Origin of the sequence: Candidatus Profftia sp. (ex Adelges kitamiensis), from assembly GCF_020342455.1 — a bacterium.
Lineage (GTDB): Bacteria > Pseudomonadota > Gammaproteobacteria > Enterobacterales > Enterobacteriaceae > Profftia.
In genome coordinates this window covers 980,413-1,038,083 of record NZ_CP080506.1, presented here as the reverse complement: position 1 = coordinate 1,038,083, position 57,671 = coordinate 980,413, and the positions used below count along the sequence as shown (strand labels likewise).

Below are 57,671 nucleotides of genomic sequence, written 5' to 3'. Positions count from 1 at the left end.
TTAATGTTTTTTAAATTTTTTATGCAATTTTTATTTATCTTGCTTTTTCTAATTGATATAGTTTATGTAAACTAAACTATGATATTATACAATATATTTTTATATAGTTAGATATTAATAGTATCCTTAGATAAAAACTTTATTAGTTTTAATAAAGTTTAAATATATATAGATTCGCTGTTGTTAAGTATTTATTTTTAATAAGTTTTATATATTATTGATCTCTAGTTTTTTATACATTATATATACAATATAGTATTCGATATTCCTACTAAGTATATTTATTTTAGTTTATATAAATATCATGATAACTCTATTATTCTAATAAATAGATGTTATAATACGTGTTAAATGTATTGATATTTACAAATGATCTTTACGAGATATATCATACAGAATGCTATATTGCTCATATTGTATACTACTACTAATATAGTATAATTTATCTTATTCATTAAATTAGGGGAGTAGATTTAATATCTAATATTAATACTTCTTATATTTAAATATTTTATCTAAATGTATGTAATAATTTTTAATTAGAGTATTGATCATTTTAAGGTATTTTATAAGAGCATACCAAAGGTAGTGTGAATATTGAGATTGATCAACTAAAGTAGTTTATAAAGTATTTGTAATAATAATTTATAGATTACTAAAGTATGGTACGTAAATACATAGCAGTAATTAAGTGATGTGTAATAAAAAACATATTCAACAAGCATTGAATAATCTTTATAGATACGTAAATATGGGTGTATAAGTGGTATATTATTTTATATAATAAATATTATAATGCAAAGAAAACTATTTTTTTATCTTTATAATGTATTATAAAATACATTTTATCAAAATAGTTAATATTAATATAAATAATTTAAAAATCTTATATAATATAGTGTACATTTAAGTACTATCATAATAGTAATATTAAGTACTACCATAATAATACTTAAAATGTATTAATGTTTAATTAACACCCGTTAAAAATAAAAGACGGTAGTAAATTTTAGTAGTTACTTTTATTAAAAACTACCTTAATAATAGAATATAAAAAATATTTTTCTACTAAGATTCAATATTGTTATGTAACTCATAAATATGCGATTTAGACTACTTTAGTTTTTGCTAAATAGCATAAAATTACTGTATAGCTTTACAATTACTTTATATTATATATAATTAATAATTATTAATTATCATTTAAGATTATACAATTATTATTGTAAAGATACAAGGGTTAAAAATATAAGTAAAATACAATATATAATTTAAAAAGTAATCTTATTTGATAAGCATCAGCGTATTAAAGTAATTAGCAAAAATAATTTTTATGTAATATATGTTGTTTTTGCAATTATGTATGATAATAGATTTCCGATAATACTCTGATATTACATATGTTTGTATATTTTAAGAGTATTAGAAATATCTTATTAGTTAATAGATTACAGTTTATATTGATATATATCTTTATCAGCAAAAGATATAATTTAAATTATTTATTTCTATATAAATAGATGTATATATAAGATCTTATATCTAGATCCTATTTTATAATAGTTTAGAGAAATTTTAAATGATTGTATATTTGCAAGTATATACTTTTGATGTTATATAATACTGCAGTAAATTAACTATATCTTTATTTGTTTTTTTATTTTACTTAAAAAGCAATAAATTTTATATACTATAATTTATAATTATTTTATAATTCTAAACGATAGAATAATACTTGCCTATTAACAGATTAGTATTATTCTATATAAGAATATTACAATAACAATATACTAAAATAGAGGGTAAACATTTAACATATTATATTTGTTATTATATTTAATATATATAGATATCTTAAGAATAATTAACAGATTAAGGTTAAAATGTAATATATATAAGTAATTATCCATGAAAATTTTTTTCACATAAAGTTGTTGTATTTTTTTTTACTAATTACATTTCTATTATATACATCCGTACTAAAATTTATGTGAATGTATTTTTAGTAATATTTTTGATGTGTAATTTATCACAATGATTCTTTGTGATCTATATAACCAATTATATATTCTAATTTTGAAACATAAACTTTATATATAGATAATAATATAAATTAAGTTAAATTATGTCATTGTATATTATATTTTAAATCAATAAATTTTTACGATGTAAAGTATTAGATCAGGGATGGTTTATTATTAATTTTCTTTGCTTATTATTAAATTTATCTCATATAAATTATATATTATAAACCTATATTATAACCAGTTTAAAATCAATAATAGTTTATCGTTACTTTTAAGTAAAGTATAATATATAGTATATATACTAGGATAATTGTAAAAATTTATATTTAGTAATTTTAGTTAAATATTATCTAAGAAAACAGGAAAATATTATATTTATAATAATAATATTAGTAGTGTTACTATATTATATTAATAAATGCATTTTTAATGCATTTATTAATAATAAGGTATATAATAAAAAATATAATTAATACAATCAATACTATCCATTAATATATTTTAATACATGTTATTACATCTTATTCCTGAATAATAAATACTTATCTCCGTAGATTTTTTGGTTTGAATTATTTTTTAAATAAAGAGAGTTTAAAGGATAGACTGCTACCAAATAATATTTTTGGTATATTTAATATTAATATCTTTATTTAAAACTAAAATAAATAAAAATCTATTCATATTTTATCTTAGACTTATCATATTTTAATTTATAAATTAATATACGTTTAATATATTAACTGTTTAAGCTATACTATAAGTAAATAGTGCTAATAAATTGAGTTATTATATATTCATATCCTATTGTGATATATAACCCCCTATTATATATAGTACAGTAATCAAAACTAAGTAAAATATTTTTACATTAAATATAGAGTGCCCCCTAAAATACTATTATAATTAGTGATACTCATACAAAAGCATTGATTTATGTAATATATAAAATATATTACTATGATTATAAAAATATAAGAGGACATATGCAGTATTAAGGATGTATTGTATGAAAGAATAATTATGAAATTTAAATTAATAACATTTATGGTCAATACTTATTTTAATTATTTAAGCAAAAATATTTTTCTACTTAATTTAAATCATTAGTTTATCTATGTCCTACTATCTAGTAATAAAACTTTTTTAATAAAAACAAAGTTTTATTAGTTATAATATTACCGCTTATATATTATTATTAATAATATCCTCTACCTTAGATTTAAGATTTACTGAAATGATATGAGTTTAATTTATTTGGCTTATAAGAAAGTACTATACAATATATAAAAAATATATTGTATTTTTTATCTTTTATATTTTATAAATAAATTGAAGTCATAGTTTAGTATGTATTATTTTTAATAACTAGTTATTATTTAGTTTTAATTACTGTTATTATTTATTACTAGATAATCATATATAAATGATAATTTTATATATGATAATAACATATTTTTTTCGATCTATTTATAAATCAAGAGATTTATAATCCTATTAGGTATATTAAATAGATATTTTAATAAATAAATATATATTTTTGTTAAAAATAATGTACTGCAAACTATATTATATTAAGTTTTGGTTACATCAACTCCTTATTCATATCTTAATATTTTAATTTGATATTACATTCAATAATCTATATAAAACTAATATTTTTTCAAAAAGAATCTAATTATTTTTTATAAAATAATGGTAAATGGGTATTAATTAACTTATATACATTAATTCCTTTGTGTTTAAATATTCTATATTAAAATATAAAGTAAGACAACAAAGAGAGGTAGGGAGAATTAATGATTATTACCTCATTAAAACTATTATAGTTATTTTTGATAATATAAGTAGTAGTTGATCTTTAGTAAGTAGTAAATATTTTGTAGTATATATTAGAGTAAAGTAATAATCTAAAAGATACATTTTAGATAATTAAAAACCTACTACCCCCATAGACTCTGGTATTATTTTTATTCTTGCTAAGAATAACCTTATTAATTATATTACTGTTAGTTATTATTAGTCTGGTTTTATATTAGTAAGATTGTGCTACTTACTTTATACTCTTATGAGTATTAGTTGTGTTACTAAATTTATCTGTTTGGTTAAATTTACTTGATAATATATTATCATGATAAATATATAAAGGTCCTTTTAGACCACAACTAGTCAAGGTAAATATAGTAAAAGTTATTAAGGGTAAATATTTTTTTTTCATGGTTATTTAATTTATTAAATTAATTTTTATGTATTAGTTTTTTATAATTATAACTTAATATTTAAAAATAATCAGTAAACTTAGTTTATTAAAATAATGAGGTTATTGAATTATTTAAATAATAATATTTATATAAAAATATTTTAAATTTTATAAACGTGTATGTATGTAATATTGTATATATTATACTATTATAAATAGTATGAGATGAATGTAGAGATTATGATAATAATACAAGAAGTATAGATAAAATAGTTTTAAAAAAAATATCTATAAATATCCTACTGTATCTGTAGTAACCATTATTAACATTATCTATATTATCGTGTTTAAGTTATATAATTATAATTATAATTGAAATCAATATTCTTGTAATTCGCTATCTGTGTATTTTTTATAAAACCCCAATATTTATTACTTAATTAAAATATATTACTGATATTAATGTTGTTATAGTATTCAATATAAAAATATTTTTTAATATTAATAATATTTTTTACAATAAGACATATTTAACACAATAAAAATATGTGAATAACTAGTCTATAAGAAATAAACCAATCAACTAAATATAGTTAATTAAGACTAAAGATAAATCAATCAACTAATGGAATATTATAAAACAATCAAAGTATTTTTTACTATTTTGATATTGAGATTTTTTATAATGAAGAATATAAATATTATCAAATATTAATAATTTATAATGCTGATAAATTATTTTCTTATAAAACTATTCAAGAACTTTACTTTTTCTATGTATGTAGTTGTATATATTTAAATTTTTAATAAAACCAGTGACAATTAAAAATATATTAGCATAAACGTATAAATCTATAAACATAGATATCAATATAAATTTTTTTATTAAGGTAACTACAGTACTATTTTTTATAGTAAGATAAAAATAAATTTTAGTATTTTATTTGAACTACATTGTCATAAGAAGTAAATTTATATGCTATTTTTATATATATAATATCTATACTTACTTTAGTGTATTAGACATAAATCAATTAATCTGTATTTTACCTAAAAATCAAATAAATATGTCTTATAAAATTTATTTAATAAAAACTATTGATTGTTTAATAAAAAAAATAAAATACAATAATTACGTATTACTTAGTAAGTAGTAAATACAATAGTTTAATATTAGATATAATAATATACCTAAAAACTAGTAGCAACTTAAACAACAGCAATAAAAATATTGCTGTTGTTATTTTATTAAAAATACATTAATATTAATTAATGTTGTTTTAAAAGGGTACTTATTAAGATCTCTAAATATATATAATGTTATTAGTAATATTTTAGTACTTTTGTTTCTATAAAACAAGACTGTCTCAGTACTAGTGATAAAATCGCAGATTTCTTGATACACTTAATATAAATAGTTAATGAATTATTTTGTGATAATATTTAATTATATTAAATAATATTATGCTTTTTATGTTAAATAATGTCAATTTATATAGTGTTATTTTATTTTATTAGCAGCAAATATATGGCGCACTTGTTCTAAATCTTCTATAGTATTGATACTACAATTAGGTATATTTTTAGTTATATCAATATGAATTCTTCCTCCATACCATAATACTCGAAGTTGTTCTAACATCTCAATTTGCTCAATTATAGTTTTATTCCAAGTTATATAGCGACGAATAAAACCAGCACGATATGCGTAAATACCAATATGTCGTAACAAATTATTACCAATTTTATTACGAGAGACTAGAAAACGATCACGATCCCACGGTATAGTTGCACGTGAAAAATATAGTGCATAGTTATTTTTATCACATACTACTTTTACAGTATTTGGATTAAAAGCTTCTTTGCTAGAGGTTATAGGAACTGCTAAAGTAGCCATATCTGATTTATAATCAGCTATATTATCAACAACTTTGTGTATCATTTCTGGAAAAAATAATAGTTCATCCCCTTGAATATTCAAGATGATCTCATGATCAGCAAATCTGTATTTTTCTATCACTTCCGCTATACGCTCTGTACCTGAATTATGATTCATTTGTGTCATACAGACTTCTTTACCAGCTTTCTCTACTACTTGTTTAATTTTAAGGTGATCAGTTGCCACAATAACGCGTGTAGCACCAGATTGTAATGCCCTTTCAATTACGTGAATAACCATTGGTTTTCCATTAATTTCAGCAAGTGGTTTACTAGGTAAACGTTTTGAATTATTACGTGCAGGTATTATAGTAATAAAATTCACTTAATTATTTCTCATCTATAGAAGGAAGACTATTGTAGTTATGCATAAAAATAAGATATTCTTTTGTATATTTATCTAAAATTATCTATTGTATAAAATTAGTTTTATCATTTTTGATAAAATAAAAACTTTTCTAGTATATACGAAATATGTAAGAATCTCTAATAAGAAGACATTATCTAACTATTTATTATTCAACAGGGTTGTTTATTATTTATATATAATATAATTATAGATTATAATAATATTATTGTAATTACTCATATTTAAAAAAATAATATTTTTATGTAGATTTATTTTAAATATATTATGATAATAATATAGATTAAGCTTATTAAATTCCAGGTATGATTTTTATCATATAAATAACTTAAAACCATGATTATGAATATGCCAAAAATAAAAATTTTAACTAATTGTTTTTTCAAAAATATTTTTATGTAACAAGGAAATACTTAATATTTTATATCTTAAATATAAAAACGATATAATTTTATTTTAACTATTTTTTTGCTTAAATATCTTAATTTTATGTTTATTATTAAATAATGTAAAATAACGACTATATTGCTAAAATTAATTTTTAACGTATTTTGTATAAAATATTTCAATAGTTTAATGACACCTGTGGATAATTGTAAAAATCTTGTTATTAAGATTACTATATTTTTATTAATTAATATCAAGTTAACAAATAAGTATACATAAATATAAAATTAATAAATATATTATCTATTTTTATCTTATATTATACTTTATGTCTATTAATTCTTAGTTAATAATACTAAAATTAATTTGTATAGTATTATTATTATAGTAATGTATGTTAGTGATATAATTAAGGTATATATAAATTATTTATGGTAATTTTTATACCTAAGAAAATAAAATATATGAATCTTATATTATAAGGCGCATATATTATACGTTTATTGTATAGAAATAAATTATTCTTATAACCCTAAAAGTAAAATGCCAATATTAATTAGAATAGTAAAATATAATCGTAAAATATATAAATTAGTAAGTAAGATGAATTAATGAAATTATTAAAAAATAAATACTAAGATATTATTAGTTAGTGATAATAAAAATTATATGTCTTAGGTAAGAATTAATATTTATTAAAGTTTACATTAATAGTAATATCTAGGTTTTTTTAATTAATATAATACTATTAAATAGTATAACTATTTTGGTCTAAATAATACTGTATACAAATAGTAACTATTTACTATCTTATATTATTTTATATAAGTTTGGTTTTCACTTAGTGAATGTATGCACATGATCTAATATATTCTATATTAACATACAAAACCTAAATGCATATATAAATTTTAGTACAAATGAAATTAAATTAAAATTAAATTAAATTAAATTAAAATTAACTTAAATTAACTTAAATTTTATAATGTATAAGTATAGTACTATAAACAATAAATTTTATTGGCATAAAATTAATGTTATTATATATCAATAAACTATATATAAATTTAATAATAACTCATAAAAACATAATAGATATATTATATTTGATATAAATATTTTTCATATAGGAAATATTATATTTTTTAAAAGATATTTATATGTCTATCATTAATTTTAAAGTTAAATATATTTTATATAAAATTGATTATAATATTAGCAATATCAAAGTAGATTTATCATATTATTTTGTAGTCTTGTTTTAGATTATATTTTAATATTAGATATATTAAAATTGGTAAGTTCTTTTATAATAAATTTTATTAACTAATTATACCTAATACTATATTTATTTTAAAAATATTTTATTGATAATATATTTGTAATATTAAAATAAAGTTGTATTAATTTTATTAAAAATTTAATATTTTATATGCTAAATTAGTGCATTATTTAAGTAACTATCCCTTCAAGAGATTAGGAATTATATTAATAGTTTATGTATAAAAATTATAGTAAATTACCAATTATTTATACAAGTGTTCTACAATAACAAACTTAATTGAATTATTTATATAGAAATATTATTATGTAAAATTAATAACTAAAAAATATTAGTTATTAAGATATTTAAATATAGATTATTTCTTTTATAATATTTTAATCTCTTTATTTTCAGGAAAATATATTATATATACCATACATCATAGATGAAAAATATCTTTTTACTCTTTTCTAGAAAAAATAAAAGTAAAATATAATACTTTAAAATTAATAAAATATAATCCAGGTTAATTTTTTATTAAATAAAAAGAATTCAAATATATACTAAAAAATTTAATATTAAAGTATTAAGTAGTTACTTATTGCAGTTATCAATATATTATTTTGTATATTTTACTAAAAAGGTAAATTATTATACTATAATTTTACTACATATATAGTATAATAATAAGACATATTTTAGTAATATATAAAATTATCTTTACAATATGTATTGGTTCTTAATATAATATATATTATCTATACTCAAAGTTGATGCAATCAAACACTTAATAATATTGTTAATATTAAAATATATTAAAATAAATATAATTTATAGTTAATACTTATTATAGTATTAGTGAAGTATTATAAAGTATTGTAAAATACAAACCTATAAAATATATTTTTAATATTTTTATTAAAAAAAACTAAATTTATATAAAATATTTTTACGTTTAATGTTCTTCTTAGTATGGTTTAAAGGAATCAAAAATTATCTTGTATATTTCTCGATATAAGACATAATTAAAATCTTATGTAATATGCATTATTCCATGTATTTGGATTAATGTAATATTTAAAAAGTTAAAGAAATATATTATTCCAATACCAGAATATTTTTTATAAGATTTAAATCTAGGTCCAGTTACTAATTTGAGTACTGGGATTTGTTATTATTCACAAATTAGTTTAATTATTAGTAATACTAAAAATATGATAGAAAAATGTAATATCTTTCTGGTTGGACCTATGGGTGCTGGTAAAAGTACTGTTGGTCGTCAATTAGCTCAACAACTTAATATGGATTTTTTCGATTCTGATCAAGAAATTGAGTTACGTACCGGAGCTAATATTAGCTGGGTATTTGATGTAGAAGGTGAAGAAGGGTTTCGAGATCGTGAAGAGAAAATTATTGATGATATTACTAGAAAAAAAAGTATTGTTCTAGCAACTGGAGGTGGTTGTATACAGTCTCTTAATACCCGTAATAGATTATCATCTCGTGGAGTTATTGTATACCTTAAAACTACTATTAATAAGCAGCTTATTCGCACACAGCATGATAAAAAAAGACCATTATTACAGGTAGGTATTCCTCGTTTAGTTTTAGAAGAACTTGCAAAATTACGCAATCCTCTTTACGAAAAAATTGCTAATATAACCATTTGCACAGATAATAAAAGTGCTAAAGTTATTATAACTCATATTACTCGTATATTAGATAAGTAACTAAATTAAATTAATTATAATCTTAGGAATTTTAGTATATATGGAAAATATTACTGTAACTCTTGGAGAACGTAGCTACCCAATAAAGATATCCTCTGGTTTATTTAAGGATCCCACTGCATTTCTGCCTTTAAAAGCTGGCAATCAAGCAATGTTAGTTACTAATAAAACATTAGCTGGAATATACCTTAACCGTATTAAAGACTCTATTACAAAGGCCGGTATTAAAATAGATCAGATAATCTTACCAGATGGAGAACAATATAAAACATTATCAGTAATGGAACAAGTCTTAACTGAGTTATTACATAAGATGCACGGTCGTGATACTACTCTTATTGCTTTAGGTGGAGGTGTTATTGGTGATCTTACTGGTTTTGCAGCAGCATGTTATCAGCGCGGTGTACGTTTTATTCAAATACCTACAACATTACTTGCAATGGTAGATTCTTCTGTTGGTGGAAAAACAGCAGTTAATCATTCATTAGGAAAAAATATGATTGGTGCTTTTCACCAACCAATCTCTGTAATAATAGACATTGATTGTTTAAAAACCTTACCATCAAGAGAATTTTCTTCAGGATTAGCTGAGATTATTAAATACGGTATTATTATAGATAGCAATTTTTTTATTTGGTTAGAAAATCATCTAGATGAAATATTAGCTCTTGAAACTGCTGCTTTAACATATTGTATTCGTCATTGTTGCGAGCTTAAAGCTAGATTAGTTTCTTTAGATGAGACAGAACAGGGTATACGTGCATTATTAAATTTAGGTCATACCTATGGCCATGCTATTGAAGTCGAGATGGGATATGGTAATTGGTTGCATGGTGAGGCTGTTGCAGTAGGAATGGTTATGGCGGCTCAAACTGCTTATCGTCTTAATCAATTTAGTGTAGTGGATATTGTTAGGATAAAAAAGCTAATTATGAGAGCAGGATTACCTGTAAATGGACCAAGTAGTATGTCTCCAAAATCTTATTTACCGCATATTATTCGTGATAAGAAAGTTATAGCTGGTGAGTTACGCCTAGTACTGCCAACTGCTATTGGTAAATCAGAACTATGTATTGGATTATCTAAAGAAGTTATTCTAACTGCAATTACTGATTGCTATAATTAATATTATTTAAATAATACAATACTAAAATGATAAATATAATAAAAAATTTAATATAAAAAATATTTAAAACGAGCAAATTAGTTATTTTATTAATTTCATATAATGTTTTATACATTCATTATTAAAATTCTTATCAATTATAGGATGATTAAAAAATAATTTCTTATCTTTTTGTTACTGTAATTAATAGTGAAATTTATAGTGCAGTTAATTTTAAAAAATTAATTTGTATTAGTAGTAATAATATTTAAGATATTAATATCTTAAATATTTATTTTATTTTTTACTATTTATCTCTGATAAAATCAGATAATCAATACTATTTTCTCTAAAAAGTATGGTTTTAAAAAAAAGTTTAAATATTTATTTATAATAATATTGATTATAATGCGATTTGCTATATTAGATAGTATTTTGATTATATATACACATTTGTATAATTTTAAGAAATACTTTAAATAGGTATAATAATATTATTTATATTAAGTACTTAGGAATAACAAAAACTTTGCATTATTAAATGTTTATCTCACTCAATTTTATTGAATTGCAGTATTTTTTATGAAAATTCACGATATATTAATGATAATAAGTATAATATTTTTATTATCATAAATTAGATTCATAGTTACACTGAATAATGTATTTAATTTTTATAATATTAATTTTATTGTATATATAGTTTTTATTGATTAGTACGAGGTAATAAAACTCTAAATAAAGACAATATTTTTATTATAAATATCTTCATAACAAATAATAAATAGCCAAATTATTAGATTCATTGGAGTATTAATTTATATATTGTTAATATGATTTTAAATTTTTCTAAAAATATTTTTGATTAATATTATTAAATAGTTAAAGTATTTTAATAAAATAATATAAAAACAGAGTTTTTTTAAAATTAATTTGTAAAGTAACTACACGCCAATAGATGATATTTTGTCTATATTTACTTCTAGATACACAGCTAATTAAACCATTTATTATAGATAGTTCTGTATTGTTAAATACCAAATATAAGAAATATTTGTTATCTTATAACAATGCTGATTTAATCAATTTATATAATATTATCAAAACTCAATATGATAATTTTGTTCGTGATACCAAAATCATGTTCATTGGTAAGTTTTATAAATATAATTTTTTATGCGTTACGCGATGAATTTAATAAAAGTATACACCATATCGTAAAGATATACTTGTTTTTATATCTTCATCGTCATTGTTATAATTGTTTATATCGTTATAATTGATTAGTAAATTTAATATACCTTTTAATTTATATAAAAACTTTATACTCCTAAATAAAGATGATAATAGTTTGCACAGAAAATTCAGAAAGCAACATTTATTTGTAAAGACTAAATTCAACCTACGAGTCAAGCTAAAAAGGTAGAGTAGGATGTGGTGATACACCCTACATACCACCTATGTCCATTGCTTTTAATTTTACAGCTTATCATACTAAAAAATTTAGTATAGAAGATTACATAAAATTAGCAGAGGTTACTTTAAAATTATCATTACAACAGAATATTCAAGTTTTAATATTAAATCATAATATTGATCTGACACGTCAGCGGTATGAATAAGCAGAACTATTTGTATTAAAAATATATTGCAAAATTAGTAGTAAAATAGATATAAAAAATCAAATGAATAAATTATTAGTATAATATTAATCATTTTACAATAACATATTAACTTACTAGATAAAGAAATAAATGAAACCTTATTGGATTGCTCCATCAATTTTATCAGCAGATTTTGCTAGATTGGGTCAAGACGTTACTAAAGTATTAGCATCAGATGCAGATATAATTCATTTTGATGTAATGGATAACCATTATGTCCCTAATTTAACTATTGGTCCTATGGTATGCAAAGCACTACGTGATTATGGTATTACCGCTATGATTGATGTACATTTAATGATTAAACCGGTAGATTTTTTTACTATTTCCGCTTTTGTAGAAGCTGGTGCAAATATTATTTCTTTTCATCCAGAAGCCTCAGAACATGTTTATCGATTATTGCAGTTAATCAGCTCCTTGGGATGTAAGGCAGGTTTAGCATTTAATCCGGCTACATCACTAAGTTATCTTGAGTATGTAATGGATAAGGTAGACGTAATTCTATTAATGTCGGTAAATCCAGGTTTTAGTGGTCAGACTTTTATTCCTAATACTTTTAATAAAATTCGTGAAGTTCGTAATCTTATCGATCGTAGTGGGCACGATATCAGATTAGAAGTTGATGGTGGTGTAAAAATAAATAATATTAGAGATATTGCAGCAGCAGGTGCTGATATATTTGTAGCAGGATCTGCTATTTTTGGTCAGCCAAATTACAAAAAAATCATTACTTATATGCGTAATGAAATCTTCAAAGCTATCAGTATACTTTAATAAGTGTATGTAACACTAATTTTATCTATTTTATTTTAAAATTTCAAGGTATTTTCTTCTTTTATTGTTAGTGTATTAAAATATTTTAAATTATAGATTATGTATTTCTAGAGCTTATTATACTAGATTTATAGTATATCAATATAAGTTAAAATTAACTGCAAATTAATATAAATATTATTCTTTTAATTTGTACTTTTTTGATAAGTATCAGTATAGAATTTATTTATTAAATATATCTTATGTTATAATAAATACTTAATAAAAAAATCATTACATTACACTTCTAGGACTAGATAATATCTAGTTTTTTTATTAAAAATTAGTCTTATTGTGCTTATATGAATATTAAAAAGTTACTACTATTTTATTGGGTATTTACAATTTTATTGTAACGTAGATTACGTTCTTTATTAATTATGTATGCTTTATTTTAACATATAGTTAGCTTACTTTAATGCATAATTTCATTAAGATACGTAAATTTCTAAGATTATAATCTATAAAATATTATTAGTTTTTCTAAAAAATATTTCTTTATTAGAATATAGTAAAACTATACAAATATAAGTATAAAATATTTATGTAATGTATTTTTATCTAAAAATAATAGTTTTTATTTAAACTCTATTTAAACTCGTTAAGTTAATTATAGTAAAAAACTATAAATTTATATTATAAAATATATGTATGTATTTTATATGTATTAAGATTAATAAAATAAAACATAATCATAAGAGTTTAATAAGAATATTTGCATTTTATTGTGCATGAGTATTTTAAATAAATTAAACTAGATTAGTTAAAATACTTAATATTTTTATTAGTAATAAAATAAAAATATAATTTTACTAATAAAATATTCATAATATAAACAAATAAAATGATATTTTATATATCAACAGTAGTTATAATATCTAAACAAAATAACTATGTTAGTTTCTTATATTTACTGTAATTATAATTGTATTAAATAATATAAATATTATATGATATTTTTTTCAAAACATCATTATTAATTAGAATGTATAATTAAATAATTATTTTACTATTTGAAATAGTACTATATATAATTATATATTAAGTAAATTATATAGTACTTTAAAGTAATTAAGTTCTCCCCCCATTCTAATTGTTTACTGTAGTTACCTTTTTAATAATTCCTTATTTATATATAAGATGTTTTTTATATTTTGTAAAATTATAGTATACATAAAATATTATATAGCATAAATAATTAAATTATTCTTAAGTAATTTAATGATATTTTATGGTAACTATATATACATCATATATCTTGTTTTATTAAAATATACTATTTTAAATTAAGATTATATTTAATTAATAATTTTTAGTACTGTAAAAATTTTATTTATTCATGAGTATTTATATACTAAACTGGTAATACTAGTTTAGTATATAAATAATTAAAGATTAAAATATTTATATAATTTAGCTTTTAAATTTATCTAATAAAAATAGATAATACAGTTAGGTTTTATATGAATTTTCTTATTTGAGTTCCCAACTGTATTAAAATATCTAAGATAGTATATAGGAATTATAATTACATGAATAAGCCGATCGTTTTTAGTGGTACACAGCCTTCCGGGGAGTTGACCATTGGTAATTATATAGGAGCTTTGCGTCATTGGGTACACATGCAAGATTCATATATATGTATTTATTGTATTGCTAACCAACATGCTATCACTATGCGTCATGATGCACAACAACTACGTAAATTAACATTAGATACACTGGCTTTGTATTTGGCCTGTGGTATAGATCCAGAAAAAAGTATTATATTTGTGCAATCTCATGTTCCTGAGCATGCCCAGCTGGCCTGGGTGTTGAATTGTTATACTTATTTTGGTGAGTTAAGACGTATGACTCAGTTTAAAGATAAATCTACAAGTTGTGTACAAAATATTAATGTAGGTTTATTTGGGTATCCCGTGCTTATGGCTTCTGATGTTTTACTATATCAAACTACTAAAGTACCGGTTGGTGAGGATCAGAAACAACATCTTGAATTAATACGTGATATTGCTGTACGTTTTAATGCTTTATATGGTAATGATATATTTAAGATTCCAGAGCCTGTTATTCTTAAATATGGTTCTCGTATTATGTCTTTACTAGATCCAACCCAAAAGATGTCTAAATCCGATAAGAACCGTAATAATGTAATTGGTCTTTTAGAGGACCCACAATTAGTTATTAAGAAGATTAAATGTGCCGTTACAGATTCCGACTATCCAGCTGCTATTCGTTATGATGTAATAAATAAAGCGGGTATATCTAACCTGCTTAATCTCTTGTCTGGAGTTACCGGTAAAAGTATTCAAAAAATAGAACAAGAATTCAAAGGAGAAACATATAAATATTTAAAATATGCAGTTGCGGATGCTATGTCTGTTATGTTAATAAGATTACAGAGGAATTATAGTAGTTTTAGAAAAAATGAAACTTTATTGGAACAAATTATATATTCTGGAGCAAAAAAAGCACGTATTATTGCAGGAAATACTTTAAAAAAAGTTTATAATACGATTGGTTTTATTGCTCAAAAGTAAATTTAAAAAATCATTTTAATATCTTATCTTAAGTTGATATGCACTGATATATTTTATGCAAATAATATTGAATGAATATTTTCATATATAGAGTATATGTTGTTTAAATATAGTATGGCACTAATATTTTAAGATATTTGTGTTATAAATTATTATATTTAATTATTTATAACACTGATAATTATTTATTACATTTTTATTAAAAATAAATAATTTATGACTATTATTATAATAAAATCTTTAATTTTATCTCTAATATGTCAATATTCAAATAAAGTAAAAAGTAAATAATATTTTTATGTATTTAGATAATATATTAAAATATATATAATTTTACTAAGAAATAACTATTTACAATTTTATATAAAATTTTATAAATTATGTATTTTACTAAAAGTAAAGTATTTCACTTATTTTTATCAAAAAATAAGTGTTGTTGTAGTAAATATTACAAGATATTTTAGTTATTTAATTATGATTATTAAAAAATTTTAAACAGAGTGTTAATTTAAAAATAAATATTTATAGATTAAATCTGTGTGGTATATTATTTGAATATAATTTATATTAATTTTATATAAAAACATACTTTATTTATTATTTTATGCTGTTTTTAAAAGTAAAAGTACTTTATAAGGTTTTAAAAATATTAAATAACCTAATTTATTTTAATTCTGTATCCTAAAATACTTTTTATTTTAGGTAATAACTATTTAGAATTATTACAATATTTTATAAATATTAGTAATAATTGATTAAATTTTTATATATTAAAATCTTTTTAAATTAAAATAATCTTATTAAGATAACTGTTAAATATCATATTACTATTTAAAATGTAAATTATGTCATTATAAATGCATAAAAAAATGGAAACTTAGCCTGATTTATTTTATTAAGCAATAAATAAATGAAAGTATCTTTGGTCAATTTCGATACTCATAAAATAACATGTTTATTCAAATTAGTATGGTATTTGTAAATACTATCGTACTCACCAGTTAATATAACTATATAGATATTAATTAAGTTCAGTATAAATAATTAGTATGCTATAGCTATTTTATATTATAGGTAAGATCATTAAATGATGATTTCAATTGGCAGGTATTTAGTAATTTCTTTAATTACAGTATAATAATTACCTCTTTATAATACTGCTGTTAATGAGCTAATAGTAGTATTAATATTTTTTTATATAAAACAATTTTAATAATATATTTCATTAAAATAATTATATGTACTAGTAATGTTACTTTGTATTTGATGGTATTTTTTATGATCATATTTTATAAATTTAATATTATAATCTAACTATTTTAATAATAGAACATGTCACTTTAGGTAATATGTAAGTGAATTATTTTAATATATTTATATTAAGAAATCAGTAGGGATATTATCAACTAAAAGTTACCATTTAGATATTTATTACTGTATTAATATAAATTATTATTTAAAGCGATAAATGTTTTTTTATCTGTGTTATTTATTCAATTTTATTTAGAAAATTCCCACACTTAATAACTTGTAGATATCAGTCTCATTTTGGTTTATAATTAATAAGTTTTCTTAAATATATTTAACTCACAGGATAGTATTAATTTATAAAAAAATTAGTAATATGTAATTAATGTTATTAAGAATACTTACTTGAATTATATTTTTAAACTTGATATATAAATAAATATATATCAATTTAAACTAATCAATTTTTTTATTGATGCAACATTAAATAAATTAATTTAATTAGTAATATTTTTAAATATAATATCATTTAATATAAGATATATATATAAAACTATGAGTATTTTATAATGAATTATACTCTTAAATAATTATTTAAATTGTATTTTTAGATAAAAACAATTATATACCGGATAATATTTTGATCAAAAATTTAACCTCACTCAAATATATATTATATATTAATTAGTATTTGTTGTGTTAATATTCTAAATGATAAATATAATTATATATTTAATCACAAGTTAAATTAGTTAATTTATAGATCTTATCAAGAGTAATAATTTAAATATTATAATATATTATGTTTCAGAATATCTTTTAATTATATAAAATTATTTTTTAAATATATTATTTTAATTACTAACCTATAAGGTTGTATATGAATTAATATTACTTGTATTAATTACTAAAATTATTGAACTTTTACTATATGTCTGTTCTATTAATTATAATATACCCAATTACAATGTGTATAATATCTAAGAAGTACTCCCTAAATATAAGTTTTATATAGGTAATATTAATAGAGTTATTACTATCATATTTAAACTTATTATATGATATATATCATATTAATGATACATAAAAAGATTAGTATTGACAGTATTATTATTATAAAAAATCAAATATTTTACAATAAAATACATAATTAAATATAGAATTATTACTATTTTGAACAAAGTAACTATTATCTTCAATGGTGTATTAATCTTGTATATTTTAGAGAAAAAATCCATCACAATATTTTAGTTACATAATCGTATGTTTATTAATTAACTGATAATTACTTATTTAGAATATTATATGGATAATTACATAATATTTAGATATTAAAATTTTAGGGAAGATATTTTTATATACATAAGATATCAATCATTTTTAGTATATTAAAATTACAATATTGTAATAAAATATGAAAAAAATATAATATTTTAATTGTTAATTAAATATGAATATTCTTATATTTTTTATTAAAATATTATTTACTTAAGTAATAATTTTAGATAAGTAACATTGATAATGCCAAGTGAAATATATCATGTATATAAATTATGATTTTTTTAATTTTATAATGTTAAATTTAATAATCCTTAGTAAATATTTTTTATTTGCCGCTATTTGCTCAGTAAAATAAATTTTATTCCTATTGGTATGATAATAACTAATAGAAGAAACAGATAATACTCTAAAACCTTTTAACCCTAGAGAATTTTTAGTTTATATTCTTACTATAACGTATCATAATATTAATGAACTGTTGGGTTCCTTTATAAAGGAAGGTGCAATTATTTCTTTCGGTAGATTAAAGTTAAATTTAGGTATATAAAAAAATATTTAATACAGATTAAATTATGCTGTTAACTGGAAGTTATTCTATTATGTTTAAATTTTTGAAAATTATCTATATAACTAATATTTAGTAATAAACTAGTAAATTGAGTATAGATTTAATAAGTATAGTTAGATAGAATTATCTATTAATATGTAAATATATAATTTTACACCGTATAGTATAGTAAGATAACTCTTATACTAGTTGTACTTAGATTTTTATAATCTTAGTCATATCTTTATTTCTGATGGTAGTTCAATATAAACTTACTATTGCTTCATGTTTTATGTATTAAGTTAACCTATACGTTATTAATATTAGTTTACTTAATATGAGTTGGTATGGTATTTAATATTTTTTGTTTAATGAATTATAAAACTAAGTTGAGAGAAGTGTGATAGATTTCTAATCTATAAAGTTATAATCATTATTATCAATACGTTGTACTGGGAGCATAATAATAACTTTAAAGTTCCTCTAATTTTTAATATGAAATTTACCGTCAGTTAGGTGTGTTATTTTTACAATAAAATTACGGCAAAATAAAGTGGTCTGCAATAGTGAAATATATATTTTTGTTTAATTTATTAGGTAGCTAAAAATTTATTGATTAATTTTATATACGAATATAGATAAATAAAAATAACTTATTATTTATGTCTCAAAAACTTAGTTATTTTCTAAAAATATATTAAGATTTCTTTAATAATAATAAAATTATTTAAAATTATCTATTCATATATAATATATAATTTTAATTATTAATATTATTAATACTAAATGGATGTATAGATATTCATCTATTTTAGTAACATCATTTTAATGTAATTAAAAGATAAAGCTATTGTATATAAAAAGGATATATCCTAACTTTATGGCTATAATATAATATATATAATTTACTTTATATTGATTTTGCTCCTTTAATTAGATAATAGGATAAGTTAAAAATTATTAATAAACGCACTCTATTTACGTCCGGTATAAAGAACGATCTACGTGCATTTCTTACATGTATAGGTTTACCCAATAAGGATGTAATTACCTCTAGTAATAATTATTTAGTTAATGTATTAATAAGTATAATACAAAGTATAATGTAGCATAATTGAACAGTGTATTTATTATTTACGTACTAGACATAAGATATAAGTTGAAATTTGTAATTAAAATATTTTTATAACTGAGGTGGGTATTTAGAGACAATAGTTATAACACATCTATTAATACAAGTGTATTAATAGTAAACTATTGGTAGATATATGATTTCTTTCCATTAAATCTGCTATATAAAATATGTTAGTAAATATCACATCTTATAGTTATTGCTAGATTAAATTAAGTAGTTAAAATAATAAAAAAATTCAGTTCTAAATAGAGGATAATGATATGAATATTTTACCTAATCAACTAAAAAATTTATTAAAGATATTTGTTCGGTATTATAGTGAAATTGGCACAGAAAATGGTATTGCATTAGATCTACTAGTAATTTTATAATGTATTATTGAGAGATATTCTGGTATCTTAGATATTATTATTAGTGAGTGAAGTAGATTACGTACTTATTTTTTTACTGTTAATGTCTTAATTTTGGTATAATTAGTATTAAGTTTTAGAATATATAACAATTAATAAAAAATATTATTATTATTAGTAGTACAAGAAATGATAGTTTGATAAAAGGAATAAAATAATGTCATTTGAAAAATTAGAAGTAAAAATTCATCAGGCAATTGATATTATATCACTTCTACAGATAAAAATTAAAGAATTAAAAGAACAGAATACCCAACTTCTTGAAGAAGTTAATCAAGCTGCTGGCTATCGTGAAGCTCTTATGCGCGAAAACGAACAATTAAAAGAAGAACAAAATGCACGTCAAGAAAGATTACGCTCTTTGTTAGGTCGTATTGATAAAGTAAGTTAACTTATTTAAGTTATAGAAATATTTTAAGTAAATAAGAGTCTAAAAGGGAAAATTTTATAAAATAAAACTGTCAAAGATATAGCAAAGGATATACTTTTACTAAAAGATATATTTGTCTAGTAATTTATCATATCAACTATACTGTATTATTTAATAAATAAAAACATAATACTATTTACATTAGGTTTTAATTGAAATGCTGAATTTTATTTTTCTATTTATTTAGTAAATATATAAGTTAATAAAAATATTTGACTTATAAACCTAATAAAGTGGTATAATGTGTTATGGATTATTAATAATATATAATAATTATTATAGTAAGATTAGTGATTATCAAAATAAAAAGTAGTATGAGAAATTTAATATCTAGATAAATGTTATCTAAATATTTTATGTAATTATTTAAAGTGATATTTTTTAGATAAAATAGTACTTATCTATAAATATCAAGTAAGGTGAGGTGGCCGAGAGGCTGAAGGCGCTCCCCTGCTAAGGGAGTATGTAGTAAAAATCTGCATCCGGGGTTCGAATCCCCGCTTCACCGTCATTTGCACCCATAGCTCAGTTGGATAGAGTATTCGGCTACGAACCGAACGGTCGGAAGTTCGAATCTTCCTGGGTGCACCATTATTAATTTATTGTATATTTTTTATCTATTATATAATAGTAAATCTAATAAAGTATTTTATATAATATAAGTAAGATTAGATAATAACTCTAAAATAGAGTACTATTTATTTAGATAAAATCTATGATATGTATATAAAATAATATTTATTATTAATTTTAATATATGAATAAAGAATATAAAATGTATATTTTAATTAAATTAAATGTATTATTTACATAAAAAAGTAATATGTTATAAACATTTATTAAATATTACTTATTATTTAATTATATCTAAGTAATATAAAGAAAACATCTAAATACCTAAAATATTTTCTTTATATTAATATTATTAAATTTTTATTAAAAATAAAAAATATTTAATCATTTAATTAATAACTACTAACTTAGTAATTAATACATATATTAATTTTTCTAGGTATTGTTGAGTATGAGAATTGTTATTGACGTCTTATCATAAGTAATACCTTTATATTAGTAGTATTAATAACTGTATTTGACAGGTATCACTATTAGTGACATGTATTTAATAAATAGAAATAATCATTATAATATTTTATATTGTGATAATTATATTATCTCTATTTTACTATAACTTAAATATATTAGTAATATATATAGTCAGGATGCACACAGATATATTTTTATATATTTTATCTAATTACTACTATATTGTTTATAAATTTATAGGATTTTTTAAATAAAATTTCATTCTTTATTAAGATTTGGTATCTAATACTATATATGAAATATATCCTGTTTCTTTTAGAATTATTTTATGAAATATTACTCTGTAATTACTATATATTTGGTGATAACATCATAAATTAAGTACTTACTATATATATTTCATCAGTACATTATGTAATGATGTACCAAATTTTCTTAATTTTAAAATTATTATTATAAATTATTATTAGATAACTATTTATAATAATAATCTTTCAGTACTACAGTAACTGTATAACTCATAATATATTTATTATAATAAATATAAAAATTAATTAATTTATTTTTAATAAAAAATCAAAAAAATTCAATATATACTAGTAATAAATATTTTATTAATATTCAGTACTAATATAGATTGAAGGTACTATTATCTTGATTATTATTGAATAATAATAAAATATTACTTAAATATAAATCTAAGCAGATTACTATTAATAATGTGTATAATTCTATACGAATGATAGATGAGTTATTGCTTACTTTAGGATGCGAATACTAGTACTTATGTAATGATTAAAATCATTATCAATTATATTTTTACTTAGGGTATAGCATTTTAAAGTATATTTATTAGCTCATAAATTTAATTGTACTAAAATAAAAAATATTTTTAGTTATTGTTTTCTTACATAAGAGAAATTATCATAAAATATTATTTAAAGTATTTTATTAAAATATTTGTTAATTAATTAACAAGAAAATTATACTGATAGTAATATTATCAGCTTATAAATATCATTATAATATATATTTAGTAATAATACTTATTAAGTATTTAGATAGTTTATTTAGATAGATATTAATTCTAACTTTAAAATAAGTTAGCAACTAAATACTATTCTTGTTATTTAGAAGAAATATAATCTATATCTAAGTAAAGTATGTTATAGGATGGGTATGGATTAACATTTTGATATATATATTAAAATAGTTATAAAATAGCTAAAATATTCAGCAGAATATTATAAATAGTACATCAATTATTTCATTAGTAGGAGGTAGAATTGATACCTGACGCATCTCAAGGTCTTTTTTGGTTGGAATTACATCCGGATGTTATCAAGATAATTAGACGTGGTATTGAGCGTGAAACTCTTCGTGTAACTCTCCAAGGTCAATTATCTTCCTCTAAGCATCCAGAATCTTTAGGTAAATCTCTTACTCATCCTTGGATTACTACTGATTTTGCTGAGTCTTTAATGGAATTTATCACTCCTGTATATAACAATATTGATTGTATGTTATCCTTTTTAACTGATATTCATTGTTATGTTGCTCATAGATTAGAATCAGAACGTATGTGGCCAATGAGTATGCCTTGCTCAATCAAAGAAGAAGATAATATTATCTTAGCACAGTATGGTAGTTCTAATATTGGCCAATTTAAAACCTTATATCGTAAAGGCTTAAAAAATCGTTACGGTGCACTAATGCAGATGATATCTGGTGTTCATTATAATTTTTCTCTATCACTAGAATTCTGGCAAGAGTGGGCCGGTGTAGAAGATATTAAAAGTGGTAAAGAACAGATAACGGCAGGATATTTTGGTTTAATTCGCAACTATTATCGTCTTGGCTGGATTATACCATATCTATTTGGTTCTTCACCTGCAGTATGCTCTTCTTTCTTCAATTGTCATAAAACTCGTATTCCATTTAAAGTTAACCGTCATACGGCATATTTACCATATGCAACTTCATTAAGACTTAGTGACCTAGGTTACACCAATAAATCAAAAAATTATTTAGATATTACTTGGAATAATTTAACAGATTATGTTAATTACTTAACACATGCAATGAATACACCATCTACTGAGTTTACTAGGATTGGAGTAAAAGTAGGAGGCCATTATCGTCAAATTAATAATAATATACTACAAATAGAAAATGAACTTTATACATTCATTAGACCTAAATGTATTACCAAGAATAATGAATCTCAGTGTACAGCTTTGCTACGTGGCGGGGTAGAGTATATTGAAGTACGTTCATTAGATATTAATCCTTTTGCTGCTATCGGTATTAATTCAAATCAGTCTCGTTTTTTAGATCTTTTTCTTATATGGTGCCTATTGGCCGATTCCCCTAAGATGAGTAGTGATGAGCTGTTATTTACTAATAATACCTGGAATCGTATAATTCTCGAAGGGCGTAAGCCCAATCAAAAAATTAGTATCACCCGATATAATAAGAGTCAACCGTTAGCAAAAGTAGGTAAGGAGTTATTTACTGATCTGAAAGTTATTGCTACAATATTGGATTGTATTAATGATAATGATCAATATAAACAAGTTTGTAATATACTTATTGAAGTTTTTGATGATGTTTCGTTAACTTATTCTGCTCAAATATTAAAAGAAATTATGAAAAAAGGCATCTTAGAATATAGTTTAGAACTATCAGAACGTTATTTTAAAGAATTATATTCACATTCATTATCGATCACACGTATAATACAAATGAATAAAAAAGTAGAGGAGTCAATTAAACGCCAGTTTCAGATAGAGATTGATGATAAGACGTTAGGAGCTATAGATTTTGAAGAATACCTACATTTACATATGGGAGTTAAAATATAAAACATATATCATTAAAATATTTTAATAAATATTTTATGTGAATAGTTATTTATTTTAAAATATACTATTTGAGTAAAAATCTTATATAAAAGCTAGAAATTATTTTTATAGATATTTAGTAGTATATTAATACTATAAGTATTTACTATTTTTAGTATAGCATATAAGAGATCCATATAGCTAATTTTAAAAATGATATTTTATTTTATATAAAATAGTATTAATGATGTTTTGATATATTTTATTTTTATTTAACTTGATGTTATAATCAATGTTATTTATATTGGATACTTAATATCAAGTTATATTTATTTAATTTTTTATGCGTAAACAGTAATCACGCTAAAATAGTTTAATACAAAATATTTTCTAGATTTTATAAGAAAAATTGTAATATAAAATACTTACTAAATGTTTTTAATTAATTCAGGTTATCTAGTGCAAGAAACTGAGAGAAATATAATTTATTTTGTAGCAAGAAAAAATAATTTTTATATTTAAAAACATATCTATGGTTTCAACTATAATTACCTATCTAATCATGATTTAATAACTTGTGTGATATGTACCGTTGTTTTATATTGTTATTAATATCTTATATCTTCTGTTAAAAATATTTGTTAATATACATTATATTTTATAATAATTAGGAAATTTTAGTTTAAATTATACTGAGTTGTATATTCTTCAAAAGAATAAAAAAATATTATTTAGTATTAGGATGTAGATCCTAAAATTTAAGAGACATATTAGCAACTGCTGATGTAGTTATTTTATGCATTACTAATAATATTTACTAGATCAGTACAAATAAATACTTAATTAATAATCTAAAATATTTTATATATATTATAAATTTTCTCAAAAAATGTAAAAGTTAGTTTTAATAAGTATAGTTAAATTTTATTTAAAAATTTTTTTTGTAAAATCATAATGAGAGATCTAATTGATAGATCCTCTCTTATTATAAAAAACTGATTAAGTACGTTTCTTTATATTTTTAACAAATTAATATACATGTATTAATAGACAGGTGTATTTTAGTGAGTAGATTTTTACTTACAAGATAGTAATAATTATTAATTAGAATACATATAATACTATTATTAGACTAATAAAATACAGCTATGGTTTGATAAACCTTATCATTTAATAAAAGTAATAGTACTATACTATATAGTATAGTATAGTATAGTATAGTATAGTATATATCATTATATAGTATTATGTAATACATAATACTAAAGATAATACTGCACTAATTAAGTATGAATATACTATAGTTAGAAGTTAAGGAGGTAAAAACTATACTACCTTATAATATTTTATTGAGTTTAATTATTTTTTAAATAAAAGTAGTATCGTTACTACAAATTATAGTTATTAACAATAACTATACACTTGCAATTTTCTATTTACTAAAAATTTTAGAGTTAGTGTTTTCAATAAAATAATATATGATTTTTCTCACATATATTTATGTTTTGAATTATATAACCTGTTATATTTTAATAATCCAAGAATTAATATAATTACTACTTATTTTATATTGAGTGTAATAAATTAGTATTTAAAAATTTTTGTTTATTCTTTTACAATTTAATTATTTAATGTATATATAAATAATATTTTTAATTACAAATCTATAATTATTATTCAATCTAATATAGAAATTATAATTATTAGATGTATGATAAGTTTAATTGATGTAAGATTTACTGAGATTCTCAATATCTCCTTATTTTATTATTTTAAAATATATAAAATTAATATACTCATTTAAAATCGTATGAAAGATTTGAATCTTTTTTGCTAATTTATAAGATTATATAGTATGTAATTTATTTTATAAACATAGTGACTAAGAATTAATGTAATTATATAGATAATTATGTAGAGTTTTTAAAAAAACCAAAGATCTTTTTTAATAAATTTTACATATCAATCACTATAATTTCTATATATAATACTAACATAATTTATTCTAAGTAATAATTTAAATTATCTATTGAATTTATTTTTTATAATAAGTAAGATAATAAATTATCTAGTCTTATAACAAAATTAGTTCCTTGCCTCATAATTTGCTACTAATTATATTTTAGAGGCTTTATAATCCATAAGGAGCAAAACGCTATGCGTCATTACGAAGTGGTTTTTATGGTTAATCCTGATCATAGCAGCACACAAATTTTAAGTATGATTGAACATTATAGTGCAATCATTACTAATGCTGCCGGCCATATTCATCGTCTAGAAGATTGGGGTCGTCGTCAGTTAGCTTACCCTATTAAAAAATTACATAAAGCTCATTATATTTTACTGAATATTGAAGCTCCACAAGAAGCAATAAATAAGCTAGTAATTAATTTACGTTTTAACGATGCTATACTCCGTAGTATCGTTATGCGTGTGAAATGCGCAATAAATGAAGTCTCACCTATGTTAACACTTAAAGATGAACGCCGTAGTGATCGACGCCGTGAAGATTTCGTAAATGAAACAGCAGAGGCAGAGTATCCTTAGGAATTAATATAAATTTCTAATATTCTAGTTTTACTTATACATTTCGTAAGGTTGTATTTAAAATAATTATTTTTAGGAGCCTAAAATACTTTTACTATGTTTATTTGTAAATAAACATAGTAAAGGCAAATATAGTATATATACTACATGATATTTTATTATTGTTAATAAATTAAAATTATTTATAACACTGCTTATAAAATTAATAATCAACAGTATGCTAAACTTTGTTTGTTTTATTAATTTAGATTGTATTGAATAGATTATGAGGTTATCTATATGGCACGTTATTTTCGTCGTCGCAAGTTCTGTCGTTTTACTACGGAAGGTATTCAAGAGATAGATTATAAAGATATTGCTATGTTAAAAAATTATATTACAGAAAGTGGCAAAATTGTACCAAAACGTATTACTGGTACCCGAGCAAAATATCAGCGTCAGCTCTCTCATGCTATCAAGAAAGCACGTTATCTTGCTTTATTACCATATATTGATAATCATCAATAAGTGTTTCATATTTATGAATGACCTTAAGAGGATTAAGGGATGCAAGTTATTCTGCTTGATAAAATATCAAATTTAGGTAATTTAGGCGACACAGTTCAGGTAAAATCTGGTTATGCACGCAATTTCTTATTACCACAAGGTAAGGCTGTTCCTGCAACTAAAAAAAATATTGAGTTATTCGAAGAACGACGTTCTAAATTTGAACAAAAAATAGCAGATCTTTTAGTATCTGCACAAACTCGTGCTGATATGATTAATAAATTGAATACTATAACAATCCACTCCAAAGCTGGAGATGGGGGTAAATTATTTGGTTCAATAGGTGCTCGTGATATTGTTAATGCAGTTATTGCAGCAGGTGTTCAGGTATCTAAAAATGAAGTTCGCCTATTAAATGGTGTTCTGCGTTATATTGGTAATTATGAAGTGCATTTTAAGATATATAATAATATATTTGCAAAGTTAAGTATTAATATAGTTTCAGAATAAAAGTTTATTCATTATTTACTATATGACTAAATAATATCATTATAAATTACTTTAGTAATAAAGTTTTTTTATATATGGTTAGTTAACTGAATCATAAATATTCAAAATTTATAAATAAAAAATAGAAGCATAAAAGATATTGTTTGTATAAAAAGTATTTCTCTATTTATTTATAAAGTATAAAAATTAAAATATTTAATAAATAATATATAAATTTGACAATATTGATTTTAACATTAGTGCTATAATATAGAATATTATCTCTGCATTACATTAATATATTAAAATAAGATATAATTTTACGTATTAAAATAAAAGAAACAGTGATTATATAAAATAATATTACAACAAATTAATTATATTAAATTATTTATTAATTAAGAACTTATTTAAAATAATAGATTTATTCTCATAACTACTATATGAATGTGTCATAGTATTCATATATTCAATGACACCCTACTAACCTTTAATATAATTAAATTATATAATTGTTAATTATTTAAACTGTATAGTATCAATAAGTTCCAATCTAAATAATACAATAAGAATCCTTTTGGTATATAATATATTTATATAATATATCACTACTTAATTATGAGGATCCTTTTACTATTAATAGGTTTAATTATAAGAAAAAAAATTATATTATATTTTGAATATATAATATTTATTATAGATAAATATAGTCTAATATTAATACATTAGAGGTATTATCTTATTTATATTGACTGTTGTATAAAGACTACTAATAATATTAATTACATAATAGTTAAATTTTTTTTTACTTCCAGGATAATTATGAGTAATAATACCGCGGATATACGTCAAACATTTCTTGATTTTTTTTACAGTAAAGGGCATCTGATATTAGAAGGTAGTGCTCTGGTTCCTCATGATGACTCAACGTTATTATTTACTAACGCAGGCATGAATCAATTCAAGAATGTTTTTTTAGGTATAGATACATCAAGTCACAGCCGTATAGCAACATGTCAACATTGTGTACGTGCAGGCGGTAAACATAATGACTTGGAAAATGTTGGTTATACTGAGCGTCATCATACTTTTTTTGAAATGCTGGGTAATTTTAGTTTTGGAGAATACTTTAAATATGATGCAATTCAATTTGCATGGGAATTATTAACCGATAAAAAATGGTTTAATATAACCAAAGAAAACTTATGGGTAACTGTTTACAACACTGATGAAGAGACCTTTAATATCTGGTCTCATAAGATAGGTATCCCACAAGAACGAATTATTCGTATTGGCGATAATAAAGGTGAGCCTTTTGCTTCAGATAATTTCTGGCAGATGGGTGATACCGGACCTTGCGGTCCATGCACGGAAATTTTTTACGATTACGGTGATCATATTAAGGGTGGACCCCCAGGAAGTTTAGAAGAAAATGGCAATCGTTATATTGAGATTTGGAATATTGTTTTTATGCAGTTTAACCGCCAATCAAATGGCACAATGCTTCCATTATTTAAACCATCAGTTGATACTGGTATGGGATTAGAGCGTATCGCATCTGTATTGCAGTATGTTAATTCAAACTATGAAATTGATATATTTCGCATGTTAATTGCTGAAACGGCAAGAATTATAAATTATAATAATGCATCTATTCTTGCCAGTCAATCTTTAAGGGTTATAGCTGATCATATTCGTTCTTGTACATTTTTAATTTCTGAAGGTGTATTACCTTCTAATGAAGGTCGTGGTTATGTTTTACGTCGTATTATTCGTCGTGCAGTGCGTCACGGTAACATGATAGGAGTAAAGGAGACTTTTTTTTACAAGCTAGTTATGCCACTTATAGAAATTATGGGTGCTACTGCGAACGTGTTAAAGCCTAAACAATTAATGATTGAAAAGATTTTAAAAACTGAGGAAGAACAATTTTCACGTACTCTAAAGCATGGTCTAGCATTGTTAGATAAGGAACTACCAAAACTTGTTGGCAATACATTACATAGTGAAATAGCTTTCCGTTTGCATGATACCTATGGTTTTCCTATTGACTTAATTACTGAAGTTTGCCTTGACTATAATATCAAACTAGATAACATAGGGTTTGAGATATTAATGGAAAAACAGCGTTGTCGTGCGCGTGAATTTAGTAGTTTTAGAACCGATTCCAGTACTAATATCTGCGTTAATGATATATCGAAGTTTTCTGGTTACGATCAACAACAACAATATTCCAGTATTATTGCGCTTATCATTAATGGACGAGCAGTTTCAGTGTTAAATGCTGGTGAAAACGGAATAGTTATTTTAAACGAGACTCCATTCTATGCAGAATCTGGTGGTCAGGTGGGTGATCAAGGTGAGTTGACTGCATTAGGGGTAAGTTTTTTAGTGCATGATACTCAGAAATATGGTTTAGCAATTAGCCATCATGGTATAGTTAAGCATGGTAAACTAAAAGTTGGTGATAATGTTTTAGCAACTATTAATGCAGCCCGTCGTCTATGTATCTGCTTAAATCATTCGGCTACACACTTGTTACATGCAGCACTACTTCAAGTAATAGGTAATCATATTTCCCAGAAGGGTTCCTTAGTTAGTGATCAAAACTTGCGTTTTGATATTTCTCATTTTACGCCCATTCAGTCTCAGCATATTTATCAAATTGAAAGTATGGTGAACGCAAAGATTCGTCTTAATTTACCTATTAAAACAAATGTCATGGATGTTAAAACAGCAAAAACTAAAGGATTAATTTCGTTGTCTAATCAACGATATAATCAGAATGTGCGTGTATTGAGTATAGGGGAATTCTCTACTGAGCTTTGTTGTGGTACTCATGCACGGCAGACAGGTGATATTGGTTTATTTCGCATAGTGTCTGAAACTGGTATTGCAGCTGGTGTACGTCGTATTGAAGCTGTGACCGGAGAATATGCTATTTCAATGATGCATAAAAATATTCAAGATCTACATAAGATAGCTTCTTTAGTAAAGAGCGATATATATGGAGTAGTTGATAAAATTAATACAGTAATTAATAAAAATAATAAGATGACAAAAGAATTACAATATTATAAAAATCAACAAGCGATGTATGAAAGTATTTCAATGCTTAATAGAGCTATTGATATTAAGGGTATTAAATTATTAGTTAAATATTTAAATCATTCTGAAATAAAAACCATGCGTACTATAATCAATGAATTAAAATACCAACTTGGTTCTAGCGTTGTATTTTTAGCAACTACTTCTGAAGGTAAAATTAGTTTAATAGCAGGTGTCACTAAAGACTTAGTAAATAAAGTTAGAGCTGATGATCTAGTAAATATGGTTGCTTATCAGATAAGTGGTAGGGGTGGTGGACACTCCGAACTAGCTATGGGTGGTGGTAGTGATATTCATAAATTATCACAGGCTATGGATAGTATCAAAAATTGGATTATTAATAAACTATGATTATATATATAATAATATATTTTATATATATTTATTTTTTATATAAAATAATTAAATTAAAAAATGAATTGAATGCTAAGTTAGCAAAAACTTAGTATGTTTTTGTATATATTACAATGTTTGGTATAAATGTAAATAAAATAATTATTTAATTAAATTTCAAGAATATTTAATACTTTCAATGTAAAATAAATTAATCTAATATTATTTTCCTGACTATTAGATTATTAAATCTACTTATGTTTATAAGTAAGTAAATTTTATATTTATACCAAATATTATTTATTTCAACATCATAAATACTTTATCTATTTAAGTACAAAATAAATATCATAATACCAATTACATTTTTTATGTATATTCCATGGTTTTAGTACTACCTTTAATTTAATATTCTATAAGCGTATTCAGGAGTATATCTTATAATGACTAAGATATATCTAAATAATAATAGACCTTTTATCATAGGGTTTACCAAAATAATCTTAAATTATAAATATGGCATATTATTAAGTAGAATTGACTAATGATGATATATTATAGTTAACTTTTAATTTTCTTTTATATTATGAAATAATAGGAGATTATATTTATATAATAATATTATATAAATATAAGTAAATAAAAATATTAACTATAATTAAGTATTTTTAAGGAGTACAAAATGCTAATTTTGACTCGTAGAGTGGGTGAGTCTATCATTTTAGGTAATGCTATAACAGTGACTGTATTGGAAGTTAAAGGGAGTCAAGTACGTATAGGTATTAATGCACCAAAAGATCTTTCTGTTCATCGTGAAGAAACTTATCAGCGTATTCAGGTTAAAAAGTCTTAAAAGAGGGTGTACGTATATTTAAAATATCTTTTCTCTTATAGCTCTTATATTTATGTGTAAGTTATAAGTATTGTTTATTTTATTTTATTAGTGTATTTTCTTATTTAAATATTTTATATTTTTTTATTGTCTATTTATTATATGACCATATAATACAATATTAGTTATTTAACAAATATTATATTATATAAGACTCATTATTAAATTTTATATACTCATTTATTAGTATTATTATTTAATAAAATTCTAGGAAATATAACGTAGTTAAGAATTGTTTATATAAAAATATAAATTAATAAAAATATAGTTTAATACAAGTTTATTATATTTATATTTATTAATATCTTAATATTTAGTGTAAAAGTTTTTAATTATTATTTGAGTTAATAATAATTTATATATTAAAGATAAATCAAACGATATTTAGATCTTCCTATTTTATTATGTATATTTACTAAATAAAAATTTTTATATTGTAAGTTGTATAGAAAAAACAAGAAAAAGTAATTATATATTGATATATGAAGGAATAAAGATCTTCATTTAAGGCTAATTTATTGTATTTAGCTAGTATAATTTTTATAGTTGTATAAAAAATTATTATTATGAAATATGATAAAAATCATAAAAAATTTTTAATTTGTAAAATAAATACAAAACTTATTTTTACAAATTAATAGTAATATTTTCATGCTTAGATAAAATAATATTTATGTTTCTTAATTTATATTTTAAATAACATATCTTAATTAAGATAGTTTAGTTTAAGATAATTACTATCAAAATTAAAAAATCTTATTTATAGGTACCAATATCTTAAATATTATTAAGTTAGTTAAATGGTATTGGTGCTTTTTCCCTATCCTTGCTAATTTTAGTGGTTTATTCCCTTTATAATTATATTTATTCTAGTATATTCTATTTCTTTTTTATGCTATCGAGTACTATCTCGATTACGCTTATTAGGTAGTGACATTTCAGGAAATATCACTAATACGGTTAAATAACATTTTAATAAAATAGGGGTATTATTACCTTGTTGTACTTCTTAGTAACTTACCTACTATTATTGATTGATGTTATTAATATAACAAATAATTTTATGACATTTTAAGAAAATCAAATGTAAATAATACCATTATTATAGTAAGTGTTATTAATTTTTCTATTCATATTTATAGCTTATATTATTTTTTAGTAAAAACTTAATCATTAAGGTAGTCGAGCTTTTTAGTATTGACTTTTATTGCAAATTTAGTGATGATTTCTTTATTATTGATACCTTATTGAAATGTTAATATTTTTGAATAAAATAGTATAAGTAGTAGTTTTATATTTTAGAATGATATTATTTTAGTGAATATATGATTAGGTATGATTATAATGGTATTTTTCTTTAATTTTTTTATCCTATCATTTCTTCTTTTATAAAATCAAAAAGAGAAGACTACGAACCTGCATTTATTATACAATTTATTTAAGAATATTAGCTTAAAGATTATTTATTGAACTATTATGTTAATTGTTACTGTTGTAATATTTTTTGCTTATAGTTGCTTATTTACTTTATCTCCAGATATGGTAGATGATATAAAGAAGCAAAATATTTCTAGATATTTCTTATATATCTAATTATTTTATTATATAATCGGTAGCAAGTTACTTTATCAAAACTATATTAGAATATGGAGTTTCATTTATTGCTCTAATTGCTATTTTTAAATATTTTTTATCCACTATTTTAGGATATTAGAATGTATCAATTATCTAATTATTAAATTTATTTATAAAAAAGATAAGAGATGTTGAACTAATAAGTTACACCCAAATAAGTATGTTTATTATTATAAGTTCTACAGAGGTAGAAATTCATCTAAATCCAAATATTATGAACTTAATTTAAGCTATAAGTGCCCCACCTATTATAACTTTTTTGTTATGTTTATTACCTATGTATGCAAGTTGTGTGGTTCCTGTATTAGCACAATATAAAGATCAACTAGAAAATTACTTTGTTACTATTGTTAGTTTTCTAACCATTAGAAATATTTTGTATAAATTAATTGAAGTTAATTAATTGATACTTGATTATATATTTATTTTTTTTAAGTTGAGAATAACTTTTCTTCTTGCAAATAAGAATTTAAAAGTTTTTTAATATAATTATTTATAGCTACTTACTTAATATATAAGTAATAATATTATATTATGGTAAATTATTAATTTAATACTTTAAAAATATAATATATCTTATATTAAGAATCCTGATATAAAGTATTTATTAATCTTGTAATTTTAAATAATATTATATTTATTAGTTAATAATAATATACTTAATTATTAATGTTTGTATATTATTATCTTTATATATAAGAGTATAATACTAAATTATATTAAAGAAATATATTTTTATAATATAATTTATGAGTATTTATCAGTACACTTTAAAGTAGTATTAATTATATAATAGAAAAAGAAACTTAAAAATACTTTATTGGTTAATCTAGAATATATCCATCAGTTAATGATGATCAATTATAGTATTCATTAATCGTATATACATCCTATTAATATAGGATATTACTCTATTGATTATCTGCAAAATAATTAGTAAAATTTATATTTTATATTGTATTAGTTGTATTTCTATCATAGATAATTTATCTATGAGATATTATATCATATTTTGGTATTATACTATAATTTAATCAGTGTTATTCTTATGTAAGAAGAATAACAAATTTTTAACGTGTATTTCTGTTTATTTAAATTTATTGAAATGTTATTTTTTTAATTTCTATATTATATACATTGAGATGTAAATATAGTTTTACATTATTAGTACTTATCAGAATTTTGACCAAAAAATAGTATATTACTAGTATTGATTTATATGTAATATAGAATATAAAATATATTGGTTTATTTTTATTAAATATATATAAAAATATATATTTACCTTAAATGTAATTTTTAAATTTTATAGGTAATTTTGATTATAGCAATAATTAATTCATTACTTATATAGTTATTAAGATTAATAATAATCAGAGGATTGAAGAAACCATTATATATTGTGTAATATTATATATTTTATAAATTATCAATAAAGATTAATTTATAGTAAAAATACTTGCGTTATTATATCGCTGATACAAAAATCAATATTTTATTTCATTGTTATAAAGATATTTATAAAAAAGATTACAATCTTCTTTTAAGAATTATTACTTATACTATAATGTAAATTACTAGTGCATACATTATAGATTCTAGTATAGAAAATAGATAAAATATTATAAAAATAATATTTTATCTAAATTACCTGATATTTTATATTTTTAGTTTATTAAATATTATTTTTAGTCTTTATATTTATATATAATCAAGAGGTAATAAATAATTTTAATAAGATACTATAATTTTGCATATCTAAGAATATTTTATTACAGTATGGTGTACTATATAACATTAACTTTGATATCTGTTAGTGATCTTTTATTATAGTATAACTTGTATAGGTATATTTATTTACTTGTATTTTTTATTATTAATATTGCTTTTAAAATATAATTATCTAATCATTATTTATAAAAGATGAGCAGTGCTTATATGTATGAAACGAAAATTATAAATAGTATATTTTATATTAACCGATTATATATTTTAATAACTATATAAAAATTTATTTTAATAAGATAAATATATTTTAGGAATAATGTGTATTAATATTACTACCTTTAAATAATTGATTCAATACTTATATTAAAGTATTCAGGCCAATCATAATTATTAATTTATAGAGATAACTACAAGTATATTTAGCAACGTAGTCTTAATGAAAGACATAATTATTATTTTATATCTATGTTATATTTGATACATTTAATACACAAATCTATGCTAATATTTTATATATTAATTTATTTGATTTTATTAAATTAAAACGAAATTATTATAACATTTGTAATTTTTTTGTTTATATAAATAATATAAATAGTTCATTGTATACGTGATAATTAGACTTATCTAATTTTTATCGGTGCACAACACAAATAAAAACAGATAATAAGATCTTTAAAAGTAGTTTTGGATTTTACAGTTAGTTTGTTGTATTAATTTTCAGAAAAAAATTATATCTAACTTCTTAGATAAGATGTAGAATAATTAAATAACATTAGAGTCATTGTAATACAATGACCTTAAAGTTTAGTTGTTATAGTATTATCATTCACATATCTTATAGCTATTACAAATACTACTAGTTTATTACTTTTAGTAAATTTTTAAATGAAAGATAAGTAATTATATAATTTTATTATATTGGTATTCAGTACTTCTATTGATTACCTTAGTTATATATTAAGAATATTATGCAACATAAATAACATAAAATGTATGGTTACTATTTTATAGTATTAATAAACTAATGTCTTTTATTCTATTAAAGGAATTAAAAATATTTTATTATTATTGCAGTTCTATCGTTGCTGCATATGTATATAACTATAGTTAAATAATATTTAAAAAAATTTTCTTAACCTAATGTATACATTTATTATATTAATAATACGTATTAGTATACAATATTCTTAATATTAAGCAACTCTCTTTAAGAGAAATAAGTAAATTATTATAAATATTTTTTTATAATAAGACTTAAGAATTAATCATAATTATATCCTTATATAGGATACCTAAATATATTAAATGATGTAATCAATATTTTTTTTATTAAAACTTTATAGAAGATAGTTAGTGAATCCTATATTTTTAATATTTTCTTTTAAATAAACATTATGTATATATTTTATATTATTTTTGTTTAAAATATTTTTAAATATTTGAAATAATCAAAGTAAATACTCATAAGAAGTATTTTTTTTCATTAAATAAAGGCATCATAAAATCATAAGTTATAAAATTATTTATTAAAACATTACATATAGTACAATATAAAAATATTTTTTTAAAAAAGTGTGTGTAGTTCAGAGATGTTTTACAAGAATTGAAATTTTAGTTATAACGTTAGATATCTCTCGATATCAATTATTTGTAGATCACATAAGGTTTAAAAAGGTATCTCTATATAATAATATAGAATAGTTGTTTTTATTTAAAATAATTTTTATTAATTTTTCTTTACTTTAATCAAGTAATAAAGTTTTAAATAATAATTTTTTTACTTAAAACATATTATAAATCTTAAAGATATATTAACTTACTATGTAAGTATGAATGATATAGAAGCAATTTTTTATATGTTTACATTATAAGGGTTATTGGATAACTGAGTTTTAATAGGTTATTAATATACTTAAGAATATCATATAATACTATATGCTTAAGTGACTGTTATTTGATTACACTTATAATATTGCCTCCCTTCTAAAATATTCCTAGCACTATTGGTGCTAGTATTATACTAAAAAAAATTCAAGAATACTTTTTATCACTTTACTTAAATCGTACATATAAAATATAAGCAAAATAGGATGGTATCTTTTTGCTAAATACTAGTATTTTAGGATGGATTATTCATCATCTAGGAAATAATGACTTAGTCATTAGTGACCTTAATGGTTTATTTAGGATAATATCCTATTACAACTAAAATATTAAAATTATTAGTTAAATAGTTATTAATAAAATTACTTAAAAGTATATAAGAATGAAAACTATTTCTATATCAATTTCTTCTAGAAATATACTTTAGCGTCATAATACTAAGTTACTAGATATTATTTAAGTTTTTAAATATTTTAAAATATACAAATAATATACTACATATATTTAATTTGAAATAAGATGTAAATATAACTCCTCTTAAGAAAAATAAATAACCAAACTAATTTAATTAAATATTTAAAATATACCTGAATTTCTAATAAAGCTTGGATACACTAAGATATGATTTAAAAAAAATATTAAATAAATAAGGAATAAACTATGTTAGAACTTTTAGATAACGATGTGGACCCAATCGAAACCAGTGACTGGGAACAGGCTATTAAATCTGTTATACGTCAAGAAGGTATAGAGCGAGCTTATTTTTTGATTAAAAAAGTATTAAATATAACTCATACAAAAGGTATCCATTGTCTTCCTAAAATGGTAAACAGCAATTATATAAATACCATTCCAGTAGAAGATGAACCTATATACCCAGGTAATTTATATATAGAAGATCGTATCTGTTCAGCTATTCGTTGGAACGCAGTAATTACCGTTTTACGTGCATCTAAAAAGAATTTAGAACTAGGTGGTCATATAGCTTCTTTCCAATCTTCCGCTACTTTATATGAAGTCTGTTTTAATCATTTTTTTAGAGCGCGTAATCATAAAGATAGTGGTGATCTAGTATACTTCCAAGGCCATATTTCTCCTGGTATTTATGCGCGTGCTTTTCTTGAAGGTCGATTAACTGAGGAACAAATGAATAATTTTCGTCAAGAAGTACATGGTAAGGGGTTATCTTCTTATCCTCACCCTAAATTAATGCCTAATTTCTGGCAATTTCCAACTGTATCTATGGGATTAGGGCCAATTAATGCAATCTATCAAGCTAAGTTTCTTAAGTATTTAGAGCATCGTGGTTTAAAAAATACTTCTAAACAAAATGTTTACGCTTTCTTAGGAGATGGTGAAATGGATGAACCAGAATCTAAAGGTGCTATTACTATAGCTACTCGAGAAAAACTAAATAACCTTTGCTTTATTATTAATTGTAATTTGCAGCGTTTAGATGGACCGGTAAACGGTAATGGTAAAATAATTAATGAATTAGAAGGTATTTTTACAGGAGCTGGTTGGAATGTTATCAAAGTTATATGGGGAGGAGGTTGGGATGAGTTACTACGCAAAGATATTAATGGTAAACTAATTCAGCTTATGAATGAAACTACTGATGGAGATTATCAGACTTTTAAGTCTAAAAATGGTGCTTATATTCGTGCAAATTTCTTCGGTCGTTATCCTGAAACTTTAAATCTAGTAAAGGACATGAGCGATGAAGAAATATGGTCATTAAATCGTGGTGGTCATGATCCTCAAAAAATATATGCAGCATTAAAACAAGCACGAGACAATAAAGAACAAGCAACTGTTATTCTAGCCCATACTATAAAAGGTTATGGTATGGGATGCCTTGCAGAAGGTAAGAATATTGCTCACCAAATTAAAACAATGAATATGGATAACTTACGGCAGTTCCGTGATAACTTTAATATACCAATAGCTGATTCTAAAATAGAAACACTACCATATATTACATTTAGTAAATATTCAGAAGAATATAGGTATCTGCATAATTGTCGTCAGTCTCTTCAAGGATATTTACCAACTCGTTTAAATAATTTAACTAAAAATCTCACAATACCTGCACTATTAGATTTTAGTTCTTTATTACAAGAGCAAACTAAAAAAATATCTACCACTACTGCATTTGTTCGTATATTAAAAATAATGTTAAATAATGTTTTTCTTAAAGATCGTCTGGTTCCAATTATAGCAGATGAAGCACGTACTTTTGGTATGGAAGGTTTATTTCGTCAGATAGGTATATATAACCCCCATGGACAACAGTATATACCTCAAGATAAAGAGCAAATATCTTATTATAAAGAAGATAAAAAAGGTCAGATTTTACAGGAAGGAATAAGTGAATTAGGAGCAGCATCTTCTTGGTTAGCGGTTGCAACTTCTTATAGTAATCATAATTTTCCAATGATTCCGTTCTATATTTATTATTCTATGTTTGGTTTTCAACGCATAGGGGACCTATGTTGGGCTGCCAGTGATCAACAGGCTCGGGGATTTCTTATAGGTGGTACTTCAGGTCGTACCACATTAAATGGTGAAGGTTTACAACATGCAGATGGTCATAGTCATATTCAGGCTCTAACTATTCCTAACTGTGTATCTTATGATCCAGCATATACTTATGAACTTGCGGTTATTATACATAATGGTTTAGTACGCATGTATGGTAAAGATCAGGAAAATATTTACTATTATATAACGACAATGAATGAAAATTATTACATGCCAGCTATGCCTTATGGTGTAGAAGAGGGTATTTGCAAGGGTATTTATAAATTAGAAACACTTCCAGGTATTAAGGGTAAGGTACAGTTATTAGGATCAGGAGCTATCTTACGTCAAGTTCGTAAAGCAGCTAAAATTCTGAATGAAGAATACCATATAGGTTCTGATATATATAGTGTTACTTCTTTTACTGAGTTAGCTCGTGATGGTCAAGATTGTGAGCGCTGGAACATACTACATCCAACTAAAACTCCACGTATACCATATATCACTCAGATAATGAATAATGCTCCAGCAGTTGCTTCTACTGACTATATAAAATTATTTGCAGAACAAGTATGTAATTATATTCCAGCTAAATATTATCTGGTTCTTGGTACTGATGGTTTTGGTCGTTCAGACAGCCGAGAAAATCTTCGTAATTACTTTGAAGTTGATGCGTCTTATGTTGTGGTTACTGTATTAGGTGTGTTAGTTAAATGTGGTGAAATAAAACCCTCTATCGTAATTGATGCAATAAAAAAATTTAATATTAATCCAGATAAAATTAATCCACGTTTATCATAAGAGGTACAAAAATGATTATTAAAATTTATGTACCGGATGTTGGTATTCAAGAATCTGAAATTAACGCAATTATGGTTAAAATAGGAGACACAGTAAAAGTAGAGCAATCTTTGATAAATATAAAAAGAGATAATGTCTATATAGAGATTCCATCCCCATTAGATGGTATTATAAAAGACATTAAAGTTTCTGTTGGTGAACAAGTAAAAACCGGTCAATTAATCATGACTATTCAATCTAAGAGTTTGACATCTACTATTATAAAAGATATTAGTATACCAGATATAGGTTCTGATGAATTAGAAGTTACAGAAGTTATGGTAAAAGTAGGTGATAATATTCAAGTAGAACAATCTCTCATTACTATAGAAGGTAATAAAGTTTCAATGGAAGTTCCAGCTCCTTTTGCTGGTTTAGTTAAAGAAATTAAGATTAATGTAGGTGATCAAGTTCGAACAGGTTCTTTAATAATGACTGTTGAAACTACTTATGTTAAGCCTGTACATGTTACTACATCTAACACTCCTCTAGCAAGGAAAACAATGCAAAATATTGAATATTTCGATATAAATAGCACAGAAATAATGAATGATATTATGGTTAAAATGAGTGATAATCTTAAAGATCAACAATCAGTAATGAATACAAAAATAGAAAAATTAAAAACTAGTTCGTTTATTCAGAACTCTAAAAAAGAAAAAGTGACATCAGCTAATGAGTTCAATATCAAAGAAAAACAGCAAGATGCTCTTATTTTAGATAAAAATATTACATTTCAAAAAGAATGTACTAATTATAATACATATGTTCATGCAACACCTATGATTCGTCGTATGGCTCGTAAATTTGGTATCAATTTAATGCAGGTAAGGGGTTCTGGACGTAAAGGTCGTATCCTACGTGAAGATATTCAGCGTTATATTCAATATATTATTAAAAATATGACATCTATTCCGAGAGTATCTGATAGTAGTGATTTATCCAGTATATGGTCCTGGCCAAAAGTTGATTATAGTAAATTTGGAGCAACAGAAGAAGTCACATTAAGTCGTATTCAAAAAATATCTGGTTCTAATTTAAGTCGTAACTGGATGATGATACCCCATATTACTCAGTTTGAAATAGCGGATATTACTGATGTAGAAACTTTTCGTGTACAAGAGAATAATAAAACTGAGCTAAAAAAACAGGATATTAAAATAACTATTTTAGTATTTCTAATAAAAGCTGTTGCTAAAGCTTTGAAAGAGTTTCCATATATCAATAGCTGTCTATCTGATAATAACCAAAAATTAATTATTAAGAAATATATTAATATCGGTATAGCAGTTGATACACCAGGTGGTTTAGTAGTTCCCGTTTTATATGAAGTAGATAAAAAGGGTTTAGTTGATCTATCTAGAGAGTTAATCTTAATTACCAAGAAAGCACGTGATGGTAAACTTACTATATCTGATATACAGGGAGGTTGTTTTACTATCTCTAATTTAGGAGGTATAGGTGGTATCGCGTTTACACCCATTATTAATGCTCCAGAAGTAGCTATTTTAGGTATATCGAAATCATCTATGCAACCAATTTGGAATGGTAAAGATTTTATTCCGCGTTTAATATTACCTCTATCTTTTTCCTTTGATCACCGCGTGATAGACGGTGCTACCGGTGCTCGTTTTGTTGCGTATATTGCAACTATTATGTCTGATATTCGCTATTTAATTATGTAATTAGAATTACATAATTAAAAATTATTTTTAAAAAATATCTTGAATATAATAGATAAAATTATGAAATATAGAATCTTACGAGCTTTATCTTTCAATTAATAAATATAGGATAGTAAATATTTTCTAAACTATATTTAGTAAATAAGATTGCCTGATAATTCTACTCTGTAATTAATTATATCTTATTATTTATAGAGAAAGTTATTATTAAAGTATAAATTTATAAAATAAATAAATAGCTTTGATAATATCAGTATCAATATTGATTATAAAATACTTATTTATTAAATAATAAAGAGGGTAGTAATGAGTACTCAAATAAAAACTCAAGTTGTGGTATTTGGTGCAGGACCAGCAGGTTATTCCGCGGCTTTTCGTTGTGCTGATTTAGGTTTAAACACTATTATCATTGAACGATATTTTACTTTAGGTGGTGTATGTTTGAATGTTGGTTGTATTCCCTCAAAATCTTTATTGCATGTAGCTAAAGTAATTAAGAAATCAAAAGAATTAAAGAAACTAGGTGTATTTTTTGGTGATCCTAAGATTGATATTAATAAAATACGTACCTGGAAAAATAATATTATTAGTAATATAAATAATGGTTTAGCTAATATGGCTAAAACACGAAGCGTGAAAGTTATTCATGGTATAGGTAAGTTTACTAGTAAACATACGATAGAAGTTGAAAGTAACAATAACAAAATTATAATTAATTTCGACAACGCTATTATAGCTTCTGGTTCTCATCCAGTAGAGCTACCACTTATTTCACATGAAGATCCACGCATTTGGAATTCTACCGATGCCTTAAAGTTACAATATATCCCTAAAAGACTTTTGGTTATAGGGGGCGGTATTATTGGTTTAGAAATGAGTACTATTTACCATGCGTTGGGTTCTGATATTGATCTAGTAGAAATGCAAAATCAAATTATACCTGATGCTGATCAAGACATAGTAACGGTACTCAATAGAAGTATAAGTAAAAAAATAAACGTGATGTTAAAAACAAGAGTAACTGCAGTAGAAGCTAAAGAAGATGGTATATATGTTACTATGGAAGGGGATATAGCACCTAATAAACCACAGTGTTATAATGCGGTTCTAGTAACTATTGGTCGTATACCTAATAGTAAATTACTTAATATAAATAAAGCATGTGTTGAAGTTGACGCACATGGATTTATTCCTGTTGATCAACAACTACGTACCAATGTACCACATATATTTGCTATAGGAGATATTGTTGGTCAGCCAATGTTAGCGCATAAAGGTATTTATTCAGGACATATTGTTGCTGAAGTAATTGCTGGTATGGATCATTATTTTGATCCTAGAGTGATTCCTGCAATAGCCTATACCGATCCAGAGATTGCGTGGGTTGGTATTACGGAGAGAGAAGCAAAATCAAAAGGTATTAACTATAAAATTTCTATTTTCCCCTGGTCATCTTCCGGACGTGCTATCTCTTCGGATTGTGCCGATGGTATAACAAAGCTAATTTTTGAAAAAAAGTCTAATCGTATTATAGGTGGTGCGATTGTCGGTACAAATGGTGGCGAGCTATTAGGTGAAATAGGTTTAGCTATAGAAATGGGTTGTGACGCTGAAGATATCGCATTAACTATTCATGCTCATCCAACTTTTTATGAATCGGTTGGGTTAGCAGCAGAAATATATGAAGGTAATATAACTGAAAAATTAATTTTTTAATATCTTAAAATTATTTTCTTAATTAAATGATATAATCGATATCAGATCTTTTTTATTATTAATTATTTTATTGTATTTTTATTTTTTATTTTTTATTATTAAATTTATCAAAATTATTAAAATAAATACGAATAATACTAATTAGTATATTGTTAATTTTATAATTTTATTAAAAGTTGTATAGAAAACCTATTAATTTGATTACATTTTAAATGAATCTCTACATTTTTGAATTAAATAGTACTGATTGATTAAGTAATACATATGTTTTTATACTGCATATAAAACTATTTTATAAATTAAATAAATAAATATTTCTAATTATATATTTATATTATTTTTATATAAATATTCTTCAATTTGTTTTAACTTTATATGAATTAAGGAATTCTTTGATACCTTTACTGTATCATTCATTAAGGATATTATAAATTATTATTTATAAATACATAAGATTAAAAATCTTCTTGAGATAATATTATACAATACACACCATGATATATTTGTATGTATAAATCTTGGTTAGTTTTAAAATTCATAATTTTTATAAAATATTTATTCTATAATATTTTATATATATTCATTATTCTTCTATTTTTCGACACTAATTAGTGTAGTTATTTTTTATTAGATATACCTACTATTATATAGTTTATTGATTATTATTATCCAATACATTATTAAATCATGATTTATTATTTTTATATTATTATTTCACGTCATCATTTAGCTTAATATTTTTAAAAATTATCTAATATAGTCTATAAAAACTTTAATTGATTTCTTTTAAATTTAAGAAAGTATTCTTTTTTTATTGTATACCTTCATTATTATGATTAATAATCAACTATTTATTAGCTACAATGATTATTATTTATATTTATTTGTATCTCTTGTATAACAATTTAATTATCATCCAAAATTAGCTTATATAAAATATGTTGAATAAAAATTTTTATTTAAGTGTAAGTATTAATATCTAAATGTAGTTAAAATACTTACATGAATAGGTTGAGATATGTTTGCATTATTATATATTATTAAAGAATTATATTTTTATTTTTAATTTTATTTTTATTTTTATTTTTACTATATCTTTATACCGTATTACATTAAATAATGTTACTAACAAACTTATTTTGTATAAGTTATACTGTTATTTATTAAATTCAATAAATAGTATAAGATAAATTATTTAAATAATTACAGTTATTACCTGTTAACACTGCTTGTACCAGTAAGTGTATATATCATACCTTTGTCTAGTATGTATTAAAATGATTTTTATTTTATCAAAATGCATAAGCTACTAGAAATAGATATGGTTATTTTATCTTGTTATATAACAAACCTTTTAAATGGCCTTTAATTTTATTATATAATATTGGTGTATTTATACATGACATGCAGTTATTATTTATCAAGATATTTTTATTATTCCTAATGCTATATAGATCTTAAGTTATATTTTATATATAGTCATAGACTATGTTTAATTTTCAATAAAATTAAACATAGGACGTGGAAAATTGCCAATATTTAATCCTTAAATTAAACTAAGTTGAGTAGTTAATATTATATACTACTAAAAAAATTTTGAATATATAGGTGTATCTTATTAGTTTCTTAGAGCATTTTTATATAAAAAGTAATTTACATAGTCTCATATGGTAGTAGTCAGTTTTTACAAAAATTAAAAAATAATATATATAGAGTGAAAAAACTATTCATATGTTATTTGGATAACACTAATACAAAGTACAATCATATACTAAAATAATAAAATTATATTCGGAGTTTAGTGTGAGATATTTACTAGAAATTGTAGTTAGTAACTAGAAGAAATAAAAGAAATTAGTATAACGTGTTAGTCTTGGTCTAAAATATAAATATTCATGATGTACAGTGTACATAATATTAAAAACAAAATTACACTACAATATGTAATATATATTTTATTAATTTTTATACTATTTTATACCTAAAATCAAGTAATATATACATTATACTCCAAATTAGTTTATTAATATTATTAGGTACGTATTTAATCTGAGATTAAAGTATTTACTATAGGTAGAACTCGCCATAAAATCTAAAATATTTATATATTCTGTATATAGGATATCAGATAAATGTTAAAATAATTATTTAGTGAATACTTTGATTAATATAATATAAGATATTAATCTTACGTTAAAAACGTAATAAATAGATCATTAGATTATGATTATCTATAATTATTTTTAGTTTTTAAACACTGAATTATTATTTAGATAAAAAGTATTTTGCAATAGCAAAATATCAATTATTACATTTTATATAATTAAATGTATTATTATTAAATAATAAGAAAAATTCATTTTCTAATATGAAAACATTTAATAATTAGTAATTAGTCATTATTAATATTTTTTATAACAGTCTACATTTTAATTGCAGGTCATATAAAAATACATTGTAATTTATTAAATTATACATAATTTTATTATGTGAGTATATCTTGTTTTTACTAAACTTACTTAATGCAATAAAATCTTTCATTAACTACTATACTTAATTATAGTTTTATATAGGTATTTACTCTATAAGAGTATATATGGTATATATTATATGGAAGATATCATGCAAATATTTACTAAAATATAATTAATAATTTATTAATTTATATTTATGTTATAGATTTTTATAATCTATATATAATTGAATTTTATTCAATACTTATTAATGAAGTAAAATTTAATTATTGCAATAAGTAAACATTTAATTGTGGTGTTATTAGAGCTATGAATCTAGTACTATTTTAAATAGTATCTAGATAAGATATTTTTATATAAAAATTTTTATCTTCTATTAAGAAGATGTGTTATCCTGTGTTAACAAAATAAAATCTTTAAAGATATGAAGATTTAAATAGTATAAAGGTTTTTTATTTTATATTACTTACTTATACGTTAAATATATTCAAAATTACAATTATTTATATATTTGTTTGCATAATAATCAATTAGGTTTAATCTATAATTTTTGTTAGGATATACTTATCCCGTTAACTGCTGATATTTTTGTTACAGATTAATCATTATATTAGATTTAATAAATTTTTATATATAATAAAATCTTTTTTATATCATAGTACGTATTAAATACGTAACAAATAACAATTTGATTCAACAGATTAATATTTTATATTATATACATTTTTCTAAAATTTAGTAGTTAATCAAAATAAGTATTTTATTCTATTAGTTAATAATATTATTAATTATTACCTAGTGTAGATGCTACAATGTAAAATTATAGATTTTATCTATATAAATAAAGTTAGAGGCAAAGATATATTAATAATTTTAAAAAAATAATTGATAGATTATTACGTAATATATGATGAATTTATACTTGTTTAGTTGGGCGTATAACTAATTTTTTATTAAGGTAATTTACCAACTGACCAGTTTTATTTCCTAAATAGAAAAACTATATTTAATGTCAAACATAATCTAATCAATATTATAATTATTTTTTTTAACATTTAATTGATCTATTTATGAAAAATAAAACATATACGCCATTACGTAAATAAAAGTATTTAAGATGATGATTAAAAATACTAATTAATATAAAACTTTATATTAATTAGTATAAATTATTTATATAGATATAAATTAGAATTACGTTTAATAGAACGATATATAGAATATAATATTACTATTATAGTAAATTTTACTTTAGATAAAAAGAGTGCTCTATACCATAATAAATATTAATTTAAAATCAATCTTTCTAAATAGTTAAAATATTTATAATAATATTTCATTATACCTATAAAAAATATATGTATTAAATAATAGTATTAGTTAGAAAGGTTATATCGTAATATATTACTTTTTCCTAGAAAAGACTTAATAGTCTATTTGTATATAATACTACAATACATTATTTAGAATATTTACTGTAGTATAGAATTTTGGGTTTTATTTATTTTGTTACTATATTGATAGAATCAATTATCATTAGATGATATTTCTCGTGTCTCTTTATTAGACAAATAAGTAATACTTAAATTTTGTATACTTATTTTTCTAAATATGGATTTAGTAATTAGTATAATTTAAATTACTTAAATATTATAGTACTTATAATATAATGAATTTACTACTTAAAACCTTTAGATTTGTAACATAAGATTTTTAGTTAGGATATATTGATAATATCATAGTTTTCTTTAGACTTTACAATTATCTTTAATTAAATATTATTTTTTAATATATAAGGATATAATAAAATATTATATGGATCATTTTTTGATACTTTTTAGTAGAAAAAACAGTTTATTGATTTTTATTAAGGTATTTTAATCATTTAAATAGCAAACACACATAATCAATAATATTAATCATAAAATAGATGGCTATATAGTATGCCGGTTCTAATAAAATATTATAACTTATGGTATTATCTGTAGATGAAGATATGTATTTTTATTTATATATATTCAAAGATTGTAAGGTTTAATTTTACTATAATTTAGTAATATCAATTCTATTGTGTTAAGAATGATTTATTGTTATAGATAAAAATTTTACATATATGTAAGTATTTTGTAATGCATAAGCAAATATTAGATTATTTATATATTTTAGACTATATTAACTATTTTATCTCTAAATTTTATACAATAATTATTAACCTAGATATAGTAAAAATCATTTGTTCAAGAACAATATAATCAATAATAGAGTGAATTAATAATATATTAGAATAATATTCATTAGAAGTTATTAAAAGATAATCAAATATTTATTAAAATAATATTTTTCATAAACATTGCTAATACAGTTATTTTTAATAGTAATACTTATATCTGATTTAGTATATTTATCTCATTAGAGATTATAACTATATTTGAATTATAGTATCAATAATAAAAATATGATATATAAAATATATATTTTGAAGACATTCCATAAACGTTTTACAATAAATTTATGGTTTATATATCAGTATATATATTTTATTCTGCTGATTATTTATTTTAATTATTTAATTAACATTAATTATAACTGGTGTAATTTAAAAAAATTTTATGCATAAGAATATGCAATTACTATATTTTTGATTAAAATTACTTACTTTTTAAATTTGAATAAATCAGGTTATTTATGTCTAATAGCGCTTTAAGTATTGTTATTCTTGCTGCTGGTAAGGGTACTAGAATATATTCTGATATGCCTAAAGTACTTCATAATTTAGCCGGAAAACCAATGGTTCAGCACGTAATTGATACTGCTATACAGTTAAAACCACAGAGTATATATTTAGTTTATGGTTATTATGGAAGTTTACTTAGAGAAAAGTTATCCAAGCAGCCTCTTAAATGGGTATTACAGGCTGAGCAGCTAGGTACTGGGCATGCTATGCAGCAAGCTGCGCTAAATTTTTCCTGTAATGAAGATATTTTAATGTTGTATGGTGATGTGCCTCTTATTTCCAAAGAAACTCTACAGCGTTTATTAGCAGTAAAGCCCTATAGGGGTATTGGTCTACTTACAGCTAGGGTAATGGATCCCACAGGATACGGTCGTATATTGAGAAAGAATAATCGTGTAATTAAAATTATTGAACATAAAGATGCTACAGCAGAACAACATAAAATTAATGAAGTTAATACTGGTATTCTAGTTGCTAATAGTAGGGAACTTAAACGTTGGTTAAGCAAGTTAAATAAGAATAATGTACAAGGAGAATATTACATAACAGATATTATTTCTTTAGCCCATGAAGAAGGTAGTCTTATTGAAACTGTTTATCCTTATCGACTAAGCGAAATTGAGAATGTAAATAACCGTTTACAGTTATCAGCATTGGAGCGTGAGTATCAATATGAACAAGCTCAGAAACTCATGTTAGCGGGGGTAATGCTTATCGATCCATCTCGTTTTGATTTACGTGGATCATTAATTCACGGTCGTGATATTTTTATTGATGTGAATGTCATTATTAAAGGTTTAGTGAGACTAGGAAATCGTGTACACATTGAGGCTGGTTGTATTTTAAAGGACTGTATTATTGGTGATGACTGTGTAATTAGTTCTTACACTATAATTGAAAACTCAACTTTAGCAGCTAAGTGTACTATCGGGCCATTTGCTCATCTGCGTCCTGGATCTAATCTTGCTAAAAAGGCACATGTAGGTAATTTTGTAGAAATGAAACAAGTGCGCTTAGGTAATCACTCTAAAGTAGGTCATCTCTCCTATTTAGGAGATGCTGAAGTTGGTGATTATGTTAATATTGGCGCCGGTACTATTACTTGTAATTATGATGGTGCAAATAAATTAAAGACTATTATAGGTGATCATGTATTTATTGGTTCTGATACACAGCTAGTGGCTCCGGTTACCATTAGTAATGGAGTTACTATTGCTGCTGGTACTACGGTAACTAATAATGTAGCTAAAAATGAATTAGTAATTAGCCGAGTTAAACAAACGCATGTCCCCGCATGGAAGCGCCCAATAAAAAAATAATACTAGTTAATAAATAAAATAATATTTTTTAAAAGGAAACACTTTATTTTGCCTGTGTTTATATTTTTAATTTAAATAGCTTGATTAGCTGTATTGCATTGCAAATAAAATAATATTTATACCTATTTATAAGGTAATTAATCATTTATAATAAATAAAAAATTATAAAATAATTATTTTATATTCTAAAAATTAGTATACATAAAAATAAAAGCGTATAGAGCTTGATATAATAGTAAATAAAATTATGTTGTTATTATAGGAATCAAACACTATGTGTGGAATTGTTGGCGCAGTAGCGCGGCATGACGTTACAAACTTTTTATTAGAAAGTCTTCATCGTTTAGAATACCGTGGTTACGATTCTGCGGGGTTGGCAGTTACAGATAACCAGGGTAGTATACAACGTATACGTCGTGTTGGTAAAGTACAAGCATTACAAGATGCGATGATTGAAAATCCAATTACTGGTAGAATCGGTATTGCGCATACTCGCTGGGCAACTCACGGAGAACCTACTGAACAAAATGCACACCCGCATGTTTCTGAGCATATTGCTGTTGTACATAATGGTATTATTGAAAATCATGAATCACTTCGTATTATGCTTATAAAACGTGGCTATCATTTTATATCTAAAACAGATACTGAGGTTATTGCTCATCTAACGCATTGGGAGCAACTTTATTGTGGCGGTTCGTTGTTAGAAGTAGTTCAGCGCGTCATTTCACAATTACGCGGTACATATGGTACCGTAGTAATGGATAGTTATAGTCCTGAGTTACTTATTACTGCACGTTCTGGTAGTCCGTTGGTTATCGGTTGTGGTATAGATGAAAATTTTATTGCCTCAGATCAACTAGCTCTGCTACCAGTAACTAATAATTGTATTTTTTTAGAAGAAGGTGACATTGCTTCAGTTACTTGTAATATAATCAAAGTATTTGATAAATACGGGAATGATGTTAAACGTACAGAAATAAAACTGAATACAAAATACGATGTTAGTGATAAAGGTGTATACTATCATTATATGCAAAAAGAGATATACGAACAGCCCTTAGCAATTAAAAATACACTTAAAAATAGATTAAGATATGGATCAGTAGATCTAAGTGAACTAGGTGAAAAAGCAGATTTAATATTAGCTGAAGTAGAACATATACAGATTATTTCTTGTGGTACTTCATATCACTCAGGTATAGTAGCTCGTTATTGGTTTGAATCTCTTATTGGGTTACCTTGTGATGTTGAAATTGCTTCTGAATTTCGTTATCGTAGATCTGTAGTACGTAAAAATAGTTTAATTATTACACTTTCGCAATCTGGTGAAACTGCAGATACTTTAGCGGCACTACGTTTATCTAAAAAAAATGGTTATCTAGGATCTTTAGCTATATGTAATGTAGCAAGCTCATCATTATTACGCGAATCTGATTTAGCGCTCTTAACTAAAGCTGGTATCGAAATTGGAGTTGCTTCAACCAAAGCTTTCACTACTCAGCTAACAGTACTATTATTATTGGTAGTAAATATTGGCCGTTTGCATAATATTTCCAATCAGATAGTACAAGATATTATTCAAGCGCTACAAGTGTTACCCCAACGTATTGAACAAATACTATCTATGGATCTAGGTATTGCAGATCTAGCAGAAGATTTTATGGATAAACAACATGTTTTATTTATAGGAAGAGGAGATCAGTATCCTATTGCAATGGAAGGAGCTTTAAAGTTAAAAGAAATATCTTATATTCATGCAGAAGCTTATGCTGCAGGTGAGTTAAAGCATGGACCATTAGCCCTTATTGATGCTAATATGCCAGTAGTAGTTATTGCACCTAATAATACACTTTTAGAAAAATTAAAATCTAATATTGAAGAGGTGCGTGCTCGTAGTGGTTTGCTTTATATTTTTGCCGATATTAATGCTGGTTTTAATAATAGTGTAGGTATGCGTGTGATCTCCCTACCCCATGTAGAAGAAATAATTGCACCAATATTTTATACCGTGCCATTACAGCTCCTTTCTTACTATGTTGCTTTAATTAAAGGAACAGATATTGATCATCCACGTAATTTAGCAAAATCAGTAACTGTTGAATAAAGATCGTATTATATATTTATAGTTATTTTTTTCTTTATCATAAAATATTTTAAGGAAAAATAAATTCAATATATATTGATATCCTTAATTATTTTGTAACTACTTTATACGCGAAACATATTCACCAGACCGAGTATCCACTTTTATTACTTCACCAATTTGTACGAATAATGGGACTTTTACCACTACTCTAGTACTTAGAGTAGCAGGCTTACTACTAGTATTAGTAGTATCTCCTTTTATTCCTGGATCGGTATTGATGACTTTCAACTCTACAAAATTTGGAGGAATTACCTGAATTGGGTAATTATTCCATAGAATTATAAGGTACTCCTCCTGATGTATCATCCATTTATAATTATCTCCAATAGCTTTTTTATCTGCAGATAGCTGTTCAAAATTTTCTTTATTTATAAAAAAATATAACCCACTATCATTATAAAGGTAAGTAAAATTTAAAGTAATAATATCTGCACCTTTTACATAATCAGTAGCTTTAAAGGTTTTTTCAACTCTAGTACCGGTTAGAAGACGGCGCATTTTAACACGAGTAAAAGCTTGTCCTTTACCTGGTTTAACAAACTCACTACTTTCGATAGCATAAGGTTCTCCCTCTAAGATTATTTTTAGACCAGGACGAAAATTATTGCTAGAATAGTTAGTCATAAAATACCTATGATATTATTTATAATTGGGGTATAGTTTACATGGTATATAGTTTTACTAAAAATTATCAATCTTATCAAGAAGGGTGGTTGCAACAACTTACTAATGCTATTAATAAACCATCAGAGTTACTTGAATACGTAGAACTTTCTAATAGCCCTCAGTTGGAAAAAAGCCATGATGCGCGTTATCCTTTCTCTTTACGAGTTCCTCATACTTTTGCGCGTCGTATAAAAAAGGGAGATCCTTATGATCCTCTTTTGCTGCAGGTTATGACTTCTACTAAGGAATTTACTATAACTCCTGGGTATTCGAATAATCCAGTTGACGAGCAAAATGATATAATTGTAGTACCCGGGCTACTGCATAAATATATTAATAGAGTATTACTATTAGTTAAAAATAATTGTGCAGTACATTGTCGTTATTGCTTTCGTCGTTACTTCCCTTATAATAATAATAAAGGTAATAAAACTAACTGGCGTCAAGCATTAAATTATATTTATCAACACCAGGAATTGGATGAAATTATTTTCTCTGGCGGTGATCCATTGATGGCAAAAGATCATGAGTTATCCTGGTTACTTAATGCAACTGAAGCTATTCCACATATAAAACGTCTTCGTATACATACTCGTTTACCGGTAGTGATTCCTGATCGTATCACTAAAAAACTTATTAATATTTTCTCTAAGTCGCGTCTTAATATTATTTTAGTAACACATATTAATCATGCTTATGAGATCGGTGTAGAACTCTATGATGCTATGACACAACTAAAAAGAGTTGGCGTTACCTTACTAAATCAAAGTGTGTTATTGCGCGGTATAAATGATAATGCTAATACGCTTGCTGATCTGAGTAATGCTCTTTTTAGTGCAGGAATTATACCATATTATTTACATTTACTTGATAAAGTACAAGGCACTGCACATTTTATGGTTTCAGATTATGAGGCTCAAGGTATTATGCGTAATTTAATTACAAAGATTTCTGGTTATATGGTACCTAAGCTTACGCGAGAAATAGGAGGAGAACCAAGCAAAACTCTTATTGATTTAGGTTTGCGACAGAGTTAAAGTTAAGACTTCTATTTTAGCAAAATAAATAGTTTAAGGATTCTATTAAGAATTATTTAAAAAATTTATATTAACAATAATTATATTGTTATCAATAATTATTTTAATAATAAGCTAAATATAGTATTTTTATTAAATACTATAATGTTTTGCATTCTAAATGTTAGAATTGAATAAATTAATGTAGATATGTAGTAATTTTTTAGTTTAAAGATTGATTTTGTAAGTTACAATTATATTGTATATTTTAAGCATAAATATAATTGCAAATAACTTAATATATAATATCAAGGTTATAACTTAACTGTATTAAATTTTCTCTAAAGATATAAAAACAGTTATTATATTGCATTATTCTATTAAGTTAATTAAGTGTATTTTTCTTATTTTAATATTTTAATATCTCTTTATTAAAAGTTTTTACTACTATAATTCAGGTATTCAAATTAGAATAAAATACTTTTACTAAGGTTTTTAACATTCTATTATAATATAATCTTTAGATTTTTATTATCTAAGATGAATTTTATAAATATCTACTAAATTTTTTTAGTTTATATATATTTCAATTCTCTGTTTATATTCTACTAAGTTTTATATTAAATACTTTATTTATATTTTGCATATGATAGATAGAATACTATTCTAGTAATAGATTAAAAATCTATTAACAAAATGTATTAGTATTAAAAATTTTTAAAAAGATTAAAAATTAGTTCTATTTTTAGCAAAATAATATATAATGGTTTCAATAGTATTTTATTTATAAATATAATTTATAGATTATTTAATAAATATAACTAAAGCTAATTTAAAATACAATATACTAAATAATGAAGACTATAGGTATTAAGTATTGATTTATGTTGATATAAAAAATATTAAAATATTTTATAAAATAAAATTTTAATATTTACATATTAATATGTCATTCCTCTAAGAGAGTGAGAGCTGAATACTTTTGTTAAAAACAATATTTGATATTAAATATTTTTAAAATAACATTTATATGTTTTTATTTTAATAAAATATATGATATATCATCATATAAATAATTTGTATTATACATAATACTTATATAAATAAGTAATATCTTTATTATACTTTTAATATTAATTACCTAAATGATATTTAATATATCTATGATTTTTATAAATATAAAATAAGATGCAAAATTTTTTAAAGATTATCTAATATAAAATACTTTTATATCTTAATGAAAGATAAATATAAAAATATATTTTATATATTCTTAATATCATTAGTGTTTATATAAAATTACTATAAGAGTCTATATTTTGTTTAATATTTTAAAATATTTTTAATTATAATATATACTTACTTATATTTTTTATAATAAATTTTTTATTATAATTTTTATAAATATTTAATGTATTTGTAGTTACATGATTAGTGTATATGCTATGTGTTCATTAACATACATATGGAGTTTATTTTATGTTATTTACAATACGTATTATAATAACTGTTTTATACTGTATTGTGGTCTGTGTGTTTGGTTGTATTTATTGTATATTTAGTCCACGCAATCCACGTCATGCTACTACTTTTAGCCATATATTTGGACGCTTATCCTTTTTATTTGGATTAAAAATAGAGATCCGTATTCCTATTTCAGTACAAGATTACGGTAACTCTATTTATATTGCTAATCATCAGAATAATTATGATATGATAACAATATCTAACGCTATGCAAAACAATATGGTTACTATGGGTAAGAAAAGTATTATCTGGCTTCCATTCTTTGGACAGCTATACTGGCTTACCGGTAATGTTATTATTGACCGAACTAATCGGTCTAAAGCGCATAAAACTCTTTTAGGAGTAATTAATCAGTGCCGTACTAAAAAAATATCATTTTTAATATTTCCTGAAGGTACTCGTAGTCGTGGTCGAGGATTAATGCCTTTTAAAAGTGGTGCTTTCCATGCGGCTATTGCGGCTAAGGTACCTCTTATTCCGGTCTGTACATCTAATACTCACAATAAAATTAAACTTAACCGTTATCATAACGGTTTGGTAATTATTGAAATGTTACCGCCTATTAATGTAACTAAATATAGAAAAAATCAGGTACGTGAACTTTCTATCTATTGTCATAATCTTATGCAACATAAAATTAATGAATTAAATATGGAAGTTATTGCTCGTGAAACTAAATCCTAATTTTAAGTAGTTTTTATTTTATATTAGTAATATTTTATAGAATTTATTGTTTTTATTAAGGATGTTATTTAAATATTTTTATAATTTTAATACTAATACATATATTTCGGATGTCTTTATTAGTATAATGTTAGTTATTCAGTATATATATTTATATAATCATCTTAAATATAATATTATATAAGATATTTACAATATTATTTTTATTATCTGATAATGTACTAAGTATCATAAAACTTAATAGTTGGTATACTACTAAAATA

General features: G+C 22.7%; 21 protein-coding genes and 2 tRNA genes. 21 read left to right on the top strand and 2 right to left on the bottom strand.

Annotated elements, in window-relative coordinates:
* Positions 1-5,725: 5,725 nt before the first annotated feature.
* The gene (gene kdsB / locus K0T98_RS02705) at positions 5,726-6,487 is read right to left on the bottom strand and encodes a 3-deoxy-manno-octulosonate cytidylyltransferase (RefSeq protein WP_225639316.1); all 762 of its coding nucleotides are present in this window, start codon (positions 6,485-6,487) and stop codon (positions 5,726-5,728) included.
* A gap of 2,907 nt (positions 6,488-9,394) precedes the next feature.
* Between kdsB and aroK the strand changes: the two genes are divergently transcribed.
* The 19 genes from aroK to glmS all read left to right on the top strand — a co-directional run bounded on the left by aroK (position 9,395) and on the right by glmS (position 53,473).
* Positions 9,395-9,910, top strand: a complete 516-nt coding sequence (gene aroK / locus K0T98_RS02700) for a shikimate kinase AroK (protein ID WP_225639685.1) — start codon at positions 9,395-9,397, stop codon at positions 9,908-9,910.
* Positions 9,911-9,950: 40 nt separating this feature from the next.
* Positions 9,951-11,036, top strand: coding sequence for a 3-dehydroquinate synthase (gene aroB, locus K0T98_RS02695; RefSeq protein WP_225639315.1), 1,086 nt, complete (start codon positions 9,951-9,953; stop codon positions 11,034-11,036).
* A 1,430-nt stretch (positions 11,037-12,466) separates the two neighbouring features.
* Entirely contained in the window at positions 12,467-12,637 is a 171-nt protein-coding gene (locus K0T98_RS02690; RefSeq protein WP_338140397.1) for a hypothetical protein, read from the top strand.
* Positions 12,638-12,769: 132 nt separating this feature from the next.
* On the top strand, positions 12,770-13,453 hold the full coding sequence (gene rpe / locus K0T98_RS02685; protein ID WP_225639313.1) for a ribulose-phosphate 3-epimerase: 684 nt from the start codon (positions 12,770-12,772) through the stop codon (positions 13,451-13,453).
* Positions 13,454-15,024: 1,571 nt separating this feature from the next.
* Entirely contained in the window at positions 15,025-16,032 is a 1,008-nt protein-coding gene (gene trpS, locus K0T98_RS02680; RefSeq protein WP_225639312.1) for a tryptophan--tRNA ligase, read from the top strand.
* Positions 16,033-20,810: 4,778 nt separating this feature from the next.
* Positions 20,811-21,044 carry a cell division protein ZapB gene (gene zapB, locus K0T98_RS02675; protein WP_225639311.1) on the top strand — a complete coding sequence of 78 codons (234 nt, stop codon included), beginning with the start codon at positions 20,811-20,813 and terminating at the stop codon, positions 21,042-21,044.
* 457 nt (positions 21,045-21,501) lie between these two features.
* A tRNA-Ser gene (locus K0T98_RS02670) sits at positions 21,502-21,591 on the top strand.
* A gap of 6 nt (positions 21,592-21,597) precedes the next feature.
* Positions 21,598-21,674 (top strand) — tRNA-Arg (locus K0T98_RS02665).
* Positions 21,675-23,413: 1,739 nt separating this feature from the next.
* Positions 23,414-24,991: a glutamate--cysteine ligase gene (gshA, locus tag K0T98_RS02660; RefSeq protein WP_225639310.1), complete on the top strand. Its 1,578-nt coding sequence runs from the start codon at positions 23,414-23,416 to the stop codon at positions 24,989-24,991.
* A gap of 2,136 nt (positions 24,992-27,127) precedes the next feature.
* On the top strand, positions 27,128-27,517 hold the full coding sequence (rpsF, locus tag K0T98_RS02655) for a 30S ribosomal protein S6 (RefSeq protein WP_225639309.1): 390 nt from the start codon (positions 27,128-27,130) through the stop codon (positions 27,515-27,517).
* Positions 27,518-27,796: 279 nt separating this feature from the next.
* Positions 27,797-28,024: a 30S ribosomal protein S18 gene (gene rpsR / locus K0T98_RS02650; protein WP_225639308.1), complete on the top strand. Its 228-nt coding sequence runs from the start codon at positions 27,797-27,799 to the stop codon at positions 28,022-28,024.
* Positions 28,025-28,063: 39 nt separating this feature from the next.
* Complete coding sequence (gene rplI, locus K0T98_RS02645) at positions 28,064-28,513, top strand: 50S ribosomal protein L9 (RefSeq protein WP_225639307.1); 450 nt, start codon at positions 28,064-28,066, stop codon at positions 28,511-28,513.
* An 801-nt stretch (positions 28,514-29,314) separates the two neighbouring features.
* Positions 29,315-31,951: an alanine--tRNA ligase gene (gene alaS / locus K0T98_RS02640; protein ID WP_225639306.1), complete on the top strand. Its 2,637-nt coding sequence runs from the start codon at positions 29,315-29,317 to the stop codon at positions 31,949-31,951.
* A gap of 664 nt (positions 31,952-32,615) precedes the next feature.
* Positions 32,616-32,786, top strand: coding sequence for a carbon storage regulator CsrA (csrA, locus tag K0T98_RS02635; protein ID WP_225639305.1), 171 nt, complete (start codon positions 32,616-32,618; stop codon positions 32,784-32,786).
* Between the two features lie 5,949 nt (positions 32,787-38,735).
* Complete coding sequence (gene aceE / locus K0T98_RS02630) at positions 38,736-41,399, top strand: pyruvate dehydrogenase (acetyl-transferring), homodimeric type (protein ID WP_225639304.1); 2,664 nt, start codon at positions 38,736-38,738, stop codon at positions 41,397-41,399.
* An 11-nt stretch (positions 41,400-41,410) separates the two neighbouring features.
* Entirely contained in the window at positions 41,411-43,123 is a 1,713-nt protein-coding gene (locus K0T98_RS02625) for a 2-oxo acid dehydrogenase subunit E2 (protein ID WP_225639303.1), read from the top strand.
* A gap of 306 nt (positions 43,124-43,429) precedes the next feature.
* The gene (gene lpdA, locus K0T98_RS02620; protein ID WP_225639302.1) at positions 43,430-44,839 is read left to right on the top strand and encodes a dihydrolipoyl dehydrogenase; all 1,410 of its coding nucleotides are present in this window, start codon (positions 43,430-43,432) and stop codon (positions 44,837-44,839) included.
* A 5,159-nt stretch (positions 44,840-49,998) separates the two neighbouring features.
* Complete coding sequence (gene glmU, locus K0T98_RS02615; protein WP_225639301.1) at positions 49,999-51,366, top strand: bifunctional UDP-N-acetylglucosamine diphosphorylase/glucosamine-1-phosphate N-acetyltransferase GlmU; 1,368 nt, start codon at positions 49,999-50,001, stop codon at positions 51,364-51,366.
* Positions 51,367-51,640: 274 nt separating this feature from the next.
* The gene (gene glmS, locus K0T98_RS02610) at positions 51,641-53,473 is read left to right on the top strand and encodes a glutamine--fructose-6-phosphate transaminase (isomerizing) (protein WP_225639300.1); all 1,833 of its coding nucleotides are present in this window, start codon (positions 51,641-51,643) and stop codon (positions 53,471-53,473) included.
* A 99-nt stretch (positions 53,474-53,572) separates the two neighbouring features.
* Here the strand turns inward: glmS and efp are convergent, their stop codons facing one another.
* Entirely contained in the window at positions 53,573-54,139 is a 567-nt protein-coding gene (efp, locus tag K0T98_RS02605) for an elongation factor P (protein ID WP_225639299.1), read from the bottom strand.
* Positions 54,140-54,180: 41 nt separating this feature from the next.
* Here efp and epmB point away from each other — a divergent pair, with 41 nt between their 5' ends.
* Positions 54,181-55,218: an EF-P beta-lysylation protein EpmB gene (gene epmB / locus K0T98_RS02600; RefSeq protein WP_225639298.1), complete on the top strand. Its 1,038-nt coding sequence runs from the start codon at positions 54,181-54,183 to the stop codon at positions 55,216-55,218.
* A 1,458-nt stretch (positions 55,219-56,676) separates the two neighbouring features.
* Positions 56,677-57,408, top strand: coding sequence for a 1-acylglycerol-3-phosphate O-acyltransferase (locus K0T98_RS02595; protein WP_225639297.1), 732 nt, complete (start codon positions 56,677-56,679; stop codon positions 57,406-57,408).
* The last annotated feature ends 263 nt before the right edge of the window (positions 57,409-57,671 follow it).

Coding starts and splice junctions, on each gene's coding strand:
- rpe (WP_225639313.1), top strand. CDS start 12,770: ATGAAACCTTATTGGATTGCTCCATCAATTTTATCAGCAGATTTTGCT.
- rplI (WP_225639307.1), top strand. CDS start 28,064: ATGCAAGTTATTCTGCTTGATAAAATATCAAATTTAGGTAATTTAGGC.
- efp (WP_225639299.1), bottom strand. CDS start 54,139: ATGACTAACTATTCTAGCAATAATTTTCGTCCTGGTCTAAAAATAATC.
- alaS (WP_225639306.1), top strand. CDS start 29,315: ATGAGTAATAATACCGCGGATATACGTCAAACATTTCTTGATTTTTTT.
- lpdA (WP_225639302.1), top strand. CDS start 43,430: ATGAGTACTCAAATAAAAACTCAAGTTGTGGTATTTGGTGCAGGACCA.
- rpsR (WP_225639308.1), top strand. CDS start 27,797: ATGGCACGTTATTTTCGTCGTCGCAAGTTCTGTCGTTTTACTACGGAA.
- glmU (WP_225639301.1), top strand. CDS start 49,999: ATGTCTAATAGCGCTTTAAGTATTGTTATTCTTGCTGCTGGTAAGGGT.
- aceE (WP_225639304.1), top strand. CDS start 38,736: ATGTTAGAACTTTTAGATAACGATGTGGACCCAATCGAAACCAGTGAC.
- glmS (WP_225639300.1), top strand. CDS start 51,641: ATGTGTGGAATTGTTGGCGCAGTAGCGCGGCATGACGTTACAAACTTT.
- csrA (WP_225639305.1), top strand. CDS start 32,616: ATGCTAATTTTGACTCGTAGAGTGGGTGAGTCTATCATTTTAGGTAAT.
- K0T98_RS02595 (WP_225639297.1), top strand. CDS start 56,677: ATGTTATTTACAATACGTATTATAATAACTGTTTTATACTGTATTGTG.
- K0T98_RS02625 (WP_225639303.1), top strand. CDS start 41,411: ATGATTATTAAAATTTATGTACCGGATGTTGGTATTCAAGAATCTGAA.
- rpsF (WP_225639309.1), top strand. CDS start 27,128: ATGCGTCATTACGAAGTGGTTTTTATGGTTAATCCTGATCATAGCAGC.
- epmB (WP_225639298.1), top strand. CDS start 54,181: ATGGTATATAGTTTTACTAAAAATTATCAATCTTATCAAGAAGGGTGG.
- zapB (WP_225639311.1), top strand. CDS start 20,811: ATGTCATTTGAAAAATTAGAAGTAAAAATTCATCAGGCAATTGATATT.
- aroK (WP_225639685.1), top strand. CDS start 9,395: ATGATAGAAAAATGTAATATCTTTCTGGTTGGACCTATGGGTGCTGGT.
- aroB (WP_225639315.1), top strand. CDS start 9,951: ATGGAAAATATTACTGTAACTCTTGGAGAACGTAGCTACCCAATAAAG.
- trpS (WP_225639312.1), top strand. CDS start 15,025: ATGAATAAGCCGATCGTTTTTAGTGGTACACAGCCTTCCGGGGAGTTG.